Source organism: Ancylobacter aquaticus, from assembly GCF_004339465.1.
GTDB classification, from domain to species: domain Bacteria; phylum Pseudomonadota; class Alphaproteobacteria; order Rhizobiales; family Xanthobacteraceae; genus Ancylobacter; species Ancylobacter aquaticus.
The window spans coordinates 57,326-114,996 of record NZ_SMFY01000006.1 but is presented as its reverse complement, the minus strand read 5'-3'; the positions used below and the strand labels follow the sequence as shown (position 1 = coordinate 114,996).

22 protein-coding genes and 17 pseudogenes (2 of these 39 running past the window's edge) are annotated in these 57,671 nt (G+C 64.1%); 17 read left to right on the top strand and 22 right to left on the bottom strand.

Features of this window, described 5'->3' with window-relative positions:
- The 3 genes and pseudogenes from EV667_RS21650 to EV667_RS21640 all read right to left on the bottom strand — a co-directional run.
- Window positions 1-280, bottom strand: partial view of a DUF72 domain-containing protein gene (locus EV667_RS21650; RefSeq protein WP_131837394.1) — the start only. The gene continues 521 nt to the left of window position 1, outside the view; 280 of the gene's 801 nt are visible here — the first part of the coding sequence; its start codon is at window positions 278-280; its stop codon lies beyond the left edge, outside the window.
- A gap of 1,109 nt (window positions 281-1,389) precedes the next feature.
- Window positions 1,390-1,749, bottom strand: a pseudogene (locus EV667_RS21645) (transposase); the annotation flags it as partial.
- A 300-nt stretch (window positions 1,750-2,049) separates the two neighbouring features.
- A pseudogene (locus EV667_RS21640) lies at window positions 2,050-3,213 on the bottom strand (IS256 family transposase).
- 317 nt (window positions 3,214-3,530) lie between these two features.
- On the opposite strand from EV667_RS21640, the gene EV667_RS22680 reads away from it, so the two are divergent.
- Entirely contained in the window at window positions 3,531-3,974 is a 444-nt protein-coding gene (locus tag EV667_RS22680; protein WP_165901679.1) for a hypothetical protein, read from the top strand.
- Window positions 3,975-4,378: 404 nt separating this feature from the next.
- Here EV667_RS22680 and EV667_RS23040 read toward each other — a convergent pair.
- From EV667_RS23040 to EV667_RS23035, 8 genes and pseudogenes are all read right to left on the bottom strand, one after another.
- Window positions 4,379-4,744, bottom strand: a pseudogene (locus EV667_RS23040) (transposase); the annotation flags it as partial.
- Between the two features lie 184 nt (window positions 4,745-4,928).
- A pseudogene (gene tnpC, locus EV667_RS21635) lies at window positions 4,929-6,506 on the bottom strand (IS66 family transposase).
- 43 nt (window positions 6,507-6,549) lie between these two features.
- On the bottom strand, window positions 6,550-6,876 hold the full coding sequence (gene tnpB / locus EV667_RS21630; protein ID WP_131837393.1) for an IS66 family insertion sequence element accessory protein TnpB: 327 nt from the start codon (window positions 6,874-6,876) through the stop codon (window positions 6,550-6,552).
- Window positions 6,877-6,900: 24 nt separating this feature from the next.
- A pseudogene (gene tnpA, locus EV667_RS21625) lies at window positions 6,901-7,236 on the bottom strand (IS66-like element accessory protein TnpA); the annotation flags it as partial.
- A gap of 410 nt (window positions 7,237-7,646) precedes the next feature.
- A pseudogene (locus EV667_RS23315) lies at window positions 7,647-8,159 on the bottom strand (transposase).
- The gene (locus EV667_RS23310; RefSeq protein ID WP_425359053.1) at window positions 8,086-8,442 is read right to left on the bottom strand and encodes a transposase; all 357 of its coding nucleotides are present in this window, start codon (window positions 8,440-8,442) and stop codon (window positions 8,086-8,088) included. Before EV667_RS23310 ends, EV667_RS23315 begins: the two are co-directional and overlap by 74 nt.
- Before the next feature lie 185 nt (window positions 8,443-8,627).
- A pseudogene (locus EV667_RS23305) lies at window positions 8,628-8,794 on the bottom strand (IS256 family transposase); the annotation flags it as partial.
- A 611-nt stretch (window positions 8,795-9,405) separates the two neighbouring features.
- Window positions 9,406-10,296, bottom strand: a pseudogene (locus EV667_RS23035) (transposase); the annotation flags it as partial.
- 1,425 nt (window positions 10,297-11,721) lie between these two features.
- Here EV667_RS23035 and EV667_RS21610 point away from each other — a divergent pair.
- Genes EV667_RS21610 through EV667_RS21600 form a run of 3 tightly spaced genes read left to right on the top strand, consistent with a single transcriptional unit; the run spans window position 11,722 to window position 30,317 of the window.
- Window positions 11,722-19,668 carry a SpvB/TcaC N-terminal domain-containing protein gene (locus EV667_RS21610; RefSeq protein WP_131837390.1) on the top strand — a complete coding sequence of 2,649 codons (7,947 nt, stop codon included), beginning with the start codon at window positions 11,722-11,724 and terminating at the stop codon, window positions 19,666-19,668.
- A 36-nt stretch (window positions 19,669-19,704) separates the two neighbouring features.
- The gene (locus EV667_RS21605; protein ID WP_131837389.1) at window positions 19,705-27,006 is read left to right on the top strand and encodes a neuraminidase-like domain-containing protein; all 7,302 of its coding nucleotides are present in this window, start codon (window positions 19,705-19,707) and stop codon (window positions 27,004-27,006) included.
- Window positions 27,007-27,017: 11 nt separating this feature from the next.
- Window positions 27,018-30,317 (top strand): Tc toxin subunit A-related protein, encoded by a 3,300-nt coding sequence (locus EV667_RS21600; RefSeq protein WP_131837388.1) that lies wholly within the window; start codon window positions 27,018-27,020, stop codon window positions 30,315-30,317.
- Window positions 30,318-30,421: 104 nt separating this feature from the next.
- On the opposite strand, the gene EV667_RS21595 is transcribed toward EV667_RS21600, so the two are convergent.
- Window positions 30,422-35,119 (bottom strand): beta strand repeat-containing protein, encoded by a 4,698-nt coding sequence (locus EV667_RS21595; RefSeq protein WP_131837387.1) that lies wholly within the window; start codon window positions 35,117-35,119, stop codon window positions 30,422-30,424.
- Window positions 35,120-36,511: 1,392 nt separating this feature from the next.
- Between EV667_RS21595 and EV667_RS23300 the strand changes: the two are divergent.
- Window positions 36,512-36,721: pseudogene (locus tag EV667_RS23300) on the top strand (Mu transposase domain-containing protein); the annotation flags it as partial.
- Between the two features lie 20 nt (window positions 36,722-36,741).
- Here EV667_RS23300 and EV667_RS23120 read toward each other — a convergent pair.
- Window positions 36,742-37,029, bottom strand: a complete 288-nt coding sequence (locus EV667_RS23120) for a hypothetical protein (RefSeq protein WP_165901677.1) — start codon at window positions 37,027-37,029, stop codon at window positions 36,742-36,744.
- On the opposite strand from EV667_RS23120, the pseudogene EV667_RS23295 reads away from it, so the two are divergent.
- From EV667_RS23295 to EV667_RS21570, 5 genes and pseudogenes are all read left to right on the top strand, one after another.
- Window positions 36,985-37,489 (top strand): annotated as a pseudogene (locus tag EV667_RS23295) (ATP-binding protein); the annotation flags it as partial. The gene EV667_RS23120 and the pseudogene EV667_RS23295 sit on opposite strands and share 45 nt — an antisense overlap.
- 458 nt (window positions 37,490-37,947) lie before the next feature.
- Window positions 37,948-38,420, top strand: a pseudogene (locus EV667_RS21580) (DDE-type integrase/transposase/recombinase); the annotation flags it as partial.
- A 66-nt stretch (window positions 38,421-38,486) separates the two neighbouring features.
- A pseudogene (locus EV667_RS21575) lies at window positions 38,487-39,555 on the top strand (IS630 family transposase); the annotation flags it as partial.
- A gap of 8 nt (window positions 39,556-39,563) precedes the next feature.
- Window positions 39,564-39,868: pseudogene (locus EV667_RS22775) on the top strand (integrase core domain-containing protein); the annotation flags it as partial.
- 179 nt (window positions 39,869-40,047) lie between these two features.
- Window positions 40,048-40,947 (top strand): FkbM family methyltransferase, encoded by a 900-nt coding sequence (locus EV667_RS21570; RefSeq protein WP_131837385.1) that lies wholly within the window; start codon window positions 40,048-40,050, stop codon window positions 40,945-40,947.
- 8 nt (window positions 40,948-40,955) lie between these two features.
- Here EV667_RS21570 and EV667_RS21565 read toward each other — a convergent pair whose 3' ends face one another.
- Window positions 40,956-41,426 (bottom strand): Lrp/AsnC family transcriptional regulator, encoded by a 471-nt coding sequence (locus EV667_RS21565; RefSeq protein WP_131837384.1) that lies wholly within the window; start codon window positions 41,424-41,426, stop codon window positions 40,956-40,958.
- A gap of 129 nt (window positions 41,427-41,555) precedes the next feature.
- Between EV667_RS21565 and EV667_RS21560 the strand changes: the two genes are divergently transcribed.
- The 5 genes and pseudogenes from EV667_RS21560 to EV667_RS21540 all read left to right on the top strand — a co-directional run.
- The gene (locus EV667_RS21560; RefSeq protein WP_131837383.1) at window positions 41,556-43,925 is read left to right on the top strand and encodes a transketolase; all 2,370 of its coding nucleotides are present in this window, start codon (window positions 41,556-41,558) and stop codon (window positions 43,923-43,925) included.
- Between the two features lie 156 nt (window positions 43,926-44,081).
- Window positions 44,082-45,599, top strand: a complete 1,518-nt coding sequence (locus tag EV667_RS22770; protein ID WP_207907838.1) for a sugar transferase — start codon at window positions 44,082-44,084, stop codon at window positions 45,597-45,599.
- A gap of 142 nt (window positions 45,600-45,741) precedes the next feature.
- On the top strand, window positions 45,742-46,857 hold the full coding sequence (locus EV667_RS21550) for a glycosyltransferase family 4 protein (RefSeq protein WP_207907837.1): 1,116 nt from the start codon (window positions 45,742-45,744) through the stop codon (window positions 46,855-46,857).
- 325 nt (window positions 46,858-47,182) lie between these two features.
- Window positions 47,183-48,129, top strand: a pseudogene (locus EV667_RS21545) (Mu transposase domain-containing protein); the annotation flags it as partial.
- Window positions 48,119-48,295 (top strand): annotated as a pseudogene (locus EV667_RS21540) (ATP-binding protein); the annotation flags it as partial. The pseudogenes EV667_RS21545 and EV667_RS21540, both read left to right, overlap by 11 nt.
- On the opposite strand, the pseudogene EV667_RS21535 reads toward EV667_RS21540, so the two are convergent.
- A pseudogene (locus EV667_RS21535) lies at window positions 48,289-48,753 on the bottom strand (transposase); the annotation flags it as partial. The pseudogenes EV667_RS21540 and EV667_RS21535 overlap by 7 nt on opposite strands.
- Before the next feature lie 58 nt (window positions 48,754-48,811).
- On the opposite strand from EV667_RS21535, the pseudogene EV667_RS21530 reads away from it, so the two are divergent.
- Both EV667_RS21530 and istB read left to right on the top strand, forming a co-directional pair.
- Window positions 48,812-49,069: pseudogene (locus tag EV667_RS21530) on the top strand (IS21 family transposase); the annotation flags it as partial.
- Complete coding sequence (istB, locus tag EV667_RS21525; protein WP_131837382.1) at window positions 49,069-49,776, top strand: IS21-like element helper ATPase IstB; 708 nt, start codon at window positions 49,069-49,071, stop codon at window positions 49,774-49,776. The pseudogene EV667_RS21530 and the gene istB, both read left to right, overlap by 1 nt.
- Window positions 49,777-49,980: 204 nt before the next feature.
- Here the strand turns inward: istB and EV667_RS21520 are convergent, their stop codons facing one another.
- The 7 genes in view from EV667_RS21520 to EV667_RS21490 are tightly spaced (at most 59 nt apart) and all read right to left on the bottom strand, a layout consistent with a single transcriptional unit that may run on beyond the window.
- Window positions 49,981-51,042 (bottom strand): EpsG family protein, encoded by a 1,062-nt coding sequence (locus tag EV667_RS21520; protein ID WP_131837381.1) that lies wholly within the window; start codon window positions 51,040-51,042, stop codon window positions 49,981-49,983.
- Window positions 51,039-52,055: a glycosyltransferase family 4 protein gene (locus EV667_RS21515; RefSeq protein WP_245516320.1), complete on the bottom strand. Its 1,017-nt coding sequence runs from the start codon at window positions 52,053-52,055 to the stop codon at window positions 51,039-51,041. Before EV667_RS21515 ends, EV667_RS21520 begins: the two co-directional genes overlap by 4 nt.
- Window positions 52,056-52,108: 53 nt before the next feature.
- Entirely contained in the window at window positions 52,109-54,130 is a 2,022-nt protein-coding gene (asnB, locus tag EV667_RS21510) for an asparagine synthase (glutamine-hydrolyzing) (RefSeq protein ID WP_131837379.1), read from the bottom strand.
- The gene (locus EV667_RS21505; RefSeq protein WP_245516319.1) at window positions 54,118-55,263 is read right to left on the bottom strand and encodes a glycosyltransferase; all 1,146 of its coding nucleotides are present in this window, start codon (window positions 55,261-55,263) and stop codon (window positions 54,118-54,120) included. The genes asnB and EV667_RS21505 overlap by 13 nt, the downstream gene beginning before the upstream one ends.
- 59 nt (window positions 55,264-55,322) lie before the next feature.
- On the bottom strand, window positions 55,323-56,417 hold the full coding sequence (locus EV667_RS21500) for a glycosyltransferase (protein ID WP_165901680.1): 1,095 nt from the start codon (window positions 56,415-56,417) through the stop codon (window positions 55,323-55,325).
- Between the two features lie 44 nt (window positions 56,418-56,461).
- Window positions 56,462-57,403, bottom strand: a complete 942-nt coding sequence (locus EV667_RS21495; RefSeq protein WP_207907836.1) for a glycosyltransferase family 2 protein — start codon at window positions 57,401-57,403, stop codon at window positions 56,462-56,464.
- Between the two features lie 29 nt (window positions 57,404-57,432).
- On the bottom strand, window positions 57,433-57,671 hold the final stretch of the coding sequence (locus tag EV667_RS21490) for an O-antigen translocase (protein WP_131837375.1). 1,273 nt of this gene lie beyond the right edge of the window; only the last 239 of its 1,512 coding nucleotides appear in the window; its start codon lies beyond the right edge, outside the window; the stop codon is at window positions 57,433-57,435.

Sequence of the window (57,671 nt, the reverse complement as noted above, 5' to 3'; positions counted from 1 at the left end):
CGATGGACTCGCCCGCCTCGCTCAGCACCCGCCGATTGGTGGTGAAGCGCGGGCCCTTGAGCGCGAAGACGAAGCCTTCCGGCGTCTCGGCCCGCCATCTCGCAAAGCTCTCGGGCTTCTGCGAGCCGTAATAGGTGCCGTTGATCTCGATGGCGGTGAGCTTCGAGCCGGCATATTCCAGCTCGCGCTTCTGGGTCAGGCCTTCTGGGTAGAACACCCCGCGCCAGGGCTCGAAGGTCCAGCCGCCGACGCCGATGCGGATGGGTGCGGGATGTGCCATGGGGTGCCTCGCCGATCATCGTACTGAGTGGGCTGGGTTGATGTGCGATGGGTGAAGTGTCAGGTTTTGGCACACTCGCACATGGTGCCATTTGCCATGTCACTTCATCCGGCGGCAACCGGGCGAAAATTCCATCGGACTATGGGTGCCGCGATCGGTCGCGGATGTCACAAAATGTCACGTTCGTGCATGGTGACATTTTGACATGTCACAGCCTCCGGGCCGCAAGCGGGCGAAAACTTCATCGGAATATGGATGCCGCGATCGGCCGCGGATGGCACGAAATGGCACGTTCGCACATGGTGCCATTTTGACATGTCACATCCTCCGGGCGGCAGCGGGGCGAAAACTTCATCAGGATTTGGATGCCGCGGTCGGTCGTGGATGTCACAAAATGTCATACTCACACATGGTGACATTTTGACATGTCACACTCTTCGGGCGGCAACCGGGCGAAAACTTCATCAGAATATGGATGCCTCGGTCGGTCGCGGATGTCACAAAATGTCATACTCGTACATGGTGACATTTTGACATGTCACAGCCTCCGGGCCGCAAGCGGGCGAAAATTTCATCGGAATATGGATGCCGCGATCTGTCGCGGATGTCACAAAATGTCACGTTCGCACATGGTGACATTTGACATGTCACATTCTCTGGCCTGATGGCCGGTGAAGTGTGTATTGGGACTTCGGACCGAGCCGGCCCGCGCGAAAGACAGGAAATGCGCGGCGTCCATGGTGTCGTCGATGGCTTTCCACGCTCAACACCACGATGGTACGCCCCATCGTAGCGCGGCTCACAGCGATTGGCGGTGTGACGCGACCCGCCCGAGCAAAGAGGTGGCGGAGGTTTGGTATACGTCCTTGGCGTCAGCCCGCATCGTCCCACCAATTCCCTCGACAAGGATTGCAACCAGTTGCAACGAACGACATGCGTCGAAGCGGGAAGTCGTCTGAGCCTCAGCGTGCAGGGCACAAGGTGGTTCGTCAGGCGAAGAGTTCATCTGCGCATCCAGTGCAACCCGTTGCAACGGGCAACCTGGTTGGGTTGGGATGCCGCGATTGGTCGCGAATACATGCAATGGCACGCACGCATCTCTATCCATTGACGAGGTCGTCACCCGAGCGGGTCGAGATGCCGTGGATCTGGTCCTTCTGGATCGCGGCGGTGAGAACCTTCTCGGCCAGGCGTCGCGGCTCGAGTAAGCCTGGAAGTAGCTGGGCTTCCTCAGCTTCGAAATGCGTAGCTCGACCGTGCCGGCGCGCATCTCCCAGTCGCGCTCGCGTTATCTGTTGCGCCGCGCCAGCCGTTCCGGGCTCTTCCCTTAAAAGCCGGCGCCAGTCAGGCCGCCGCGCCCCCCATTACATCAGGCGCTGCGCGGCAAAGCCGATCATCTCTCGCAGAAGATCGGCGTCGGGGCTCTTTTCCAACAACCGCGCAACGCCCCATCGTGGCGCGGCTCCCAGCGATTGGCGGTGTGACGCGCCCCTGCCCGAGGAAAGAGGGGCGGAGGTTTGGTCTACGTCCTTGGCGTCAGCCCGCATCGTGGGATTGCAACCAGTTGCAACGAACGACATGCATTGAAGCGGGAAACGTCGTTTGCGCCTCAACGTGCAGGGCACAACGTGGTTCGTCAGGCTAAGAGTTCATCTGTGCATCCGTTGCAACCCGTTGCAACGGGCGACCCGGTCGGGGTGGGGTGTGGCCGTGTCCCTGATGGTGGTGTAGCCTCTCGGAGCCACCGCGTTGCCGGCTTGGCCGGGTTGTCAGGTGGCCACGGCTGGCAGGTCGACGATGGGATCATCGCTGATCGGCGCGATGCTTTCTAGCGTGATGTAGCGGGCGCGCTGGAGGGCCCAATCATCGTTCTGTTCGAGCAGGATCGCGCCGACGAGCCTGGTGATGACGGCCTCGTTGGGGAAGATGCCGACACCTCAGTGCGGCGCTTGATCTCGCCGTTGAGCACTCCAGCGGGTTTGTTGAGTGCAGCTTGGCGTGATGCTGCGTCGGGAAGGTCATGTAGGCCAGCACGTTGGTCTCGGCTGTGTCTATCAGGGCGGCGAGCTTGGGGACCGTCGGCCTGAGCTGATTGGCGACCCTGCGCCATTGCTGGCTGGCGGCGGGAGCATAATCCTGGGCAAACGCCGTGGCGATGAAGGCCGAGACGACGCGCCGTCCCGAGCGACCGGCATGGGCGAGCGCGTTCCTCATGAAGTGGACGCGGCAGCGCTGCCAGGTCGCGGTGAGGACTTTCGAGACGGCCGCCTTGATGCCCTCATGGCTGTCGGAGACGACGAGCTTCACCCCGCGCAGGCCACGCCGCGCCAGCTTGCGCGGGAAACCGGTCCAGAAAGTCTCGGCCTCGGCGGGGCCGATATCCATGCCCAAGCACCTCGCGCCTTCCGTTGCTGTTGACGCCGACGGCGACGATCACTGCCACCGAGACGATCCGGCCGGCCCGGCGCGCCTTCACATAGGTCGCGTCGATCCAGAGATAGGGCCAGTCGCCCTCGATGGTACGATCGAGGAAGGCCTGGACCCGTTCGTCAATCTCCTCGCAGAGCCGCGGCACCTGGCTCTTGGAGATGCCGCTCATGCCCATCGCCTTGACGAGGTCGTCGACCGAGCGGGTCGAGATGCCCTGGATGTAGGCCTCCTCGCCAATTACTTGGCATTTGGCTGTAATGACAGCCGTCAGCGCCTTCTCGGCCATCCGGCGCGGCTCGAGGAAGCCCAGAAAGTAGCGGCCCTTCCTCAGCTTGGGGATGCGCAGCTCGACCGTGCCAGCGCGCGTCTCCCAGTCCCGCTCGCGATAGCCGTTGCGCTGGGCTAGACGCTCCGGGCTCTTCTCGCCAAAGCCGGCGCCAGTCAGGCCGCCGCGCCCCCCATTACATCAGGCGCTGCGCGGCAAAGCCGATCACCTCTCGCAGGAGATCGGCGTCGGGGCTCTTCTCCAGCAATCGCCGGTGACCACTCTCAGCTACACCATGCCATGGGACACGACCGTCGTCTGCGCCTCAGCGTGCGGGCTCAATATGGTTCTTCAGGCTAAGAGTTCATCTGCGCATCCAGTGCAACCAGTTGCATCGGGCAGCCCGGCAGAGATGTGCATACAGCGATTGGCCGCGAATGCATGAACTATAACGCACACATAGGGTGGTATCCGCCATGTCACACTATCTGGCCTGCTGGCAGGGGAAGTGTTCTTGGGACTTTCGACGGAGCGGGCCTGTGGGAAGGGCACAGAATGAGCCGCTACACGGCATGCCGTAAACCTCTTTCCGCGTGCAACGCCACGGCGCTACGCCCCATCGTTGCGCGCCTCAAAGCGATTGACGGTGTGAAGTGGCCTGCCCGAGCACTAAGAGATGGCAGGGTTTGGTCTACGTTCTTGGCGCCAGCCCGCATCGTGCCCACAAATTCCCTCGACAAGGATTGCAACCAGTTGCAACGACCGACATGCGTTGAAGCGTGGAACGCCGTCAGCGCCTTAGCGCAGGTCAGAACGCGGTTGATCAGGCTAAGAGTTCATCTGCGCATCCAGTGCAACCAGTTGCAACGGCTGCCGGGTCGGGATGGGGATAAAGCGACTGGTCGCGAATGCAGGGAATGGCACGTTCAGGGCAACATCCGCCATGTTACATCATTTGGTCTGCTGGCCAGTGAAGTGCGTCTTTGGACTTCGGACTGAGCCGGCCCGCGCGAAAGGCAGGAAATGCGCGGCTTCCATGGACCTATCCATGGCTTTCCACGCTCCACACCACGACGCTACGCCCCATTTTTGCGCAGCTCACAGCGATTGGCGGTGTGAAGTGACCCTGCCCGAGCAAAGAGGTGGGAAGGTTTGGTCTACGTCCTCGTCGCATCCCGCCCCGCGGCCCGCCAATTCCCTCGACAAGGATTGCAACCAGTTGCAACGAAGGACATGCAGTGCAGCGGGGAACGTGGTCTGCACCTAAGCGTGCAGGTCAGAGCGCGGTTCATCAGACTGAGAGTTCGTCTGCACATCGAGTGCAACCAGTTGCAACGGGCAACCCGCTCGGGGCGGGATGCCGGTATTGGTTGCGAATGCATGAGATGGCACGCACCCACCTCTATCCCATTGACGAGGTCGTCGACCGAGCGGGTCGAGACGCCCTGGATATAGGCCTCCTGGATCGCGGCGCTTAGAACCTTCTCGGCCAATGCGCCGCGGCTCGAGAGAGCCTGAAAGTGGCTGCGCGCTTCCTCAGCTTCGGAATACGTAGCTCGACCGTGCTGGCGCGTATCTCCCAGTCGCGCTCGCGTTATCCGTTGCGCTGCGCCAGCCGTTCTGGGCTCTTCCCGCAAAAGCCAGCGCCGGTTAGGCCGCGCCCCCAACCCCATCAGGCGCTGCGCGGCAAAGCCAATCATCTCTCGCAGAAGATCGGTGTCGGGGCTCTTTTCCAACAACTCGCGCAACGCCACAACGGAACGCGCCATCGTGGCACGGCTCACAGCGATTGGCGGTGTGACGCGACCCTGCCCGAGGAAAGAGGGGCGGAGGTTTGGTCTACGTCCTTTGCGTCAGCCCGCATCGTGGGATTGCAACCAGTTGCAACGAACGACATGCGTCGAAGTGGGAAACGTCGTCGGCGCCTCAGCGTGCCGGGCACAACGTGGTTCGTCAGACTAAGTGTTCATCTGCGCATCCAGTGCAACCCGTTGCAACGGGCAACTGGTGGGGGTGGGATGCCGCGATTGGTCGCGAATGCATGAAATTGCACTCACGCATCTCTATCCATTGGCCGTTAACGATGTGGGTGATGATGTCCTTGAGGTAGGCTTGGGGATCGATGCCATCCAGCTTGCAGGTTTCGACGAGCGAGCCGATGACGGCCCAGTGCTCGGCACCGCCGTCGGAGCTGGCGAACAGAACGTTCTCCGGGTCAGGGCCAGGGGGCGGATGGATCGCTCGACGATGTTGTTGTCGAGCTCGATGCGCCCGTAGTCGAGGAAGAGGCAGAGCCCCGCCCAGCGCGAGAGCGCGCAGCGGATCACCTCGGCGAGCTTGGTCTTCTGGCTGATCAAGGCGAGCTTTTGCCATAGCCACGGCTCGAGGGCGTCGATGATCGGTTTGCTCCCTTGCTGCCGTGCGTCCCGGCGCTCCTCCGGGGTGCGGCCACGGATATCGGCCTCGACGCGATAGAGGTCGGCGATGCGTAGCAGGGCTTCACTGGCGATCGGCGCGGAGCCGGTCTGGGCCAACTCGTAGAAGCGCCGCCGAACATGCGCCCAGCAGAACGCCAGGCTGACCGCGTTGCGTCCGGCCAACGTCTTGTAGCCGCCATAGCCATCGACCTGCAGGATGCCCGTAAACCCATCGAGATGGGCGATCGGTCGCTCCCCTTTTCGGTCGGGCGCATAGACATGGGCGACGGCGGGCGGATCCGCGCCTCCCCAACGCCGGTCATCGCGGGCATAGGCGAAGAGTTGACCTGTTTTGGTCCGGCCCCGTCCGGGATCGAGCACCGGCGCCGTGGTCTCGTCGGCGAACAGCTTCGGCGAAGCCTTCAGCATCGCCAGCATCCGCTCGTGCACGGGGCGCAGCAGGAAGGCCGCGCGCCCGACCCAGTCGGCAAGCGTCGAACGATCGAGCGTGACACCCTGACGGGCGTAGATCTGGGCCTGACGGTACAGCGGCAGATGATCGGCGTATTTTGAGACCAGAACCTGGGGCGACCGTCGCCTCGGTCGGGATACCACCCTCGATCAGCCGAGCCGGCGTGGGTGCCTGCACCACGACGTCTTCGCAGGACCGGCAGGCGTATTTCGGCCGGCGCACTACCAACACGCGGAACTGCGCCGGCACGATGTCGAGCCGCTCGGCCACGTCCTCGCCGATGCGGTGGAGCCGGCCGGAACAGCAGGGGCAGACATCGCTCTCGATATCGACCACCGTCTCGATGCGCGGCAGATGGGCGGGCAACGCGCCGCGGTTTGCACGACGCTTTGCGACCCGCTCGGCCTTTGTCGCCGGCGCGTTCCCCTCAGATGCCGCAAAACCTGCGGCCTCCACCTGCTCGACCTCTTCCAGGGCGAGGGGAAGCTAGTCCTCGGGTAGCGTCTCGGCGCGACGGCCGAAGCGATGGCGCTGCAATTCCTTGATGATCTGACGTAGTCGCTCGATCTCCGCGTCCCGTGCGATCAGCATCGCCTGGAGCGTCTCGGGATCACGGGGAAGCTCGGAGCGGAGTGACGCCATGACACCGATTCAATCATATTCGCCAGTCGTTTGCGAGGGTTTTTCAGCTTGCCGCGACCGGCGTCGTCGTCCGTTGCGGCTCATGGACCCGGCGCCGGTCCAGACCCTCGAGCACGGCCGGCAGCTGCGCCGCTGTCAGCCGCAGCGCGCCGTGCTCGATAATAGGCCAGCGGAACTCGCCATTCTCCAGGCGCTCGGCGACCAGCACCACGCCGATACCGTCCCAGAGCACTAGCTTCACCCGATCAGGACGCTTGGCGCGGAACACGTGGACCATCCCGCAGAAGGGATCGGGCCCCATCGTCTCGCGCAGCAGAGCGGCCAGGCCTTCGGCCCCCTTGCGGAAATCGACGGGCTTCGTGGCCACCATGACCCGGCTGCGCCGGTCGGCCGATTACAACCAGGCCTTCAACGCGCCGAGCACCGCGGCGATGGTCGCCGGCGAGGCCCCGCTCTCGATCATCACGCGGGCGCCGGCGACCTCAATCTCGTTGGCCGCGGCGCGACGTGGCCGGTCACGCCGCTCCGGTCGTGACGGTGGGGCGGACGGTTCAGATGCGGGAGGCGGCTCCGGCGCGACGACCGCCGGCACGAAGGCTGGGATCATCTCGCTCGTCTTGCGTGCTTCACACCGCCAGAAGAACAGTTGCTGCGGCGTCAGACCGTGGCGGCGCGCAGCCGCGCTCACCGTCACATCCGGCTCGAAACTTTCCGCCACGAGCCGCGCCTTCTGTTCGGCCGACTAATCCCGGCGGCGCCCCGCACCCGTGAACACCTCATACCGCCGAACCGGGTCGGCAGCGCTGGATTTAAGCGGAAGCTCTGAAATCGTCATATGTCCAAGCCCTCGGGGCCCAGAACATCAACGATCACGCCGGCGCGCGATAGGTGGGGCCAAGACGACGCTTACCCTTCGACAAGGATTGCAACCAGTTGCAACGAACGACATGCGTCGAAGCGGGGAACGTCGGCGGCGCCTCAACGTGCAGGGCACAACGTGGTTCGTCAGGCCACGAGTTCATCTGCGCATCCAGTGCAACCCGTTGCAACGGGCAAACCTGTTGGGGTGGGGTGTGGCCGTGTCCCTGTTGGTGGTGTAGCCTCTCGGAGGCACCACGCTGCCGGTTTTGGCCGGGCTGGTCAGGCAACCACGGCTGGCAGGCTGACGATGGGATCATCGCTGATCAGCGCGGCGCTTTCTAGCGTGACGTAGCGGGCGCACAGGACGGCCCATTCATCTTTCCATTCGAGCAGGATGGCGCCGACGAGGCGGGTGATGGCGGCCTCATTGGGGTAGATGCCAACGACCTCGGTTTGGCGCTTGATCTCGCCGTTGAGGCGCTCCAGCGGGTTTCTGCTGTGAAGCTTGGCGCGGTGCTAGGTCGGGAAGGTCATGTAGGCCAACACGTCTGTCTCAGCTTTGTCCATCAGCACCGCGAGCTTGGGGACGGTAGGCCTGAGTTGGTCGGCGACCCTGCGCCATTGGTGGCTCGCGGCGGGCGCATCGTCCTGGGCAAACGCCGTGGCGATGAAGTCCGAGACGACGCGCCGTCGCGAGCGGCCGCCATGGGCCAGAGCATTACGCCGGATGTGCACCCGATGCGCGGCCAGATGGCGCGGAAACCTTCGAGACCGCCGCCTTGATGCCTTCATGGGCATCGGAGACCACCAGGTTCACCCCGCGCAGGCCCCGGCGCGTCAACTTGCGTAGGAATTCGGTCCATACCGACCCCGCCTTGAGGTCCCGATCTCGAGCCCCAGCACCTCGCCCCGCCCCGCCCCTCGGGGTTGAACCCGATGGCGATGACAACGGCGACGGAGACGATCCGGCCGCCGCGCCGATCTCGAGGTAACTGGCGTCGATCCAGAGATAGGACCAGTTGCCCTCGATCGACTGGTCAGAAAGGGCTTCACCTTGTCGTCGATCTCTTCGCACTGCCACGACACCTAGCCCTTAAAAATGCGCGTCATGCCCATGGCCTTGACCCGATCATCGACGGATCGCGTCAGATGCCCTGCACATAGGCTTCCGCTACAATTGCTTCGGATTTGGCTGGCATCACCGCAGTCAAGGGCTTATCGGCCATCCGGCGGACCTTGAGGAAGCCGGCTTAGCAGCTCACGATAGCCGTTGGGGCTGGGCACAGCGGGTAGGATCCTTCTCACCATGGGCCGCCGGTCACGGCGTCGACCTCCAGCTCCGCCAGGCGCTCGCCCGTAAAGCCTAACATCCCGCGCAGTAGATCAGCGTCGGGGGACTTCTGCACGCGCTCGCGCAAGTTCATCATCTCGGTGGCTTTCGGTGAATCTTTCGGTCTGGCGTTGGTTTCAGAAACCCGTTCCTACTGGAACATCGCGGGCGACCACCTCAGCCAAGACCTGCACCACGCCCGGGACACGATCGTGAAGTGGCCACGCCGAGCGAAAGAGCCGTAGTTTAGTCTACGTCTTGGCCGTCAGTCCGCATCACCCCCAATGTCCCACCAATTCCTCGACAAGGATTGCAACCAGTTGCAACGAACGACATTTGTCGAAGCGGGGAAGCCGTCGGCGCCTCAGCGTACCGAGCACAATGTGGTTCGTCAGGCTAAAAGTTCATCTGCGCACCCAGTGCAACCAGTTGCAACGGCAGTCGGGTCGGGATGGGGATAAAGCGACTGGTTGCGAATGCAAGAAATGGCACGCACAGGGCGACATTCGCCATTTTCATAATCAGGTCTGCTGGCAAGTGAAAGGCGTGTCTGGACTATGGACCAAGCCGGCTCGCGCCAAAGGAAAGGAAACGCGGCTACACGCCATACCATCGATGGCTCTCATCTAATGCCACCACACTACGCCGCATCGTTCCGCACCCCAACGCCATTGGCGATGTAAAGCCGCGCATGACCTACGCTCAGACGAGCATGGAATTCGAGGTGAACTCGGTACCGTGATGAGAGAGGATCATGCCCGGCTTGCCCGGCCACTCGTTCAGCGTCGTCAGTTCGTGCGCCACGCGCCCTCCCGAAATCGACGTGTCGCCAATAGTGGCAAGGCATTCACGCGTGACGTGGTCGACGATGTCAGCGCAAACACGTCGCGTTTGTCGCGGGATGCTGAAACGGCGGCCACACGCGAACTGGTCAAGGACGAAATTTAGCGACTAGCGCGCATTGGGCTTCGGGCTTCGCTTCAACGAGGACCGGCGCCCGTGTTCCAACGGCGCGGTGTCTCGTCCGCGGCTCGCTTCACGAGGCTTTCCTCGCGATAGCACCGATAGATGCTGTTGATCCCGAACGGGGGCCAGTGCGGGGCAGAAGGACGAACAGCCGCCGCCTTACGGCAGTTGTGCTCAATTGCCTGCCGGACGATGGATAGCTGAAGCCTGCGCTCATTGGTAAGGTCGCGCAGCTGCGCGCAGGGCAAAATCCGACGGTCGGTGGGAACGGTAGCGGACCATCTCCCGATCAGCGGCTACAATGCTGCAGGCCCGCCGTTCAACAGGCGCATCACGGCCGGCAGATGCGCGACAGCTTCGCGCGTGGCGACGGACCCCACCATTTATTGCAAGAAGCTAGCGGAATGCGGTGGCATCCAGCATCTGCTGGGCCAGCAGCCTCTTGAGCTTGGCGTTCTCATCCCCAAACTGGTTCAGGCGCTTGGCCTCGGACCGGTCCATGCCGCCATAGCGAGCCTTCCGGTTATATAGTGTTGCTTCCAGTACGCGGTGCTTGCGCAACAGATCAGCGGGCTTCGCGCCCGCCGCACACTCGAGCAAAGCCGCGATGATCTGCTCTTTCGTGAACCGCATCGCTTCTTCTGTCCGTCCTTCAGAAGCCGGACGCCAAATCGCAGTGGATGAAACACACTGTGACAGGTCAGGTTCAATCCACTGAAACGAGAGGATTACTCAGTGAATTAAAGGACGGCGGCACGGTCGAAACTTTATATTGCATTTAAATAATCAAAAGCAGTATCAACATGAACAACGCGGCAAATGAAATCCAATGCATGTGACGCACACTACGCCTAATACTACGGAATCTAGCGTCGATAGACGCCTGAGAAACTAGAGGGGCGCCCTTCTCGGCTTCGCCGCCGTAATGCTGATCGGACTTTCTCATTGTCATTTCTCGCTTCCGCGAATTGTTCGAATGGAACTGGCCGCGCCTGACGGGCGCTTCCATTATGCGGGCATTCTAGCAAGACGGACGAAGTCCTAAGAAATAATACTCAACTTCTAGCGGCATTGAAATGTATTCTAGGGTGTTAGGCGTCCACCATTTGTCTTAAAGAGCGGCGGCTCGTCTAAGATTGGTCTGATGTCCGTCACGCTGTCATGTCAACGCCCTCGCTGGCCGTATGGCCTCCTCAGACGTTCTTCCGCCGACGGTCGAGTGGGGCCCGGGCGATTGCAGTAGGTGCCTCACCCGTAGATCCCGGCCCGAGATCGGAACGGTCTCAAAGGCGTGAGATAAATTCACTCTGGCCGCGGCCATCCATGGAGATCGTGCCCCGGCCTCCAGCAAAACCTTGGCGAAACGTGGGCTGGTGAACTGGCTGAAATAGTCGGGACTGAAGATACCGGGCCACCCTGACCGGGACAAGGCCTCCTACAGCGCGTCGATGCAGAAGTCCGCGTCCATGGTGTCAGACAACCTTTAGTAGAGAGCTGTGGCTGTCCCCAGCCCATGTTCGCAACCCGTTTCAAGAACCCGCGCCGCATCGATGCGGGTATTTAGGCGTACCGACCTGGTCAGGCCTGTCGCTAGCCATAGTCCGAAGGCGCCCCCATGCCGATTGCCCTTTAGGCGGCTGCGGGTTGAGGCGTCGCAACGGCCTTCTGCGGACAATCCGTGGTATGCGACGTCGAGGATGGCCAATTGTACGCAAGGAGTTCGCCGATCACCTCCCAACAGGCCCTACGCATCGACGCGGCTCTATGACGAGCTGCCCCCCCCCGCGGCAAGGACCGGGTGGAAGGCCCCCTCCTCGACCGGGAGCGACTGGTTCGGGAACGTGCGAGAAATAAGGCAGGGGGATACCCAGCCTTTGCTCCATTGCGGTATCCGCTACGAGAGCGAAATAGACATTCGTATTGACAGATATTTATTTTCATCTGAAATTCATGCGCAGCAGAAGAAAAATACAGAAATTACCTTTAAAGGTATTCTGGTATTATCGTGAGTATGAGGTCTACTTACCTTATTTTGTTTACGGCTTGTGCTGAGGTTCCATGCTTTCAGCTGTGCCTTCTTCTTCCGCACAAGAAAGCTCATCGGCGAGCTTCAACGCACGCGTCCAGGATGCAGGGGCGCTGGGTCAGCAGCCGGTCTTCCCCAGTCTATCCCTTCCAAAAGGCGGAGGTGCGGTCCGCGGGATAGGCGAGACCTTTTCGGTCAACCCGGCGACCGGGACCGGACGCCTTGCCTTGCCTCTGCCGCTAACGTCCGGGCGTGGCCCCGTGTTCTCGGGCCTGAGCCTCAGCTATGACAGCGGCGCCGGGAACGGGCCATTGGGCCTGGGCTGGAGCATTGGCTGTCCGGCGATCTCGCGGGGCACTGATCGCGGCTTGCCGACTTACCTCGATCCAGAAGATGGCGACGAATTCGTTCTTTCCGGCTCCGAGGCGCTGGTGCGAACACTCGACGGCACCGATCAGCCCCTGCGCCGGCGGGTTCGTCTGCATGGCCGGGATTTCGAGGTGTCGTCGTTCCGCCCGCGAACGGAGGGGGCCTATGCCCGTATCGAACTATGGTGCGCGACGCGGGGGGATGAGAGCTTCTGGCGCGTCATCGATCCAGCCAATATCACCTCGATCTACGGTGACTCGCCCGCCTCGCGGATCGCCGACCCTACGGATCCCCGCCGCTGCTTTTCCTGGCTTCTCTCACGGGTTTATGACGACAAAGGCAATCTCGCCGTCTACGACCACGTCGCGGAAGACGATACCGGCGTCGATCTCCACGCCCTTCATGAACAGAACCGCGACCGGCGCTTCATCGCGGCGCAGCGACATCTCAAGAGCATTCGCTACAGCGCCGGGACGCCGTGGTATCCCGATCTGAGCCCGGAGGGCGCGCCGGCTCGGCTGCCGACGCTGTGGCGCCATCAGGTGGTCCTCGACTATGGCGATCACGATCCAGATGCGCCCCACCCTGCACCCGACCGCGCCTGGGCGGTGCGGCCTGATCCGTTTTCATCTTGCCGGCCGGGATTCGAACTGCGCAGCTACCGCCGGTGCCGCCGCATCTTGATGTTCCATAATTTTCCCGAGGAATCTTCCTGCGGCGAGGACTGCCTCGTGCGTTCGGTGGACCTCGCCTACGCCGACGAAACCCGATTCCCCGGCGGCCCGGCGCCGCTACACAGCCTGCTGACGTCGGTCACCCAAGTCGGCTATCGCCGCCGCGCGCCGGAAACCTATCTGCGTCGTGCGATGCCTCCGCTTGAGTTCGACTACGCTGCCGCCGCGCTCCATCCAGATCTGATGACGGTAGAGACCGCAGCGGGGGATCAACTCGCGAACGGCATTGATGGCCAAAAGGTGCAACTGGTCGACCTCGAAGGCGATGGCCGGCCGGGAATCCTCGAGCGTGGCCAGGGGAGTTGGACCTACCGAGCGAATTTGAGCGCGGCCAACCTCTTGCCGGGTCCTAACGGCACACCGTGCCCCATTGCCCGCTTCGCTGCCGCGCGCGAGCTTGCAGCGGTTCCTGGCCCCGGTTGCGCGCCGAACGGCATCGGCGGCCAGATACTCGACCTCTCCGGCGACGGGAAGCCCGACCTCGTCTTCTGGCAGTCGCCGCTGCCCGGGCTTTTCGAGCGGCGTCGCGATGGCTCTTGGCAACCGTTCCAGCCTTTCAAGACAATGCCGCGTATCGACTGGGACGACCCTGACCTGCGCTTCATCGACCTCACCGGCGACGGAAGAGCGGACATCATCATCACCACCGATGCTGCGCTCGTCGTCCACATCTCGCGCGGCGAGGCGGGGTTCGATCGTGCGCTGCGCCGTCCGCTACCATGGGACGAGCGCGCGGGCCCCCGCGTGCTTTTCTCGGAGCCGGGCGCGGATGAGAGCATCCAGCTTGCCGACATGACGGGCGACGGCCTGAGCGACCTCGTCCGGCTGCGCTTCGGCGAGGTGTGCTATTGGCCGAACCTCGGCCATGGTCATTTCGGCCGGCGCGTCAGCATGGAGAAGGCGCCGCGCTTCGCCGATCGCACCCGTTTCGATCCGGCAAGGCTGCGGCTTGCCGACATTGACGGCTCCGGGGCGGCCGACCTTCTTTATCTCGGGGAAGAAGGGGTCGAGGCCGCCTTCAACCGGGGCGGAAACGGCTTTTCCGACGTGCAGCGCATCGCGCGCCTGCCCGATGCCGACCTTGCCGCCTTTGTCGAGGTCACGGACCTGCTCGGCACCGGAACAGCCGCTCTTGTCTGGTCTTCTCCACGTGGCGACGGACGCGGCCACACGGTGCGCTACATCGATCTCATGCGGGGCCAGAAGCCACATCTATTGATCGGGACGCGGAACAATCTCGGGGCCGAGACACGGGTCAGCTACGCCCCCTCCACCCGCTTCGCGGTCGAGGACGCCCAGCGGGGGCAACCTTGGATGACGCGGATACCGTTTCCCATCCATGTGGTCGAGCGGACAGAGGCCATCGACCACATCGCCCGCATCCGCACGGTGACGCGCCTCGCCTATCACCACGGTCATTATGATGGCGAGGAGCGCGAATTTGCCGGCTTCGGCCTGGTCGAGCAATGGGACAGCGACGAGCCGCGCGATGGCGAAACCGCCGAGAACTGGGACACCGCGACCTGGTCGCCGCCCGTTCTGACACGCAGCTGGTTTCACACCGGCGCGCTGGTCGAGGGTCGCGAGATTGCACATCGCTTCGCTGCCGAGGCGTGGTGCGAGCCCTCGTTACGCGATCCGCTGCGGGCGGAAGACCGGGCGGCCATGCGGCTGTCGGAACCGGTTATACCGCCGGGGCTTTCCGCCCGCGAAATGGCGGAGGCCACCCGCGCGCTGCGTGGCACGCTGTTGCGCAGCGAGGTCTACGCGCAGGATGGCAGCTCCCGCGCGGGCATTCCCTATACGGTGACGGAGACAAGCCCCGCCATCGTGCGGGTGCAGCCGCGCGGGCCAAATCGCAGCAGCGTCTTCGCCGTCCGTCCGCGGGAAAGCCTCACCCTGCACTATGAGCGCGACGCGTCGGATCCGCGCTGTTCGCACGAACTGACGCTGGAGACGGACCGCTTCGGCAATGCGCTGCGCACCGTCTCGGTCGCCTATCCGCGACGCCCTCCCACGGCTGCGCCCGAACCCAGTTTGGCCGTGGGCTTTCAGGCCATGCTCGGTCGCGACCAGGGCCGGGTGCATATCACCGCCAGCGAACGCCGGCTGACCGAGGCGCTAGATGATCCGGCGGCATTTCCGCACGCGCACCGTCTTCCTTTGGTCGCCGAGACCATGACGGCTGCGATCACCGGCGCGGCGCCGGCGGCCAACCGGCCTGGGCTCACCAACCGCTTCAGTTTCGAGGAGCTCGACAGCCTGTGGGCGTCGTTGTGGACGGGTGCCCATGATGAACCTGCCGAACAGGAGAATGCCGGCGATATCGACGGCACCTCGCCTGAACCCGCCACGCCCCGCCGGCGTGTTCTCTCGCGCCTGCGCACCCGGTATCGCCGCGACGATTTCACCGGCCTCCTGCCGCCGGGAAAGCTGGAGCCGCTGGCGCTCTCCGGCGAGAACTGGGAGCTGGTCTTCACCCCGGAACTGCTGGCGCAGGTCTATGGCGACCGGATAGGTGACGCCGATCTCCAAGGCGCCGGATATGTCCAGCTTGCCGACCACTCGGGCTGGTGGCGCCCGTCGGGTCGCGCATTTCTGTCGCCGGGCGACGGCGATCTGCCGGCCGATGAGGCGATCGAGGCGCGGGCGCATTTTTTCCTGATCCGCCGGACGGTCGATCCGTTCGGCAGTGTGGCGCGCATCCATCACGCACATGACCTGATGCCCGATGAGACGGTCGATCCCGTGGGGAACAGTGTTCGTGCTACGATCGACTGGCGGGTGATGCAGCCTTTCCGCACGACCGACCCCAATGGCAACCGGGTCGAGGTTGCCTTCGATGCGTTGTGCCGGGTCGTCGCAATCGCCACCCGCGGAGACGAGGGCAACGCTCTCGGTGGCGATCTCACCGGCTTCGAGGTCGACCCGGACATGGAGGAACTGGCCGCCTTCGCGAGCGATCCGGCGGGCCGTGCGCATGCCGCGATGGGGAAGGCCTCGTCGCGGGTTCTGCATGATGTTTTTGCCTATTTCAGGACCCGCAGCCAGCCCGCGCCCACACCGTGCTGGACGGCGCGGTTGGCGCGGGAGCGCCATGCTTTCGGGGCGGACCCAGGACTTTCCGATCGAGTCAGCGTCGGGCTCAGCCATTGCGACGGCTTCGCCCGCGAAATCCAGGTGAAGTCGCTGGCGGAGCCGGGGCCGGTAACGCCGGGTGGCGCGGATGTCGCGCCGCGCTGGACCTGCACCGGCTGGACGGTGTTCGACAATAAAGGCCGCCCGCTGCGAACCTACGAGCCGTTCTTTACCGGCAAAGCCGAATACGAGCCGGGCAAGGCGGAAGGGGTGGGTGTCACCACGCTCTACGACCCGCTGGGGCGCCCCAGTGCCGTGCTGATGCCCGACAAGAGCTGGACAAAGGCGATGATCGGCCCATGGCGGCAGGAGGTCTGGGACGCCAACGACACCACGGCGATCCCCGACCCGCGTGATGACCCCGACGTCGGCGGCGCTTTCGTGCGGCTGCTGGGGGTGGCACCGGAAGCCTTTCGCTCCTGGCGCCAACGCCGGGAGGCTGGGGAGGTCGGCGCCACCGCCGAGGCGCGTGCCGCCGAGACTGACGCCGCCGCCAAGGCACATGCCCATGGAGCGACGCCTGATATCTCTCATTTCGATGTGCTGGGCGAGATTGCCCTCACGGTGACGGAGATGGGGGACAGGCGCATTGCCGGGCGTACCGCACGCGATGCCGCCGGGCGAACGCTCGCCGTTTTCGACGCCCGCCTGCGCCGCGTGACCGAGCACGGCTCGCTCCTCGGCGGGGGGCGCTTCCTTGCCGGCTACGACTTCATCGGCCGGCCGCTTTTCCGGCGGGGGATGGACGACGGCGAGCGGCGTCTGCTGCCGGATATCCGCGGCAATGCCGTTCTGGCCTGGGACGCGATGGGGCACCGTATTCGGCACCGTTACGATGCTTTGGGCCGCCCCACCCATCGCTTCGTGGCACGGGACGGCGTCGAGTCTTTGCGCGATCTGTCGATCTATGGCGAGACGGCGCCGGCGGGGCGCAACCTGCGCGGTCGTCTGTGGCGGGCCTATGACGCAGCCGGCCTCAGCGAGAGCGAAGCCTATGATTTCGCCGGAAACCTACTGAGTGCGGCTCGCCATCTCGCGCGCGGCTGGCGCGTTGTGCCGGACTGGGCGGCGCTCGACGGGTTGACCGGTGCGGGTGCACTGGACGCTGCCGCCGCGCCCTTGCTGGCGCCTGGCGAGCGCTATGTCTCGCTCACCCGGCACGACGCGCTCGGACGCGCCGTGCAGATTGTCGTCCCGCACCGTGAGGGGATGCGCCCTTCGGTCATTCGCGTCGGTTATGGCGATGGTGGCCTGGCCGAGACCATGGATGTCTGGGTGCGCCAGCCGGTGGCCCCCGACACCCTGCTCGACCCCGCCACCGCCAACCGTCGCGTTGTAAGGGACTGCCACCACGACGCGAAGGGGCAGCGCGCGTGGATCCGGTTCGGCAACGGCGTCGAGCTGCGCCATGAGCACGATCCCGAAACGTTTCGCCTGCGCCGGCTGACGACCGACCGTGGCAGCGCATGGCCGGAGGCCGAGCGGCTGGTGCAGGAACTCACCTATGCCTACGACCCGGTGGGAAATGTGACGCGCGTGCGGGACGGTGCCGACCGACAGAATGCCGTCTATTTCCGCAATCGCCGGGTCGAACCGGGGCAGGACTTCACCTATGACGCGGCCTATCGTCTGGTGGCGGCGCGCGGCCGCGAGCATCTTGGCCAGACATCGGGTGTCGCCGCGGCACCAACCGCCGCCGATGCGTGGGAAGAGGGGCGCCAACGCCTGCCGCACCCGGGCGACGGCCTCGCCATGGGCACCTATCTTGAACGATATGAGCACGACGACGTCGGCAATATTGAGCGTGTCAGTCACACCGCCGACACCGGAAGCTGGACGCGCGACTATCGCTATGATGCGCCGTCGCTGACGGATGCGGCGGTGAGCGGAGACCGTCTCACGGGGATGAGCGTCTCCGGGCTGCCGGACGTGGCCTTCGCTCATGATGGCCATGGGCGGATGTCATCCATGCCGCATCTTTCGCTGCTGCTTTGGGATGAGCAGGATCATCTCGTCGCGACCGCGCGCCAGGCGGTAAATGCCGGCACGCCGGAGACCACGCGCTATATCTACGCCGCCGGTGGCGAGCGGGTTCGCAAGGTCACCGACCGCGCCGCGCCGGCCGATGGCGATCCACGCCGTCGATCCGAGGTTATCGCGCTCGGCCCCATCGAGATCCGCCGCGACTATGCGGCGGACGGGACGACTGTGGCGGTCGAGCGCGAGACGCTTCACCTCGCCTTCGGCAGCGAGCGCGTCGCGATCGTCGAAACGCGCACAGCGGGGGTGGACCCAGGGCCGGCGCAGCTCTGGCGTTACACCTTCTCCAGCCATCAGGGCTCGGTATCGCTGGAGCTCGACGAGGCCGGGGCCGTGATCTCGTTCGAGGAGTACTTCCCCTTCGGCGGCACCTCCTATCAGGCGGTGCGGTCGCAGACCGAGACGCCGAAACGCTACCGTTTCCTCGGCCGGGAGCGGGATGAGGAGAGCGGCCTGTACCATCTGGGGGCGCGCTATTACGCCCCCTGGCTCGGCCGCTGGACATCGCCCGACCCGGCGGGCCTCACCGATGGAAGCAATCGCTACGCTTATGCGGGCAATGACCCGATCGGGCTGGTGGACCCGGGGGGGCTGGCTGGTCGCCGAGCCGGGGTGGAGGGCGACATCGGTCCGCATGGTTCGCAGGGACACAGCGGTGGAATCGATCCCGCCACCGGCAAGTACCGGCTGGAATCCGAGCATATCTGGCCGGTTTCGCACCAGCGCGAGAGTTTGCGCAATCCGGCGACCGGGCAATCTCCGATCCCGGACGGTCGCGGACATCGCGCCGACCGGAGGTCGCCCACCGCGATGGTCAAGGAGGCGGTGGCGGACACAAAGACCGGAGGAGACTTAGCGGCACTTAACGCGGCCAAAAGTGAGGCGCGGGCGGGTGGCGTCACTGCGGCCACTGCGGCCGAGCTGACGCCGGAAGCTGGATTGCGCCGGCTTGAGGCCGCCTCTGTCGCGAACGGCAGCACGCTGTCTGCGGGCGCCGAAGCGGCGGTTATCGGCCAGGTGGACAGCCTGCACACCGATGCGGACGTGCGGGCCTTCTCGCGGCGCGCCGAGAATAACCCGCTCGTCGGCGCCACGACGGCAGAGATAGACGCAGCGGTGAACGCGACCCCCTCGTCTGGGCAGCTGACAACCATTGCGACGGAGCAAAAGCCCCGGTCGACAAGCGTTTTCAAGGGCAATGCCGAAGTAGCCGCAGCCGCCACGACGGAGGCCAAGGTGCTTGCAGCCGGGGCCGAAGGCCTCGAAGTCGCCTCCAAGACAGCCGCCAAATCCGCCGCAAAGACGGGCGCGAAAACCGTGCTGAAGAAGCTGGGAACCAAGGCGCTGAAGGTCATCCCCTTCGTCGGCATGGGCGCTGGCGCGACCTCGGCGGCCTATGAGGCATCACAAGGCAATATGGGTTCCGCCACGCTCGACGTGGTCGGCCTCGTGCCGGTGGTTGGCGACGTGGTCGATGCCGGGCGTCTCGGCGTCGCCGTGGGCGAGGCGGCGGACCAGCTTCTCGGCATCAGCGATGTCGCGGCGGAACATGGCGCCGCCGCTGAAGGGGTCGCCAAACGCGTCGGCCTGTCTACCGATAATGCCCGTATCGCGGGGGCCGTCACCGCCGGCCTCAGCGCGATAACCGTAGCGCCGACAATGGCCGTCCAGCGCACCGTCACAGGATGGTTCCACTAGCCCCTAGATCGTCGTCACCGTTTCGGGAGCAGCGCCATGAACCGTGTCACCTTTCCGATCACGCCGCACTCGGACGACGGCTCGATACGCGGGTTGCAGCTGGCTCTCGAGGCTCTTCTCGTACGCGGCGTCATCGTCGTTCACGACGAGGCGACGCGCAGGGCGCTCGCCGAAGCCATCGCGCGGGAGCGCGGCTCCTATGGCGATGCGACCCGAAAGACCGTGGCGGTGTTCCAGGACGAGTCCCGGCTCGGTGACGGATCTTCCGGGGATGTGGACGAGAAGACCGCTGCGGCCATCAACGCGCTCTTGGAAAAGCTCGGCCTTCTGGACGCTGCGGCGGATGGGGTTCGCATCGTTGCCGGACAGGTCACCGCTGACAAGGCCCCCTTGCCGCGCGGGCTGACCGTTCTGGCTTTCATGGACACGCGGGCGGGGCCGATACGGGTTGGTCAGGACGATGTGGACGCCACCGGCGCCTACGCGATCCGCTATTTTCCGGTGCCCGGCGACGAGACGGCGCTCAGCGTCGTGGTAGTCACGTCGGCGCAGGAGCGCCTTGCCGCATCAAAGCCACGGATGCCCTCGGGCGCGCTAGAGCGCATCGATATTGCCTTGCCGGCCACAGAGGAGGCGCGATCGTTCACGGTGAAGGGCAAGGTCGGCGGCTCGGGCCGGCCGGCTGTCGCGAGTATTTCGCTGCGGCTCTACGACGTCAACCCGGGCGGGGCCGCAGGCCTCGTGGAACTCACCACCGGCACCACGGGCGACGACGGACGCTATGAGTTTTCCTATACTCCCGGCCGCGCCTTGGCGGAGCGCGGCAAGGACCGCCCGGACCTGCTGCTGCAGGCAGTGGAGGGCGAGCGGGTCGTGGCGGCTTCCGATATCCGCTACGACGCCGGGCCCATCGAGACGATCGACCTCGTGCTGCAGTCGGATGCCCGTACCGGCGGGGGCGAGTTCGAGGCGCTGTCGGCAAGCCTGAAGCGGCGCCTGAACCTGCCGCTGCGCGATCTGCGCGAGGACGGCAAGCAAAACGACATTTCCTACCTGGCCAACAAGTCGGGCTGGGATGCCCGTACGGTCGCAATGGCGGCACTGGCGGACCGCTTTTCGGCCGATCAGACCGAGACCGGCGAAAGCCTGGCCCCCAACCTTTACTACGCGCTGTTCCGTGCCGGGCTGCCGGCGGAACCTGCCACGCTCTACGGGAGCCCGCCGGCCACCATCCGCGCCGCGTGGGAGGCGGCGGAGGCTGCCGACATCATCCCCCGGGCCGATAAGGCTGAGCGTGAAAGCCAGCTTGCCGTGTTCCGGGCGATCGCTGCCCCGCGCGCGTTGGACGCCGCCGCCATGGCGGGTGCTTCCACCTTGCGCGAACTTATTGCCGATACGTTGAAAAATGAGAGTGAGCAGCGGCAGTTCGCCCTCCTGCGCGACCAGCATCGCGGGAACGCCAAGGCGTTCTGGGAGGATGCGGAGCGGAACTTCGGACCGGAGCGTGCGGCGCGTCTGAAGCTCGATGGACGGCTCGGCAGCTTCACCCTGCTCAATGCCCCCTTGATCGCCAAGCTGCATGCGACCCAGGACAAGCCGATCGCCGACCCCTCGGATCTTGCCCGGCGCGGCTATTTCAACCCCGACCGCTGGAGTGAACTGGTGGCCGATGCTGTGCCTGCGTCTGTCGAAGGCGACACCGAGGAAAAGCGTCGCGAGAATACGGCCGCGCTGCTGGCCGCGCAGATCCGCCTTGCCTATCCGACGCTGTCCATTGCCGAGCAGGTGCGCGCGGGCGATCTGCCGGTGAAGGATACGGCGGCGGAAGCGGTGCACGCCTTTCTCGACGCGCATCACGAGCGCTTTGCCATCGGCGCCCAGCCGGTCGCGCAATTTCTGCGTCGCGAGGGGATCGAGGCCGCGGCGGATCCGAAGGTCACGGCGGCCGTCGAGCGCATCCACCGCGTCTACCAGATCACCCCGGACGACCGGAGCATGTCGACGATGCTCTCGCGCGGCTTCGATTCGGCGGCGAGCGTGATGCGGTATGGGGCGGACGAGTTCGCCTCCGCAATGGGCGAGGCCCTCGGAGGGGCCCCTGCCGCGCGTCTCGTCCACGCCAAGGCGGCGCAGGTTCACGCCGCTGTCCTGTCGATCGCCACCACCTACGTCACCAGCGCACAGGCACCGGTGATCGGCGGGCGCGCCAATTCCTTCCTTGCCGCGACCGCCGTCGGCCAGGTGGCTCCGGCGCTGGGCGGCGACGTGATCGCCATGCCGACGCTCGAGCAACTGCTCGGCCCGATGGATTATTGCGGCTGCGACCATTGCCGCTCGGTGCTGAGCCCGGCGGCCTATCTGGTCGATCTTCTCGAATTTCTCGATAGGCCGAGCGGTGCCGGGGCGAACCCGCTCGACGTGCTGCTCGAACGCCGACCCGATATAGCGGCGCTCGCGCTCAGCTGCGAAAACACCAATGTGCTCATCCCGCATGTCGACCTCGTAAACGAGATGCTCGCCCATTTCGTGGCGCATGACCTCGCCATGACGGGCTTCGACGGGCACGACGTTACCCCGGAGGATCGACAGCCCGACCTGCTAGCGGCGCCGCGTTATGCCGATGAGGCGGCGCGGCAGAAACTGGAGACCGCCCTGTTCCCGCCGCCGCTGCCGTTCTCGCAGCGGCTCGAAGCGCTCCGTGCGCATTTTCGGGCGCTCGATACACATCTCTGGAGCGTCATGACGGCGCTGCGCCCCGGCGAGACGCTCGGCGCGGCGGCCCCGGGCGGCTATGGCTGGCGCGACATCCTGCGGGAGCGGGTCGGTCTTTCGCCCGCCGAAATAAGCCTGCTGACCGATGGCAGCGTTCCGCTTGCCGATCTCGCCGGCCTTGCCGGCGACCTGGCCCCGGATGCCGTCATCGCAACGTTGTCCGAAGCCAAGGGTTTCGCCCGCCGCGCCGGCATAAGCTATGAAGAGCTCGGACGTTTGCTGGGCATGCAGTTCGTCAACCCTGAGCGTGGGCTCCTTCCGCGGCTCGAACGGCTACACGTGCCCTTCACGACATTGGCGGCGCTGAAGGCCAACACGCTCGAGGAGGCCGATTTCCGCGCCCTGCTCCCGGCAGGTCTGAACGCGGCCGACTATGGCGGCGACGTCGTGGCCTGGGCAAGGAACGACGCCGTCTATGCGCGCTACATGTCGCTCATCCTCCTCACGGACGAGGGCGCCAGTGCTGACCCCTGCTCGTTCAACCATACGCATCTGCGCAGGGCGGAACCCGACGCGGCGAGGAACCGACTTCGGGGGGTGGATTTCCGGCGCATGCTGCGATTCCTGCGGCTGTGGCGGCGGCTGGGATGGAGCATGGGCGACGTGGATGCCGCCATCGTCGCCCTCTTGCCCAGAACGCCGGCGCTGGCCGACGAGGCCGCCGAACTGGCCGCGCTCGATGCCGGCTTCGCCTTGCTGCTCGACCGGCTGGGAACGCTGCTGCTGATGATGGACCGGCTGAAGGTGCAGCCGGGGCGCGATCTCGACCGGCTTCTGGCGTGCTGGTCGGATATCGGCACGTCCGGTGCGGACTCCCTCTATGCCCGGATGTTTCTCAGCCCAGTTACTCTGGCGGCGGACCCGGCCTTTGCCGATGACGGCTATGGCGGCCTTCCCGGCCGGCCGGACGAGCGCCTGTTAGCGCATTCCGAGACGCTGCGTGCGGCCCTGAACCTTACCGGCGACGAACTCGCGCTGTTGGCGGCGCATCTCGGCTTCACGGACGGAACGCCGCTGACTCTTGGCAATATCAGCGCGCTGTCGCGGCATGGCTGGCTGGCCCGGACGCTGAAGCTGAGCCTGCGCGAGCTGCTGGAGATGATCGTCTTCTCTGGTCTCGACCCCTTCGCAGCGCCCGATTTCCGCGACCCGGCCGAGGACGATACGGACGCGGCGGCGATGGCGCCCTGCCTGCGCTTCGTGGATTTCATCGCCGCGGTGCGGGCTGCCGGGCTGAAGCCATCCGATGTGCTTCTGCTGTTTGCAGGCGTCGATGTGAGCGGCCGATCCACCCTGTCGGCCGAGACCATCGCTTCCCTTGCGCACAGCCTTCGCGCCGCGCTGGGCGCCGTCACCGCCGAGTTCGCCGTGGCCGCTGATCCTACCGGGGATATCGCACGCAGCCGCATCGCCCTGGTGGTCGGCCAGGTCACGGCCGACGCATTCGTCGGGCTGCTCGATGGAACGGCCGTGACGGAGATCGACTATGATCACAACGGGCAGGAGCTTGAAGCCGACATCGCTGCCGCCGGGGGCGAGCGCCTCATCTATGACGATTTGCGCAAGCGGCTTGCCTATGGCGGCCTGCTGCTTCCCGACAGGGCGACAGCTTTGAAAGCCGTGCCGGGCGTCTCCGCGACGTTTACCGCCGCCATCGAGGCTCTCGCAAGCGCAAGCGAGGCACAGGCCGCGCCGATCTTTGCCGCCCTGCCGGAACTGCGCCCGCTGCACGATGCCTTCGTCACGTCGGTGGCGCCGATCGAGGAGCGGCGGCAGGCGCTGCTCGACGGAATCCTGCCGTCTCTCATATCGCTCCGGAAGGAGCGCCAGGCGATCGAGACATTCGCCACGGCGATTTCGGCGCCCGCCGAACTTGTGGCGAAGCTCGCGCAGGATGTCGCGCTCCTGCATGCCAATGAGGCGCCCGCGCGCCCGGCGGTGGCCGACCTCACCGGCATCGCCGCCGGCGGGCTGGGCCTGCGGATCTACTGGCGCAGCAATGTGCAGGGCGCGGCGGATCAGGATGTGCCGCTCGTCTCCGCGCTTGACGCGCTGCCGGGAACGCCAGGCGCCATTCTCGACAACCCGGCCCAGCCCATGGAGCCGATCTCGGCCGTCTGGTCGGGCTGGATCGACGCGCCGGAGACCGGAGTCTACGGATTTTCCATCGACACCGATGCCGGCGCGAGCGTCACGCTCCAGGTGGCAGGCGAGACGGTGCCGCTCGATGCGTCGGGCAGCGTCTTTTCGAACCGGCGGCCGGTGACGCTGGCAGCCGGCACCCCCGTGCCGCTTCAGGTGACCATCGAAGGCTTCAAGGGGCGCGCGCGGCTGCGATGGTCGGCGCAGGGGATGGGCTGGCAGATCGTGCCCTCACGCCATTTCTACCCCGACAGCGCCATGGCGCGCCTGGGGGCAACGACGCGCAGGCTCGTCGGCATCGCATCGCTGGCGGCGGGCCTGAAGCTGCGGCCGGCCGAAATCGTCTGGTTGGGCAGCTTCGAGGCCGGGCGGATCGACGGCGAAGGCTGGTACAACAGGCTGCCGGCGGCGCCGATGCCGAAAGCCGCCGCGCAGCCCGCGCTGGCGGCGCGCGTCTCGACGATCAGCCAATTCGTCGCGCTTCGGCAGAAGCTCGCCCCCGATGACGGCCGGCTGGTCGCGCTGCTGACCGCGCCGACAGCGTCGATGCCCGACGGCTCGCCCGCGCTCGAAGCCATGTCCGGATGGTCGGGCGCATCTATCGACATGCTGCTGGCACGTCTCGGCGTCTCGCGGGCAGACCTCGTGCGTCCGGCCGTCTTCACCCGGCTCGCCGAGGCCATCGAGCCGTTGATCGCGCTGCGCATCCCTGCCGGCGCCCTGATGGCAGCGGCGACGGTCGATCCGAGCGCCGCGCAGGTTGCGGCGCTGCAATCCGCACTTCGCGCCCGCTATTCCGATGCCGAATGGCGCGACCTGCTGAAGCCGGTCAATGACGGGCTGCGGGCCCGCGAGCGGGACGCCCTAGTGGCGCATGTGCTACAACGCTTCCAGCTCGATCCCGCCACTCGCCATATCGACACGGCGGATCGCCTGTTCGAGCTATTCCTAATCGATGTGCAGATGCAGCCCTGCATGGAAACCTCGCGGATCCGCGCGGCGCTTTCCTCGGTTCAGCTTTTCATCGAGAGGTCGATGATGAATCTGGAACCGCGCGTCCCGCCCGCGGCCATCCGCGCCGACCAGTGGGAGTGGATGAAGCGCTACCGGGTGTGGGAGGCGAACCGCAAGGTGTTCCTCTGGCCCGAAAACTGGCTGGAACCGGAATTGCGTGATGACCAGTCGCCCGCCTTTCGCGAGGTGATGGGCTCTCTCTTGCAGAGCGACATCACCGAGGACACGGCGGCACAGGCGCTCGGCGCCTATCTCATGCAGCTCGACGAAGTGGCCAAGCTCGAACCGTGCGGCATGCACATCGCCGAACGCGATCCGGGCATTGCCGATGATCTGGTTCACGTCGTTTCGCGCAGCCACGGCGCCGGCCGCAAATACTTCCACCGCACGCGGGAAGGAGGGAGCTGGCAACCCTGGAACCCGGTCAAACTCGATATCGAGGACGCGCCGGTCATACCGGTGGTGTGGCGCGAACGCCTTTTCCTGTTCTGGCTGACGATCCGCAAGGACCCGCTGATCGATCCGAACGCCATGGATACGAGCTCGGGTGTCGGCGACAACATCGCCAGCATGAAAATGGACACCCTACGAGGCGACATGAAGAGCTTCGCCGCACGCACCACCCAAGTGACAGTAAGCGCCATCTTGAACTGGAGCGAGAAGGTCGGAGATGCCTGGCAACCGGCGCGCGCGTCGAACCCTGAACGGCCCACAGTGCTGGGCACCTTCGCGGCGGCGGGAGTGAAGGCTTTCGATCGCTCGAGCCTGCGGTTGAAGGCGACGGAAACCGGCGACTTCCTTCACTTGTCGATCTCGGGCGCGGGCAGCGGTGCGTTTTACCTCTACAACACCCATGGCTCTCCGATCCGCAGCGAGGATGTCCCGCCGATGGAGGGGGTGCTCGTTTTCCTCCTGGGCGAGGCGCGAAAGCTCACCATCTCCCATGGTGCCCTCAGCGCGCGCTACACCAGCCATTTCACCAATGCCGACGAGACGCGCCGCCTGATCAACGTGCCCAGCCTTACGCGCTTGGTCGAGTCCTCGTTCTACGTTTCCAATGCGTGGCACGCGCCCTTCATCATTGAGGACCGGCGGCACGCCTTCTATGTGCGGACGGCATCGCGCGGCGTGACCTTTTCCGAGCAGGTGTGGTTGGAGCCCGAAACCGCTGGGACGCGCGTCATCCCCGGCATTCCGCCGCTGCGGCACGAGTTCCAGGAGATACCGGCCTTCACGCTGCCTGATCCGGTCGGCCCCATCGCGACGGGCGTGCTCGCAACACACTACGAACTCGATCGGTACATCGGCGCTGATACACGGATCCGCACGGGCATGCTGAGCGCCGACACCGTCACCTTCGACGGCGTGGAGTTCGGCCTGGCCGGCCCGGTCGCCGGCAAGAAGCTCTGAGGGAGGACAACATGCTGGTCAGCAGTTCCGCCTATTCCTTCCACGATTATCGTCTCGTCGATCTCGCCCGGCGCTTCGAGACCGTGACGCGGCCAGATGTCGAATTTACCTACACATTCGACGCGTTCTTTCACCCGCTCGTCCATCGGTTGGTGGAAGAACTGAACCGCCGCTCGCTACCGGGCCTGCTCGACGCCGATTTTCATGCCGCGCTCGCTGCGGATTTTTTTGCTGCGGCCTACAAGCCTCAGGCCGAGGATCGGCAGGTTGCCTACGGCACCTTCCCAAGGAAGGAGATCGACCTTTCGCCCGGCGGCGCCTATTCGGTCTATAATTGGGAATTGCTGTTCCACCTGCCCGTCACCATCGCAGTGCATCTCAGCAAGAACCAGCGCTTCGCAGAGGCCATGCGCTGGTTCCATTTTGTCTTCGATCCGACCTCCACCGACACATCGCACCCTCCGCCGCAGCGCTACTGGCGCTTCCTGCGGTTTCGTGAGGCGACCGACAGCCACCAGTTGGACGAACTCCTCACCCTGCTCAGCAAGCCCGATCCCGAATGCAGCCAGGTCGAGCTGGATGAGAAGTTGCGCGTGCTCGAAGGTTACGAGGCCATTCGCAACCATCCGTTCCAACCGCATCGCGTGGCCCGCACCAGGCTGATCGCCTATCAGTACTCGGTGGTGATGAGATACCTCGACAATCTGATCGCCTGGGGCGACCAGCTATTTTCGCAGGATACGATCGAGACCATCAACGAGGCCAGCCAGCGCTACGTGCTCGCTGCCAATCTGCTCGGCCCCCGGCCGGAACGGGTGCCCGCGCGGGGGCAGGTCCGCACCCGCAACTATCGCGAGCTCAAGGCCGCCGGGCTGGACGCGCTAGGCAATGCGCTGGTCGATCTCGAGGGGAAATTCCCGTTCAACACCTCCGCCCCGTCGTCGCGGCCACAGGCGCCGCAGAGCGGGCCGTTATTCGGCATCGGCCGCACGCTCTATTTCTGCATTCCCCAGAACGAGAAGCTGCTGGCCTATTGGGACACGGTCGACGACCGGCTGACCAAGATCCGCAACTGCATGAACATCAAGGGCGTAGTCCGCAGCCTCGCGCTGTTCGACCCGCCGCTCGACCCGGGCATGATGGTGCGCGCCACTGCCGCCGGGATCGACATCGGCGCGCTGACCGCCGGGTTGAACCAGCCGATCGGCCCCGTCCGGGCGCAGGCAATGATCCGGCGGGCGCTTGAACTGGCGAATGAGGTCCGCTCATTGGGCGGCACCCTGCTGTCGGCAATCGAGAAGCAGGATGGCGAGTCGCTGGCATTGCTGCGGCAGGATCAGGAAACCCGCGTGCAGGAAATGTCGCGCGAGGTCCGCTATCTGCAATGGAAGCAGGCGGAGGAAGCCACGGAGTCGCTGCTGCGCAGCCGGGCCTCGACGCTCGAGCGCTATGACTACGCCCTGCGCCAGCTGGGATTGCACCGCGACGCGGCGGCACTCCCCGACACCTTCACGCTCGGCGAGCGGCGCGAGATTACCGAGGCCAATTTCGACGGCGCGCTGTCGGCTCTGGTCAGCGAGTATGATCGGCCAGTTTCGCTCCAGAACTACCCGGCGCTGCAACTGGCCGGCGAAAGCGCACCTGATCAGGCGGCGGGCGCGGTTGGCAAGGGCTTACTCTACCTCAACGCCAAGGAGAACGCGGACGTCAATACCCACGGCCCCGCTGCGCAGGGGATACGTAAGAAGTCGATGACGGCGGACCTCGTCTCCGCCGTCATGGCCATGATCCCCGATATGGGGATCGACCTGCATTTCTGGGGGATGGGCGGCCACGCCAATATCTTCGGTGGGTCCGCCCTGTCCTCGGCGGGGCGGTTCTATTCGCAGGTGAAGGGCATGGACGCCGTCAGCGAGGAGAGCCAGGGCATGGTGTCCAGCAAGCTCTCCGGCTTTGAGCGCCGGGCAGATGACTGGATGCAGCAGGCCAACCTGGCCGGCCGGGAACTCGCCCAGATCGGTCGCCAGATCGTCGGCGCCCTGATCGCCGAACAGGGTGCGCGCAAGGAGTACGATGTCGTAGGCACGCAGATCGAGCACACACGCGATGTCGACCGCTTCCTGCGCGGGAAATTCTCCAGCGCCGAACTCTATGGTTGGATGCAGGGCGAACTGTCCCGGCTGTGCCACGATTACTACCGTTTCGCCCTCGATACCGCCCGCAAGGCGGAGCGCACGGTGAAGCACGAGCTGATGCGTGCCGAGATTGACGACGTGTCCTTCATCCGGCCGGACCATTGGAATGCCGGCCGCCGCGGCCTTCTCGCCGGGGAGGGGCTGCATCTCGATCTGAAGCGGCTGGAAGCGGCCTATGACGAGAACAACCGCCGCGAATTCGAACTGACCCGCCAGGTGTCGCTTCGCCAGCTCAATCCGGCGGCACTGCTCACGCTTCGGGCCACGGGGCGCTGCCGCTTCGATATTCCAGAGGCGTTTCTCGACATGGATGGCGTGCATATCCATCGCCGGCTGCGATCGGTGGCGCTGTCGCTGCCGGCGGTGGTGGGACCCTATACGCCGCTGCACGCGACGCTGACCCTACAGCGCAGTTCCATCCGCACCTCGGCCCAGCTGCGCGATGGCGCCTATGCGCGACAGGGCGAGGACAATCGCTTCGTCGACTATCTCGGCAGTTCCGAACAGATCGTCACCAGCAGCGCCGTCGCCGATGCCGGGCTGTTCGAGCCGACCTTTCGCGGCGAAAGCACCCTTCCCTTCGAGGGTGCGGGCGTGGTGTCGAGCTGGCAGCTCGACCTGCCACGGGAATTTCCCTCCTTCGATCGCGAGTCGTTGGCGGATGCGGTTCTGCATCTGCGCTACACGGCCCGGCAGGGCGGTGAACTTTTGGCGACGCAGGCCGCGACCGAGCTGCGTGCCGCACTGGAAGAGGCAGGGACGGCGGGCCTCGCCCTGCTCTTTACCCTGGCGCAGGATTTCGCGATGGACTGGGCGGCCTTTGTTCACGGGACCAGCGATTTGTCTCTAACACTGCGCCGCACCGACTTTCCCTATGTCACGCGGGGGAGAGACATCGCTCTCGACGGCATCACCTTTTTCGCCCCCAGCAATGGACGCCTGCAGCGCAGGGATCTGCTCCTGCGCGAGACGGATGCGGCGCGTCTGGATGAACTGTCCGACAGCCTGTCAGCCGACCCGGGAGAGGCCGTGGTCGGCGCGGCCGCCGACTCCTCTGTCCTGCGTCGCGAAGCCGATCGAGCGGTGTGCCTGCTCGTGCGCTATCACCTTGCCTGAAAAATCTCGAGGTCCGGTTGAGCGTCGAGGTCACCTCGTCAGGTAAAAAAGGCCGGTTTCAGATGGAACCGGCCTGCTTTAAAGGTCGCCTGCGACCGGAGATGTTACCACTGGTAACGAACGCCAACCTTTGCAGATCCATTATTGTAATCGCCATTGAAGAGATAGCTGCCGTTGACGAAGCTGCTCCAGCCATTCTCCTTACCGAAGATATTCAGGCTGGCGATGATCTCACCGAAGCCGCCATCGAAGTTGTCATAGGCCGCGAAGTCGGAACCCGAGTTGAGGAGCCAGGCCTGATTGTTGGCTTCAAACTCGTACCAGAAGCGCCCAGTCGCCGACGCCTCGACCCAATACGCCGCCGCGTCGTAGATCCTGCCGCCGACGCGCGCACCAATGGCGGCGCGGAGGCTGTCGCCATCCTCGAACCGCACCGCCGCGCCCGGGATCTCATCCAGATTATCGATCTGGGTGTTCACGTAGGACAGCGTGGCGACAGGCTCGAACCAAGACGTTTCCGACACGGCGAACCGATAGCCGGTATCGACCACGAAACCGAGATTGGTCACGTCGGTGCTCTCGCCGGCATAGCCGATGCCGCCCAGTGCGGGGACGCCATAGTCAAGGCTCAGGAAGTCGGCCTTGAGAAGGCCATCGATGAAGAACCCGTTATTCAAGTAGGTCACATAGGCGCCGACCGTGCCACCGGTGTAATCGGCCGTGGTGCCGCCGCCGTTGAAGCTCATCTTTGAATTGATGTAGCCGCCGAGCACGCCGACGATCCAGGTGGTTTCGGCCGTCGTCTTGCCGAAATCGGCACCGGCGATAAAGCCGTAGGTGTCCTGATCGTAGCCGGTGTCATAATTGTAGATCGAGTTCAGGCCGACATAGCTCTGGTTCGCATCCCGCGCCCCCCAGCTGCCGAGTGCTTTGCCCCACACGCCGGGAGTCACGCTAGGCGTGCCCAGCACCGGCGCCTTGGTGACGAGGCCCGTCTCCTTGGAAACGATGGTGGTCGCCGGGGTGATCGCGACCGGGTTCATCAGATAGCTGCGCAGATCGACCTGGCGATCGAGCCACAGACCCGTGGTGGTGTGCCAGATGCTCTGGGCACCGGTGATGAGGCTCGGAAGCTGGTACACCGCAGCCGTCGGCGCAGATTCGAGTACCCATACATCGTCCGGGCGAAGCGCCAGATTGTAGGTGAAAAAGCCCTTGTTGATCGGCCCGCCGGCCAGCTCGAAATCCCCGAGCTGCGTTGTGCCGCCGGTCACGTCGACAACCTCGATCCCGCCCGGCACATAGCCGCCGGGTCCGCCATTGGTGTCGAACACGAACAGTCTGGTGGCCTCGCCGTCGCCAGAAGCGACCACCGTGCCACCGGAAAGGTCAAGCACATCGGCGATCGAGCCTGGCCCACCGAGATGGGCGTCGAGCACATAGAAGCCGCCACCAACAAAGGTTGTCTCGGGTACGCTGAGGCGGTCGCCGACAATGCTGTTGGCCAGCCAAATCGCACCACCATCATTATCGAAGGTTTCGAGGTTGGCGAAGGTCACGCTCTCCGGGCCCGCCCGCAGGGCCATGGTCACGAGGCCTGCATTGTAGAAAAGGTCGTCACCGGCACCAAAATCGCTGTCGCCGCGCGCTTGGAAGTCACTGCCGGCAAAATTGCCGAAGGTGTCCGCGCCATCGCCCAAATCGACGTAGCCGACGACTCCACCGAAGTTGGCAGTGAAGGAGTCACTCTCGTAATTCACGATGGCGCGGTCGTTCAGCGAACTGATCCAGCCGAGATTGACCAGCGCCGCACCGTCCTCTCCGTTGAAGACGACGCCGGCACCGTTCGCGCCCGAGCCGCCCTGCGCACGCGATCCGACCACGACGGCGGCAAAGCCGTTCGCGCTCTGGGCGTTGATCGCCTGCGAGCCGACGCCGTCGGTATCTGCCACGTCGGCAATGACGATGGCACTGCCATCGATCGCGGAGGCCGTGATCGCATTGGCGAATGCGCCATCGGTGTAGACCTCGCCCGCGATAGCAAAAGCGTCGCCCCCAGCCTGCGCCGTGATGCCATCTGAACCAAAGCCCTCAGTGCTCGTGAGCCGGTTGACGACGATGGCGTCGCCGGTCGTCGTCGTGGCCGTGATGCCGTCGGAGAACGCTCCCGCCGTGGTGACGCTGTCGACGATGACGGTCGCGTCGCCGCCCGCCGTCGCGGTGACGCCCGCCGAGTTGAAGCCGTCGGTGTCGACGGTGAGGCCGATGACGGTGGCGTCCCCGATTGCCGTCGCGGAGATAGCGTGGGCGAAGCCGCCATCCGTGTAAACTTCGCCCGCGATGACGACAGCGTCGCCCCCAGCGTCAGCTGTGATGCCGTCGGAGCCGAAGCCCTCGGTGCTGGTAAGCTGGTTGACGATGGTGACGTCGCCGTCGACGGAACCCCCGCTGATGCCGTCGGAGTCGCCGCCCTCGGTCAAGACGCTCCCGACAACGATGGTGACGTCGTCCAGGATGGAGACGCCCGCGACGCCGGCGGAAGACTCACCCTCCGTGTGGACGCTCGCCCCCACGATGATGACATCGCTTGAAGGGTCGAAAGACGTCACGCCGGGCGAGGAATCACCCGTGGTGTGGACGTTGCCGAACAGCGTGAAGGATGTGCCGTCGGCAATGTTCACGATGCCGATACTGCCGTCGCCCGAGGTCGAGACGTCGCCGGCGACGATGTAGATCGAGCCGTCTGCCGTCTCGCCCCAGATGCCGGTGGAGTTGTCGCCCGCCGTCGTGACCGACCCGGCGAGAATATAGCCGTCGCCGTCGCGGATCGTGGCGTGTATGCCATCCGCGTCATCGCCGGTGGTCTCGACGCTCCGCGCCGCGGCGGCGACGAAGTCGTCATCTGCCGTGGCCGTGATGCCCGCACCGGCAGACAGCACCGTGTCGGCCACTGCGACGGCGGGGCCCGAAGTGGCGGTGGCGATGACGCCGGCACCACCCGCGACCACGTCATTGGCGATCACCGCGGCGAACTGGTCGCCGAACGCTTGGATGCCGTTGGCGCCGGCCGCCTGGGTTTCCACCGTGCCGAGCGCCACGACGGCTGCGACGCCCTCAAGGGCTTCAGCATTCACGCCGGTCGAATTCGCGCCCGTCGTGGTCACGTCGTCGACAACGGCTAGGGCCACTCCGCCGCTTGCGGCGGAAAGCAGGCTTCCAACGTCGATCGGCAGGCCGAGCCCGCCGAGATCGAGATCGGCGATCAGGTCGCTGATGGGGCCGATATCGTCGATCGGCGTCGCAACGACGTTCACGCCGAGCGCGTTGTCACCTTGCGTCGAAACGGCACCATTGGCGACGGCGATGGCGACGCCACCCGCCTCGGCATTGATGCCGGTAGCGGCCGTCCCGGTCGTTTCCACGCCGGTGGTATAGACAAAGGCGAGGCCGGTGTCGGCCACCGCGTTAATGCCGACATCCACGCTCTGTACGTCACCGACGGTGACCAGCGCAGCGCCGATGCCAACGGTGGCATTGACGCCGCCGCCCCCGTTCGAGGTCACGTCGCCGGCGTTCACGCTGGCCACGCCGACGCCGGGGATGTCGCCGAGCACCGGCACGCCGGTGGCGCCGAGAACCTGCGCGTTGATGGCCTGGCGCTGCGCCGTCACGTCCCCGACGTCGACGGTGGCGAAGCCAAACAAGGTCGTCGCGTTCACGCCGAAGCCGTTCTCGGCCGAGACGTCGCCCGCCGTGACGGCGACGGTGCCGAGACCTGTGGTGGCGTTGATGCCGAAACCCGTGGCCGAGGTGACATCGCCGGCGGCAACGTCGACGTTGCCGACGCCGGGCAGATCGACGCCTAGGATCGTGGCGCCGGCCAACTCGGCATTGATGCCATAGCCTGACGCATTCACATCGCCCACCGCCACGGTCACGCCGCCACCGATGAGGTCACCGAGCTCGAAATCGTCAAAATTGTTCAGGTCGAAGGTCGATCCGGACGTCGCGTTGACGCCGTACCCGCCGCTCGCGAGGATGTCTCCCGTCGTGACCGCGACCGTTCCGACGTCCGTCTCCGCATTGACGCCGAAACCGGCGGCGGAGATATCCGACGACGTCACGCCGATATTACCGATCCCGGTCGCCGCGTTGATGCCATTGCCGGCATTTGAAGTGACGGTTCCCACATTGATGGCTATGTCGCCATCCGCAAACAAGCTGTAGGTGCCGCCTGTGCCACGGACCTCTGCGTTTACACCCGTGGAGTCGCTGATGATATTGCCGGCGTCGATGGTGATATCGCCGGAGCCATTGATGGCGTTTATGCCCTCTTGGCCGGCAAAGGTGGCGGTGACATTCCCGACATCGACTGTGATATCGCCGTTCGAAAAGAACGGGCTGCCAATCGGTACGAAGCCGACGAAGGGAAGTGTCTGTCCGACCTGAAGCCGCACCTGCACGTCAACACCGGCGGAATCGGACGGGCCGGCGACAATATCGCCGCCTGTAGCCGACCGGGGCCGGTTGTTAAACACCGTGCCAATGTTCGTCAGATTCAGATTGGTCGGCGTGGTGTTGATGATTGCCGGATCGGCCATCGCCGAACGCTGGCCGAGCGGGCCGCCAAAAACCAGCAATGCGCCAAGGGCCGCGCCGAGATAAAAATTGTGTCCCGTGAGAAGTTTGGGCTGGAAGGTCGATGATGCAGCCGGCGATGTCCCAGCCCGCTTTTTCCTCATCACTCGAATGTTGCATATGCAACGCGGGCTGAAGCCGCCAGCGCGGACATTCTGGTTCATCGTCATTCCCCACGTATCGCGCCACGCTTCCGACCTGCACGCAAGATGCACCGGAGTTGAAACCATGTTCGAGATATATTGAGCGGAGATTAAAATCAATTAATCGACTACGGCATCCTGGTAAGGCGCACATAAATTGTAGAACAAAGAACGTGATTGGATGATTTATCGAGATACCTCCAAGAGTTATCAAAGCCTTGGATTAGAAAGATTTCTATACGCACCGCGACCGGTCAATTTAGGAGTTGGATTAACTCTCGTTTTCTATCTTCATATGATACCATCGATTATCTCTGGGGGCGTTGCCTGGATGCAACACAAAAGACACACGGCCAACGTGCACTTTTGAGCATCAGGGGGCTCCGGAGCAGACGCTGGATAGTGACTGTAAACATCGGGCTCGACCGCTCCGCTCGACGACGAAGCTCGAAGTCTCCGGCTGTGTCATTTCGGCTGCTTTGCCGGTAAGGCGGACTAGAGCCGACTGCGGACTGTCAGTGGGCAGCGCATCCGTGCTCGGCGATGGCCTGAGAAGGTCCGTCGCTATCCCAAGCATATCGGCTCCCGTACCTTCAGAGAGGAAGCCGGCGATGGCGCAGACTGCATCAGGGGCTCTGCGTGGAGCCTCGTCGGACTGCTGCGAGCATAGCGGGCCAGGCGCCCAAGCTGGGTGTCGCCCCGGGAACCGCGCCTCAGACTGCATCGGGGAAGCCCATCAGGCCGTCGACGATGTCAAGCAGCGTATTATTCGGTGCTGACGGCGGGCAAGACGATCGAACATCGACGCTTGCAGCACCGCAAGCTCGCCGCCTAACATCGCCCCAAGACGAAGACCACACTCCGGCAATCTACGCCGCGAGTTGTGCCGGACGCGCTGACGATGGACAATTTCATCGAAATGTATGAGATAAAATCAGGCAATTTAGAGTCGCAATTTTGAGAAAATATTATGCTATATAAAACGGAATATGTCATCATCTACATTGCAAATTTTGCTTTGGTAATTATTTGGTGGATATGTATATATTTTTCATTAAGTTTTTTGTTGTTATTTTTGTATATTATGCTGAGAGTTTATCGAAAAACAATCGTTGTTGATTCTGATTTATTGCATTATGCGTCTATTTTTGCTGCACTTTCGGCTATTTTATTTATTTTATCTATTATTATTTATAAAAACTATTACAATTAGTAATTAAAAGAATTTTTACGCCGACCTTAAACCGGGTTTAACTTTTGCCCCTTTGATATAAGTGGAATATTATCTGCCTTTCACTTTAGTTGGGGCTGGTAGTGGCGCAGGCCGGCGGGCGTGCTCGATCAGGACGACCTTTACGGAGTCGGCACCGACGAAGGGCGCGATGCCGCCTCGGCCATCGGAGCGAGCCGGGCATGGTCGAGCGCCACCAGATCATCCCCGGATTAGGCTCCCCAGCCGGCGATCTCGCGGCCGACCCGCCCGCCGGCACCGTTCTGCCCCTGGAACGCCGTATCTCCCGGGAGGGCGTAGTCAGCGTTGGCGGTAATGCCTACAGCGTGCCCGCAGCCAGGCAACGCTCCGTCGAACTTCAACCCCTCGCCGACGAGATTCGGATTTTCGAGCATGGCAATGTCATTGCCGTTCACCAGGTGCTCGAAGGACGGAACCAACAGCGGATCGACCTTCGGAATCGTCGCCGCGCACAGCGCACCCGGTCGCGCACGCCGGCGGCAGCCACATTCTGTTTCATGGAAGCGGTGACAAGGTCGCCCAGCGCCCACTCGCTTTTCATGACGCCGTAAGCGGATCCTTGCGCAGGCGAGACGGACATGAACATGACGTTCATTTCCGGCTCGAAACCCGCCGTCGACCGCATCCGCACGATCTGGTCGGCCTCAGGATAACGCGGGCCCTCGGGGCGCTCGACCATGTCGTGCGTCGCCTCGAACAGGACGAGCTTTGCGCTGTCGAAGCCATCGACGTCCTCCTGTCTGAGGAGCTAACGCTGCGCGATAACAGCCAAATCAAGACGGCCTTACGATGGGGCGGCTCGCCAAAAGAGCCTAGCCGGCTTCGGCTTCATCGAACGCCCCGAGGTCATCCACCTCCTCGGACCGCCGGAGATCGGCAAGAGCCACCTCGCGACCGATCTCGGCGTCGAGGCCGTCAAGGCGGGCAAGAGCGTCTACTTCTGGACGCTCGCCGACCATCGCGGCACTCGCCCGACCTAGCGCGAGGGGCGCCTGCAAGAACGCATCCGCTTCTTTGGCCGCCAAGCTGCCCGTCTTCTACGAGATGGGCTATCTCCCGGTCATCGTCGGCGGCAAAATCTCTTCTTCCAGCTTGTCAACGCCTGCTTGGAGCGCGGCGCCAGGTTCCTGAGCTCCAATTGAGGATTCGCCGCGTAGGGCGACGTCTTCGGCGATCCCGTCGTCGCCACAGCACTGCGCAACTGATCTGATCCCGCAGAGCCTTGTCGGCGATGCCTCGCGGCTCAAGGAAAACAAGAAATACGGACCCTTGCACGGATTGGGGATGCGCAGCCCCAGCGGGCCGGCACGCGTAGCCGGTCGCTCTCGCGATAGCCGGCCGTTGGGTTAGGCCCTCCGGGCTGTTCTCGCTGCAGCCAGTCGGGAAGGCCGCACACCTCCGGCTCCATCAGGCGCTGGACAGCAAAGCCGATCATCTCGCGCAGAAGAGCGGCGGCGAGCTCTTCTCCCGTAGCCCGCGCAAGTTCATCATCTCGTCAGCCATGGGAAGGCCATCGATTCACGGATTGCGTTCGCAACTCAAACCCAAACGGCAACCGCTCCCAAATGGCAATCGCCGATGATCACCCTTGGATACACCACCCGACGTTCAGGATCAGATCGTCGAGATGGGCCTGGATTGCAGCGAGTTGTCTCCTCGCGAACTTGCCGTGCGATTTACCAACGAACGCCACTATCTTGTATCCGAAGCTATGGTTTAACGCCTGTTGAAGGGGCACAACCTGATCGCCGGCCCGGCATATGTCGCGATCAAAGCCGCCGACCAGTTCCACACCAGAACCACGCGGCCGAACGAGATGTGGCAGACCGCCTTTACCTACTTCAAGATCATCGGATGGGGCTGGATGTACATGTCGACCGTGCTCGACGACTTCTCGCGCGACATCATCGCCTGGAAGCTCTGCAACAACATGAGAGCCGAGGACGTGACCAACGCGCTCGACGTCGCCCTCAAGGCCTTGGGCTGCAACAACGCCACCGTAAGGCACAAGACCAGGCTGCTCCGCGATAACGGCCCGGCTACATCGCTGGCGAACGGGCGGAATATCTAGTGGTTTTACCGAGACGGAGTCCGTTGGAGGATTCCGTTTGGCGCCAACCTGTGCTTGTCTGGCGCATGCGCGACGGGATCACAATCACTCTCGGCGAGGCGGACCGGCGGCGGCTTGACGCACTGGTCGCGGATCGCAATACCCCGCAGAAGCACGTCTGGCGCGCCCGGATCGTGCTCATGAGCGCCGACGGCGTCGGCACCCACGCCATCATGGCGCAGACCGGCACGACGAAGACCACCGTCTGTCGCTGGCAGGCCCGCTTCATGGCGGAAGGCGTCGAGGGGCTGCTGCGTGACAGGACGCGGCCGCCGGGCAAGGCCCTGGTGGCGCAGGACAAGGCCTCGGCCGTGGTTGCGCTGACGCTGAAGCCGCCGCCCCATGAGGCCACCCAGAGGACCACGCGGGCCATGGCCAAAGTCGCGGGGCTGGCCGTCTCCACGGTGCGGAAGATCTGGAAAACCCATGGCCCGGCCCCCCATCGCTGGCGCCAGTTCAAGCTCTCGAACGATCCCGCCTTTGCCGAGAGGCTGCATGACGTGGTTGGGCTCTATGTCAGCCCGCCGGCCCATGCCCTGGTGCTGGGCATCGACGAGACGTCGTAGATCCAGGCGCTCGACCGCCCAACCCGGACTGCCGCTGAAGAACGGCCGCGGCGCCACCCTGACCCACGACTACAAGCGCAACGGCACCACCACCCTGTTCGCTGCACTCGATGTCCTGACCGGCGCGGTGTTCGGGCGGAACATGCAGCGCTATCGGCACCACGAGTTCATCCGCTTCCTCAACGCCCTCGATCCCGACATCCCGGCCGGCAGGCTCGTCCACGTCATTCTCGATAACTACGCTGCCCACAAGCACGAGAAGGTGCGGGCCTGCGTTGACCGCCATCCGCGCTGGACCTTCCACTTCACGCCCACCTCCAGTTCCTGGCTGAACGCGGTGGAGGGCTTCTTCGCCGTCCTGACGCGCAGGCGGCTGCACAATGGCGTCCTCCGCTCCGTCGTCGATCTCCAGGCCGCCATCAACCGCTTCATCGGCGAACACAACCAGACCCCGAAGCCCTTCATCTGGTGCACCGATCCGCATGCCATCATCGTAGCCAAGAACAGAGAGTTCCAAGCGTTGGAGTCATCCACTAGGCACGGAGAATGCGCCACGTGCGCGGCGCCCCGACGCACCCGCAAACCCAGGGCAAGATCGAGTGCTAGCAGACCCTGAAGGACCGCAGTCTGCTGGATAACTATTTCCTGTCCGGCGACCTCAGAGCCAGATCTAGGCCTGCGTCGAGCACTACAATCACCAGCGTTATCACGAGAGCCTGAGTAACGTGACGCCCGCCGATGCTTATGTCGGCAGGGCCGCTTCCATCATCAAACAGCGAGAAAGGATCAAGCGACAGACCATCGAGCATCGGCGCTTGCAGCACCGCAAGCCCGCCGCCTAACATCACCCCTCAGACGAAGACCACACTCCGCTGTTCTACACCTTGAATTGTGCCAAATGTGTTGACGACGGACAGGTACCATTCGCCGCGCGGCGGGGCGGTGTTTGACAGGCATCGTGGGACAGTCCACTCTCGTCGTGCAAGGATCGCCCCTTGAGCTTGTTGGCGGCAAATGTGCAATGAAGGAACACATCCGTTTTGTCGCTGCCCGCGTCTTCCTCTGGCTAAAGACCCTGACGGGATACGTGCCCCCGGAAACCGTGTTCAAGCATCTCCACTTTGTCGGCCCCTTTACTATCCGCTTTCCGTCAAGCCGTGAGGTGACTCTCTATTCCTGGGGCGACCGTGTAGAGAACGAATTGGCTTGGCGCGGCTGGGACGGCCATGAACCGCTGGAGCGCCGGTGCTGGGCGGCCATGGTCGAGAGTGGCGGCGACATACTGGATATCGGCGCCAACACCGCGACATTCGCCCTGTCGGCCAAGTGCCTTGCGCCGGCAAGTCGCGTTTTTGCCTTCGAGCCCGTAGCCCGCATCGCCGAGAAAGCCGCCCAAAGCATCGCCGCGAGCGGTCTCGACGTGACCGTGGTGCAGGTGGCCGTCGGTCGTGAGGGCGGGGAACTGCCGATCCACGATCCCGGCGGCGAGAACGCCTACAGCGCGTCGCTGGATCCCGGATTCCTGAACGTCCCCAAAACCAGCTATAAGGTTCCGGTCACGTCGCTGGACGAATTCTGCCGGCAGCACCACGTCTATCCCAAGAGCATCAAACTCGATGTCGAAGGCTATGAGGGTGAGGTCATTCGCGGCGCGACGGAAGTGCTCGCGCGAGGGGAGTGCGTCATTCTCTGCGAATGGCTTGGTTCGCCCACGTCGCATATGGAGGCGCGCTCGATCCTGCGGCGGAGTGGCTACATCGGACTCGATGTTTTCGATCTCTCCGAAATCGACCTCTCCGGCGGCCAAGAGCACGAAAACCGGAATATCGTTCTGATTCACCGGGAAAAGGTGGTGGTGTTTCGGAAGGCGATGATGAGCCAGGCGGAACGGCACGGACGCGCGGCACTTACGGCCTCCTGAACCCGCCATCACTCGATCGGCAGCGCCTGGGCGTGCTTCAACTGGCTGAGCGCGAAGCTCGATTCGATGGAGGCCACGCCGTCGAGCCGGGTGAGGGTACGCTTGAGGAATACCTCATAGGCAGGCAGGTCCTTGACCACGATGCGCAGCAGATAATCCCGCTGGCCGGTCATCAGATAGCACTCGACGATTTCCGGCCAGTGGGCGATGGCGCGGGCGAAGCGGTCGAGCTCGTCCTCGCGCTGACGCTCCAGCTTGATCGAGGCAAAGACGCTGACCGGCAGACCGACCTTGTCCTGGTCCACGACGGCGACGTAGCGCTTGATGACGCCGGCGGCTTCCAGATTACGTACCCGCCGGGCGCAGGGCGAGGGAGAGAGGCCGACCTCCGCCGCGAGCTTCTCCATCGTCGTGTGCGCGTCCTGCTGGAGGAGCGCGAGGATTTTCCGGTCGATGGCGTCGATCTTCGGATTTGGCATGAAACACTATCCAGCGGGCTTTACGTGGCGGCTTCTGCCACGATAGGCCGGTGTAGCGACCCTGAATAGCTCCAAACGCCCTTGCCTTGTGCCTAGGCTTTTGTCATGGGTGAGCCCGGAGCGCCGACCATGGCCAAGACCGCTGCAAACAGTGCCGACAACATCGCGATCCTGAGGGAGCTGGAGCGCAAGATCCTCTGGCTGGCGACCTGGACCATCCACAACGCCAACCATGTCCGCCCCAATGCGGACGGGCTGAAGGTGGGTGGCCATCAGGCCTCCTCCGCCTCCATGGCGACCATCATGACCGCGCTCTATCTGAAGGCGCTGCAGCCGCAGGACCGGGTGGCGGTGAAGCCGCATGCGAGCCCGATCTTCCACGCCATCCAGTATCTCTCCGGCAAGCAGACGCGGGAAAAGCTGGAGAATTTTCGCGCCTATAAGGGCGCGCAGTCCTACCCCTCGCGCACCAAGGATATCGACGACGTCGATTTTTCCACCGGCTCGGTCGGGCTCGGCGTGGCGCAGACGCTGTTCGCCTCGCTGGTGCAGGACTATCTCGCCGCCAAGGGGCTGGGCCACGGACCCGAGGGCAAGATGATCGCGCTCGTCGGCGATGCCGAGATGGACGAGGGCAACATTTTCGAGGCGCTGCTGGAGGGCTGGAAGCACGGCCTGCGCAACACCTGGTGGATCGTCGACTACAACAGGCAGAGCCTCGACGCCGTGGTGCGCGAGGGGCTGTGGGAGCGGTTCGAATCGATCTTCCGCAGCTTCGGCTGGGATGTGGTCATCCTGAAATATGGCCAGCTCCAGCAGGCGGCCTTCAAGGAGAAGGGCGGCGAGGCGCTCAAGCGCTGGATCGACACCTGCCCGAACCCGCTTTACTCCGCCCTCACCTTCCAGGGCGGCAAGGCCTGGCGCAGGCGGCTAATGGACGATATCGGCGACCAGGGCGACGTCACCGCGTTGATCGAGGCCCGTTCCGACGAGGAACTGGCGGCGCTGATGGGCAATCTCGGCGGGCACGATCTTCCCTCGCTGGTCGAGGCTTTCGAGCAGGCGCGCGCGCATGACCGGCCGGTCTGCTTCATCGCCTACACGATCAAGGGCTTCGGCCTGCCGCTCGCCGGCCACAAGGACAACCATGCCGGGCTGATGACGCCGACGCAAATGGAGGCGCTGCGCGCCCGGCACCACGTGCGCGAGGGCCATGAATGGGACCTGTTCGAGGGGCTGGAGACGCCGCCAGCGACGCTGCAGGCCTTTCTCGACGCGGTGCCGTTCCGCGCCGGGGGCACGCGCCGCCACCAGCCGCCAAAGATCGAGGTGCCGGCGACGCTCGACGTGCCGCTGCAGCCGGCCATGTCGACCCAGCAGGGCTTCGGCCTGCTGCTGAACGAGATCGGCAAGCGCGACGATTTGTTCGCCCGCCGCGTCGTCACCACCTCGCCCGATGTCACCGTCTCCACCAATCTCGGCGCCTGGGTGAACCGGTGCAAGCTGTTCGCCCGCGAGGAACTGGCCGACACGTTCAAGAAGGAGCGCATTCCCTCGACCTATAATTGGGAGTTCGCCCCCAGCGGCCAGCACATGGAGCTCGGCATCGCCGAGATGAACCTGTTCACGCTGCTCTCCGCGCTCGGCCTGTCGCACTCGCTGTTCGGCGAGCGGCTGCTCCCCATCGGCACGCTGTACGATCCCTTCATCGAGCGCGGGCTCGATGCGCTGAACTATGCCTGCTACCAGGACGCCCGCTTCATCATCGCCGCCACGCCTTCCGGGATGACGCTGGCGCCGGAGGGTGGGGCGCACCAGTCCATTGCCACGCCGCTGATCGGCATGGCGCAGGACGGGCTGGCGAGTTTCGAGCCGGCCTTTGTCGACGAACTCGCGGTCATTCTGCGCTTCGCCTTCACCCATGTGCAGGCGGAGGATGGCGGCTCGGCCTATTTGCGGCTTTCCACCCGCACCATCGAGCAGCCGCGCCGGACCATGGATGCCGCGCTGGCCGCCGATATCGTCAACGGTGGCTACTGGCTGCGCCGGCCGGGGCCGAATGCGCAGGTGCTGATCGCCTATTCCGGCGCGCTGGCGCCGGAAGCCATCGAGGCAGTGGGACTAATCGCCGAGGACCGGCGCGATGTCGGCCTGCTCGCCGTCACCTCAGCCGACATTCTGCATGGCGGCTGGACGGCGGCGCAGCGCGCCCGCGAGGCCGGCGACGACGCGGCCCGCGCCCATGTCGAAACCCTGCTCGACGCCGTGCCGCCGGGCTGCGCCATCATCTCGGCGGTGGACGGCCACCCGGCGACGCTGGGCTGGCTCGGCTCGGTGCACGGCCATCGCGCGCGGGCGCTGGGGGTGGAGCATTTCGGCCAGACCGGCACGATCGCCGATCTCTACCGCCATTTCGGCATCGACGCGCAGGGCATGGTGCGCGCGGTGCAGGCGATGGCGCCGGGGCGGCCGATCCGCCATCTGGGCGCGGTGGGGTGAGGTGCGAAAAGACCGGACGGCGCCTGACCCATCAACCACACGGCGCGAAACCGACCCTGGCCGGGATAAGGCCCGGCGCTCGCAGCTTTTATTGTCGCGACGGCCCTGCTACCCTCCCAACAACGCCGTGCAACATGCGTCGGGGGCAGGGAGCAAATGGCGAAAGTGCGCGTAGCTTTATTGGTGCTTGATGTTGCCGTCGTGGCGATAGCGGCCTGCGCCGCCGTGATGCTCCGCGACCCGCCGGACCAGTGGGCGCAGCGTTTCCTCGATCTGCGCCCCTATCTCGTCTTCTCGCTCACGGCGGCGGCCATCGTTCTGCCTGTCGCGGGAACGAGCCGCGACCTCTGGCATTACGCCTCGTTCAACGATTTCCTGCGCATCATGGCGGCGGCCGTCGTCATCGTGCTGGCCGCCACCAGCGGCACCTTCGCTTATGATCGGCTGGAGGGGCTGGCGCGCACGATTCCGTTGATCCACGTTCTGCTGATTATCGGCCTGATGTCCGGGATACGGGCCGCCGCGCGGCTGCACCATGGGTTCAGGGCGAGGCCGAGGACAGGCGCGCGGATCGGGGATACGCCCACCACCGAGAGCGTGCTTGTGGTCGGCGACAACGCGGTGGCCGAGCTGTTCATCCGCGCGACGCGCGAACTTGGCCACGGGACCATTCACGTCGCCGGCGTTCTCTCGACGAGCGGCCGCCACAAGGGACGCCGGATTCAGGAAGTCGAGATTCTGGGCGAGGCGGAGGAACTCCCGGAGATCCTGCGCCGCCTCGAAATCCATGGGGTCGACGTGACGCGGATCGCGGTTGCCGTTCCGGCCGCACAGCTCTCGCCCGAAGCGCGCGAGATGTTGCAGGATCTCGAGGGCGAAATCGGCATACTCGTCGACTATCTCGCCGAGCGCCTGGGCTTTACCGCGACGCCCGGCAAGGTGCAGGACGGGCCGCACGCCAACAGCGAGGTGGGCCGCCTCCCCTCGCTGCGGGATGTTGCTGTCTGCCCGGAGCTCAGGCGGGCGTACTGGCCGATCAAACGGCTGTTCGACTTCGTCGTCGTGCTGGCGCTCCTAGTCGTCGCGACCCCGCTCATGCTGCTGGTCGCGGTAGCGGTGGCGCTCGATGTCGGCAGCCCGGTGCTCTTCTGGCAGGAGCGCTGGGGCCGCTTCGGCCGTCGCCTTCGCCTGTACAAGTTCCGCACCATGCGGTCGGCGCACGATGCCGACGGGGCGCGCATCGAGGAGGCCCACCGCACCACGCGGATCGGCAATTTCCTGCGCAAATCCCGGCTCGACGAGCTGCCGCAGCTCTTTCACATCCTGCTTGGCGAGATGTCCTTTGTCGGCCCGCGACCGCTGCTCGCGAACGAGCAATCCTCCGCCTTCACCGGGCGCCTCGCCGTGCGGCCGGGACTGACGGGCTGGGCGCAGGTCCATGGCGGCCGGCTGATCTCGGTCGACGACAAGGCGGCGATGGATCTCTGGTACATCCGCAATGCCAGCTTCCCGCTCGATTTCGTGATTGCGCTCAAGACCGTGCGGATGGTCCTCAATGGCGACCGGACCGAGGACAGCGTCGTCGCCACGGCCTGGCAGGAGGTGGCGGACTGGAAGGTCGAGCTTCGGGCCGATCGGCTGGGAAACGCCTTGCCGAGGGCCGGCTCCGCATAGATCCGGACAGCTTCACTCACATGACCCCGCCTCGCCTGCGCTGGATCGGCGTGCCTGTCCGCCTCCGGATAGGAAACAGCCGCATTCCTTCGCGGCGAGGAGCGCCTCCCCCCCGTCCTTGGCCAGCGGAAGGAAGAGCGTCTTGCACATCCTCATGACGGTCAATGCGGCCTGGAACATCTGGAACTTCCGCCGCCCCGTCGTCCAGGCCCTGCTCGCCGATGGCCACCTTCTGACCGTGCTGGCGCCGCCCGACGAGAGCGTTGCCGAACTCGAAGGGCTGGGGTGCCGCGTCCTGCCGCTCGCGATGAACGCGAAGGGGCTGAACCCCGCCGAGGGACTGCAGCTTCTGCGCCGCTTCAAGCAGGTTTTCCGCACCGAGCGCCCCGACATCGTGCTGAGCTACACCATCAAGAACAACATCTTCGGCGCGATGGCGGCGCAGGCGGTGGGCGTGCCTTTCCTGCCCAACGTCACCGGCCTCGGCACGGCCTTCCTCTCCGGCGGCCTTCTGCAGGTCGTCGCCGAAGCGCTCTACCGGGGCGCCTTCGGCCGCCTTCCTATCGTCTTCTTCCAGAATGGCGACGATCGCGATCTCTTCCTGCAGCGCCATCTGGTCAGGGACGCCCAGGCCCGCGTCCTGCCGGGATCGGGCATCGACCTCGTCCGGTTCGCCGCGACGAATATGCCGCTGCCCGAGGCGCCACCCGTGTTCTTGATGATCGCGCGCCTGTTGCGGGACAAAGGAGTGATCGAATTCGTCGAGGCGGCGCGGCAGGTCCGGGTACGCCATCCGGCTGCGCGTTTCCAGCTTCTCGGCGCCGCCGGCTCCGATAACCGCTCCTCCATCGACGCGCCGACCGTACAGGGATGGGTGGCGGAGGGAACCGTCGAGTATCTGGGCACGACACAGGATGTGCGCCCCCACATTGCCGCCGCGACCTGCATCGTGCTGCCCTCCTACCGCGAGGGGGCGCCACGCACCCTTATCGAGGCCGCCGCCATGGCCCGACCGCTGATCGCTACCGACGTGCCGGGATGCCGCGCGGTGATCGACAAGGACATCAGCGGCTATTTGTGCGATGTCCGAAGCGCCGCAAGTCTCGCAGCGGCGATCGAGCGTTTCCTCGGTCTCTCCGAGGAGGCCCGCCGCGAGATGGGCCGCGCCGGGCGAGCCAAGATGGAGCGCCACTTCGACGAGGCGCTCGTCGTCGCCGCCTATCGCCGGGCCATCGCCCATCTGACCGGAGGGAGCTGATCGGATGGCAAGGACTTTTCGGCTGCATCGATCTTTCGCCGCGGGCCAGACTTTCCGCCGGCGGACCTGCACGGCCCGTCATTCGACACTGCTTCGCGCCCATCGACCGGGCAGAACCGGAACCATCAGGCGATTATGCCCGCTCCTTCCAATCGTCCCGCCGCCAAGTGGACAGCCTCCAGCTTGGGCGAGCCCTCGCGACGATTGCCGTTGTCGCGCACCATGCCTGTTGATTTCCATTGAGAGTTGACCCGGTAGGCACGGATTTTTCCATCGAGAAGTGACCCATGTTTTCACCACGTCTCACGCGGGCTACGCGGGGGACATCTACGACAACATGCGAACGGCCGTCGATAAAGTCGGCCGGGGCAAGGAGCGCCAGGTCAACATCCGCTTCTCGGCCATGGTGAGCCACTTCCTGTTCGAGGCGGAGTTCTGCAACCCGGCCTCCGGCTGGGAGAAGGGGCAGATCGAGAAGAACGTACAGGATGCCCGTCATCGGCTCTGGCAACCCATGCCGAACTTCCCCTCGCTGGAGGCCTTGAACGAGTGGCTGGAGACCCGATGCCGGGAGTTGTGGACCCAGACCGGGCACGGCTCGCAACCCGGCTCGATCGCCGAGGTATGGAGCGAGGAGATCCGGCACCTGATGGCAGTGCCCCGGCCGTTCGACGGCTTCGTCGAACACGCCAAGCGCGTTTCTCCGACCTGCCTCGTCCACTTGGAGCGCAATCGCTACAGCGTGCCGGCGTCCTTCGCCAACCGCCCGGTGAGCCTGCGGGTCTATCCCAACCGGATCGTGATCGTCGCTGAGGGGCAGGCGATCTGCGAGCATCAAAGGGTGTTCGCTCGCTCCCATGATCGCCAGAGCCGGACTGTCTATGACTGGCGGCATTATCTGGCCGTGGTCCAGCGCAAGCCCGGCGCCTTGCGCAACGGCGCGCCCTCGCTGAGATGCCGCCGGCCTTCCGGTCCCTGCAGCAGCACCTGCTCAAGCGACCGGGCGGTGACCGGGAGATGGTGGAGATTCTCTCCCTGGTCCTTCAGCATGACGAGCAGGTCGTGCTCACAGCCGTCGAACTTGCTCTCAAGGCCGGCGTGCCGACCAAGACCCACATCCTCAACCTGCTGCACCGATTGATCGACGGCACGCCGCTGAGCACCCCGACAATCCCGGCCCCTGCCGCCCTCACGCTGACGACCGAGCCGCAGGCCAACGTCGAACGCTATGACACCCTGCGCCGACCCGGGGAGGCGCGCCATGCGTCATGACCCGGCCAGCGGGGCCATCGTCATCATGCTGAGAAGCCTCAAGATGCACGGCATGGCGCAAGCCGTCACAGAGCTGACAGAACAGGGATCGCCGGCCTTCGAGAACGCCATGCCGATCCTCTCACAACTCTTGAAGGCCGAGACCGCCGAACGCGAGGTGCGATCCTGCCAGGTGGCGATATCCTCCAGCACGGCATCCGTGACGGCACTGACCAGATCAGGCGAAACCTCGATGCCATAGAGCTCGCGCAGATGCCCGACAATCTCCCGGGCGCTCATACCACGGGCGTACATCGACACGATCTTGTCGTCGAAGCCGGGAAAGCGGCGCTGGTACTTGGCGATGAGCTGCGGATCGAACGTCGCCTGTCGGTCGCGCGGGATATCCAGTTCGATCCGGCCGGTCTCGGTCGTCACCGTCTTACGGCCATAGCCGTTGCGGCTGTTGCCGGCCTCATCGCCCGCCAGATGATGATCCATCTCGGCATTCAGCGCCCGCTCGGCCAGGGCCTTCTTCAGATCGTCGAGCAGTCCATTGGTATCAAAGGCGGTCTTGGGATCGGCGCCGGCAAGAAGCTGGTCCAAGAGCGCGTCAGGAATGCGGGGTGCCTTGCGTCGTGCCATCGGAAACCTCCATCAGGTCCAGTATGGCCGCCCCGCACACGAAATTCCTGACACTCCCGGCTCCGCGCCCGATGGTGGGCGCCATATGGTCGATATCCTCACCGCCGTGCTTAGCGATGGGCTGCCCGCCGTCGAGGCCGCCTGCTTGGAAGCTCTCGGCGAGGGGGTCCACTCCGCTGACGTCATCCTGAATATTCTGGCGCGCTCCCGGGAGCCGGCACGCGCCATCACGATCATGACCCCAGACGCGCTTCGGCTTCGTCACGAACCGGCAGCCGACTGCGCGCGCTACGACAACCTCAGGAGAGCCTTGTGATGGAACGCTCGGAAATCCTCGCCTCGATGGGCGAGCTGAAGCTCTACGGCATGAAGGCGGCCTTTGATGAGATCATCTCCACCGCCGTGAAGCGCCAGCATGAGCCGCAGCGCGTCGTCGGGGACCTCCTCACAGCTGAGATCAGCGAGAAGCAGGCACGCTCGATCAAGTACCAGATCACAATCGCCAAGCTGCCGCTGGCCCGCGACATCGACGACTTCGTGTTCGACGACACACCGATCAACGAGACCCTCGTGCGCGACCTCGCCTCCGGCAACTTCCTCGCCCACCAGCGCAATGCCGTGCTGATCGGCGGCACCGGGACCGGCAAGACCCATCTGGCGATCGCCATCGCCCGCGCCTGCATCCGCTCAGGCGCACGTGGCCGTTTCTTCAACGTCGTCGATCTCGTCAACAAGCTCGAGGCGGAGGCCCGCGCCGGCCGCCAGGGCCGAATGGCCGACTATCTCTCGCGCATGGACTTCATCGTTCTCGATGAACTCGGCTATCTCCCCTTCGCTCAGTCCGGTGGTCAGCTTCTGTTCCATCTCATCAGCCGGCTCTACGAGCAGAGCTCGGTCATCGTCACCACCAACCTCGCCTTCGGCGACGCCAAGATGACCACGGCGCTGCTCGATCGCCTCACCCACCACTGCGACATCGTCGAGACCGGCAACGAAAGCTGGCGCTTCAAGAACAGGATCTGACCTAGACCGAACCCATCCAAAGAGGGGTCCCTATTGCGCGCTTATCAGGGGTCCCGTTCCAACGCCGTTTGACAGCCCCACCTGCGAGCCCCCCCAACGGCCACCTCTCGCCGAATTCGGCACCTTCCTCGCCACCTGCTGATAACCCTGCTGCCACAGACGACATGGACGCCCGATCCTCCGCGCCTGTGCGGCCCGGCGCCGCTACCAGAAGAACGCATCATATTTCAAGGAGTCGAGAGGGCCGAAGAGCCAGCTGCGATATGGCACATAGCAAAGCGAGAAAATGATCGAACGGCTTACCCAGGCAAATAGGAACAATAGAAGGGCTACATAGGGCACAATTATATAGAATGTTCGGTGTGCCCGAAGCGGCAGATAAGGCACGCGAGCGAAGATCATGGCCTGGATGGGCACCAGATAGTAGGCCAGCCGGTCGCCGATAACGGAGGACACGGGCACTATGAACATGGTGATAATCATTGCTCCGGCCCCCAGAGCCGCCAACTTGTAATCTTGCGGAAATACGTTTGCCCATTTTCGGCGCAGAATGACGAAGAAAAACAGCGCAGTAAGGGCCAGAAGGCCCACGCGGAACGCCGCGCCGGCCGCATCGACGCCTGTATTGACATAGCGGCTGGTGGCGACCGCGGCGTTGTCCGAAGACATCAGGGCGAGGCCGCCCGGAATTGCCATAAGCCCGGCGAGGGCCAGACGGTCCCAAGAATACTGGCCGCGCACCAGTGGCACCAGCAGCAGGAACACCAGCGCGCTGGAATGCACGCCGCCGGCGAGCAAAATAAGTAACACGAAGCGCGTGAGGCGTCGATCGATGAAGGCCCCGAACGCCAGACACACGATGCCGATCGCCACCCCCTGCCGGATGCCCGACATGGGCATGTTGATAATCAGGACCGGAAAGAGGAGAACCAGAAACGCGAGGGGATTTGGCTGCCGCCTTGCCAGGGAGTGGACGCCAAGAAAGAAAACTGCGGACGAAAAAACATTGATCCACGGATAAGGCAGACCGACAGCCCGTTGGACAAAAAAAACAAGCCCCCACAACGGCTCTCTTTTTGATAATACCTCAGTAAATGTATCCGAACTATAAACATTATACTGATTAAAGTATCCCGTCCAATCACAGCCTACCTCAAAACGGAAGGCTGAGAAAAAGAAGAGGAGAAACAATACAATTGAATATAGTTTTTTTGTTTTTGTGAATCGCGCGATGATCAAGCATATAAAGACCAAGACGTAGATCATTGACGGGCTCGATCCGCTACGTCGGCGAGCAGCGCGGCGAGGCGCGGGCCCCAGACGTGCAGGCTATACGCCTCCTCCACCTTCCGCCTGCCGGCCGCCCCCATCCGCCACCGCAGGTCGGGATCGCGAAGCAACGTCGTCAGGGCGGCGTCCCATTCTTCGTGCGTCGTCGCCAGGATGCCGTTGACGCCATGCTCGATGATCTCGGCGTTGACGCCGACGGGCGAGGCGACGACGGGAAGGCCGCAGGCCATGTACTGGATCAGCTTGTAACCGCACTTGCCCCGCGCCCAGGGCGAATCGTCGAGCGGCATGACGCCGATGTCCATTTCCTGGATGCAGCCGACTTCGGTCTCCTCGCTCCAGTCCCGCTGCTCAAGCCAGGGATTGGATGCCGCTGCGCGGACCGCGCCGACCGTCATCAGACGCGCGCCACTGCGGGAAGCCGTTTCTATCAGCGTCGGCAACATGGGAGCCATGTAGTCCGTCCATGTACTGGGCGACCCGATCCAGCCGATACAGGGAGCATCTCCGCCGGTACGGACGGCGGGGCAATAGATCCCGGTATCGACCACAGTCGGCACAATCTCGACCCGCCGGGCGCCTGCTCTGATGGCCCGGTCAGCCAGATAACTGTTCCCGGCCGTCACCAATGCCGACCCTGCCATCATATGATCGAGCTTTCGGCCTAGAAGGCGGCGCACCGGACCAAGGCGGTGAAGATCATAGCGGTGGAACACCGCGTCGTCGTAGTCCAACGCATAGCGCACTCCGCGCGGCAGCACCGCGCGCTCGATCGCCCAAGGTAGCCAGGGCAGAAGCTCGGCCTCGATCCAGAGCAGATCAGCGTGCCTCGCCTGCCCTAGATCAACAAGGCGTCGCCAGAGCGCTGCCAGGGTTGCCCCGCCGGCAGTTCTGCCCGCGTAAATGGATCTCAGATAGGCATCGTCGAACAGCGGGTGCATGTCCGGCTGCAGGCCCGCCGCGCGAAGATTCGCATCGGGTTGGTACATGCGAAGTCGGCTGGAAGCCCCGAGCCGGGAGTAGCGTGGGAAAACTGAAATCTTCATGCGCTTTTGGCCTGCCCAGCCCTCCAGGCCATGAACATCAGAATAATCCAAAGCTGCGCTGAACGGTCGACGCGGCCTGACAGATGCTCAGTCCACACCTCCCGGATCGCCTGTGGGTTTAATAGTCCATCGCTTGCCAATGCCGTGGGTGACAGCAGGTCTTCGGCCCATCCGCGCAAGGGACCGCGCAGCCAAGAGGCAAGAGGGACAGCAAATCCCGTCTTGGGCCGGTCAATCAGCCCGCGCGGCACGTGGCGATAGAGAACTTGCCGCAAGATCCATTTTCCCTGTCCATTACGAATCTTCATCTCGACAGGGACCCGGGCCGCTAAGGCGATCACCGCAGGGTCGAGGAAGGGGACCCGCGTTTCAAGGCTGATGCCCATTGCGGCACGATCGACCTTACACAGGATATCGTCCGGCAGGTAACCGCGCATGTCCAGCGCCATCATGCGCCCCGCGGCATCAGCATCGAGACACGGTGGCAGGGGATCGGTGACAGTCGCCTCCGGGCTTGACCCGTCGGAATGGCTGCCTTCGAGCGCCAGCAGGGGCGTAGGAGCAGGCCAGACGCTTATGATATCCCGGTAAAGCGCGTCGACCGACTGCGCGTGGCGAAGACGTTCGGCTATCCGATGCACCTTCTGACCCATGGCTGAGATTCCGCCGGCCGATGGGCGCATGGCGTTGTGCAACTGCCCCAGCCTGTCCCATGCGTGCTCTGGCAGGGCTAGAGCCGCCGAGGCAATCCAGCGCCGCAATGCAAAAGGCATCGGCGCGATGCGATTCCAAAGGCGTGGGCCGAAGACGTGGCGATTGTAGCCCCCGAACAATTCGTCTCCGGCATCGCCCGACAGGGCAACGGTCACGCCGCTCCGTGCGGCGCGACAGACGAGATGCGTGGGAATCTGCGATGAATCGGCGAAAGGTTCGTCATAAAGCTCAGCTAGCAGAGGGATGACCTCGCGCGCTTCGGCCTCGGTGACATGGATGGCCGTATGGGTCGTACCCAGATGTCCGGCCACGGCAGCGGCGTGAGGACTCTCATCAAACTCTTTCGCCTCGAAGCCGACCGTGTATGTTTGTATCGGTTGACGCGACTGCTCCTGCATGAGCGCGACGATCAGCGAACTGTCGATACCACCCGACAGGAAGGCGCCAAGTGGCACATCCGCCACCATCTGGCGTCCGACGGCCGCGGCAAGCGTTGCCTCAACCATGTCGACTGCCGAAGCCTCGTCGGTTAGGGGCTGCTCTGCGCCCGCTTGAATCACGCTGTCGAGCGACCAGAAACGTCGGATATTCAGCCCGCCCGAACTGTCGCCTGGGCGCAGGGGGCGTGGGGGTGCCGCCGCCGGTAAGCCCGTTGCATCCACCTCGAGCAGACAGCCCGGTTCCAGCTTGTAGAGCCCTGGATGAATGCTGCGTGGCGCGGGCACATACCCCAGCGAGAGATACTCTGCCAGCGCCTCAGGGCAAACCGCGGAGGGACAGTGTGGATGTGCCCGCAAGGACTTGAGCTCCGACCCGAAGATGAGATCAGTGCCCGCCCAGCCCCAATAAAGCGGCTTCTCTCCCATGCGATCGCGCGCAAGCGTCAGTCGCTGCTCTTTCCGGTCCCACAGCGCTAGGGCGAACATGCCTGACGCCTGTCGGAGGGTTTGCTCTATCCCCCAGTGCGCGATGCCCGCCAGCAGGGTTTCCGTGTCCGAGTGCCCTCGCCATTCAGGCTCGATGCCTGAAACACTCAGCTCCCGGCGCAGGTCAAGGTGATTATAAATCTCACCGTTAAAGGCAATTACGTACCGGCCACAGGCCGAATGCATCGGCTGCGCGCCGGCCGAACTTAGGTCGACAATCGACAGACGCCGGTGACCAAGGCCGACAGCATCCTCTGTCCAAATGCCCTCAGCATCGGGCCCGCGGTGGCTGAGAGTTGAGGTCATCTTCTGGACCAGTCGCCCCAAACCACCGTTCCGGTGATCGCGAGGTGCAAGGATTCCGGTCAGTCCGCACATGGGCCGTCTCCGTTGATCAGTCCGGCATAGATACGGCCATAGGCCCGCGTGCCCGCCGAGAGCGAGAAGATCCGCTCCGCCGTCCGCCGGCAACGGGCAGAAAGATCGGGATCGGTGAGCAGGGCCTCCAGCTCCTCCCACGCCGCTTCCATCTGATGGGGAGCCGGCCCGTCGGCCAGGACCCCGACACGATGCTCGCGAATGATACCGGCGACATCGCCGACGCCGTCATTGGCGACAACCGGTATTCCGCATCCTAGGATTTCACCCATCCGCGTCGGACTACTTCCCAGCTTCCCCAGTCCGTCGGTGAAGAACATCACCGAGACGAACTGGCCCTGCAGCTCCTCCTGCACCCGGTCTGCCGGGCTGGGGGCGACACTCAGCCGGGACTGCACGGCCGGATCTGCGCCCATCAGCGCCCGCACCTGCCTGGGATCGTCACGGGTGGTGATCTCGAAAAGGACGCTTGGGTCGCGCCGGGCCGCGACCGCCAGGAAGGAGGCTAGCCAGTCGATCCGGAACCAGCCGCTCAACACCGTGCCGAGGCAGCCGACGACACGGCTTCCGGGCTTGCGCAGCGGCGGCACATAGCGATCGAGATCGGCGCAGGTCGGAATCACCACCACAGGCCGGCCCGCCATCTCCTCGGGATAGAGGCGGTTCAGGTACTCCACAGCGGCGTGGGTCAGCGACACCACGGCCGCTGCCCGCCGCACGCACGCGCGCTCGGCCGCGACGATCGCCCGATGCAACAGCGAACCGCGCCTCAGCCGCCCCGCCGTGATCAGTTCCTCCGGCCAGAGCGCGCGCATGTCGAAGATGAACGGCACGCCGGTCATCCGCCCCACCACCAGCGCCACGGCGGCCGGGATATAGGAGCGGGCATGGATGAGCCGCACCCCCCGCCGGCGCACCTCGCGCCGCACCAGCCAAGCCATTCGGAGCATCGACAGCGCCGGGGCGATAAGCGGCGGCCAGTAGCGGAAACGCTGCGGCAGCCAATTTATGCCAAGTTCCGCGCATTCACCGCGCGCACGCGCCACGCGCGCGGTGTCGGCCCAGTCCTCATCCTTCTCGTAGGAGATCAGCGTGATGGTGTAGTCGCGCGACAGCCCGCGCAGATAGGCCATCACCTGGCTCTGGCCCAGCGGTTCGAGCAGGCCGTTGCGGGTGAGATAAAGGGTTTCCGTCACGTCAGACCAAGCTGTTCGAGATAGTTGCGGGCGGCAATCTCGGGCCAGAACGCGGCCGCCCGGCGCTTCAGGGCCGTGCGGTCGACCGGCTCACGCAAGGCCGCCTCCATCGCGCGCGCCAGCGCGGGCGCATCGCCGACGGGCACCAGCGTCCCGAAGCGGCCGTTGTCGAGAATTTCCGCGGGGCCGGAAGGACAGTCCGTGGACACCACCGGCAATCCGAAGGAAAGCGCTTCGACGAGAACATTGCCGAATCCCTCGTGGTCCGAGGAAAGGGCGAACAGGTCGGCGGTCGCAAAGAAGGGGGAAGGATCCGCGTGGAACCCGGCAAAGACGACCCGATCGGCAAGGCCCAGCTCGGCGGCGAGCGCCCGCAGCTTCGGTTCGTTCTCGCCCTGGCCGAGCAGCATGAGGCGGGATTCGGGGGTGTTCCGTGCGAGGGACGCAAAAGAGTTGAGCAGAAGCGCGTGGTTTTTTTGCTTCTTGTAGCTGCCGACGGAGAGGACCCGCGCACCCGCGGGACCGCCCCACAGGGCGTCTACCCGTTGGCGGTCCGCCGCGGCGGGCTCAGCGCGGCGGGGAATGGGGTTGTGCAGCACCGCCACGCGCGAGGCAGGCATCCGGGACAGCGTGGCGATGTCCCGCGCCACCCCCTCGGAGACACCGGCGACCGCGTCGGCACATCGGTAAGTCGCAATCATGCTCGCGCGCAGAACCAGACCGTGCAGGACGCCCCAGGCGGCGTATTGGCGGGACAGCGCATTATGGTCGACCAGCAGAACGGGGCGACGGTAGCGGGCTAGAAGCCGGCCGACAATGGCGGCGCAGGTGAGAGGCCAGAGATTGGCGATCAACGCGTCGGGCTGCCGTTCCCTGAGGTAGCGGGCAAGCGACCGCGGCACCTGCGCCGTCCGGCGAACGTCAAGATCGGCAACGGTAAATTCGCGCCGCGCCTCGGCAAGAAAATCCCCTTTCGCCCGCATCAGCACGAATTCGACACGGTGGCCGTAGCCCGCCAAGGCGCGCGCGAGATCGACGCTCACGCGCTCGGCCCCGCCGCCGCGCAGATCGGGGAGGAGGATGGCGATCATCGGGCCACCAAATGGCGACAGACGCATCCTGACATCGTGAATGGTTACCTTATGAACAATTTGTAGACCATGCTTGGAGATATCATGCGACAAACTGCCCTTATAGTTCTCGTATCAGTTGGTTTGATAAAAAAATTAGATACAAGTGATTTTACTGTATTATTATTAGTATTTATATTATAAATATTCCTATAAAATATAAAATTTTGATTTATTATTCTGCGAGCCGCGTTCAGATCTCTATCTTTTATTTTATCTACATCATCACGCAATTGAATATACGCCGACAGACGCCACATCGATATCTTCTGAGGCTCGCTTAATTTTCTCCGCAGCACCTCCTTTCCTGAATATGTCGAAGTTCCACTTCCTATGCGATAATAGGTAAGTAAATCGTCTATAAAAACGATTTTACCGTGAACCAATTCTCTAAACGCCAGTGGAATACCTTCGTTTGTAAGATCCTCCCGTAATGGTCCGAAATAATCGAAAGCCCGTTTCTTGAAAGCATGCGACTGGCTTATTATAGGTATACCTTCGTTGACAACCGAATCTACAGTCATTGCGGCAAATTTGGCTCCATGCATTCTCTTTCCAATAAGAGAGCCATCTTCGCTAATTTCATATACGTTGGAATGCACTCCAATATTATCTGTATCTTCCTGTATTTTCTCTACAAAAATCTCCGTTCTCTCTGATGTGGCTATGTCATCGCCTGCCAGCCATGTGACAATATCGCCCGAAGAACACTCGATGATTTTATTGATGTGTCCCGCCAAACCTAAATTGGTCTGGTTCTTCCGAACCTTCACATGGTGACGCCCCGTATACAAAGCCGCCATTTCCTGCATTATCTCAAATGTCCGATCCGTGGATTGATCATCAGAAAGAATGATTTCCAAGGGTTCATAGGTTTGAGAGAAGGCGCTTTCGACCGCCGACACAATGTACTTTTCCTGATTGTAGGCAAAGACCACAAAGGTCACGAGGGGGCGACCTTCTCCTTCGCCATCGATTATTTCAGACCGATTACCCATTTCCTCACCTCTTTGCCCAGTTCTGCGACGCGTCCCAGCCGTCCCCCGCCCCCGATCTTCTCCGAAAGACGCGTAAGCGCCCACATGCCCATGCCGCCGGCCAAGATCAATCCGGCGGCAGCACCCAAAACGTCCGCCCAGCGACTCGCCAGATCCACCAGCAGGGCGGCTCCGATGACCAGCACGGCCTGCAGCTTGACGGCCCGGCTCCAGCGAA

Coding starts and splice junctions, on each gene's coding strand:
- EV667_RS22680 (WP_165901679.1), top strand. CDS start 3,531: ATGAGCCGCTACACGGCATGCCGTAAACCTCTTTCCGCGTGCAACGCC.
- tnpB (WP_131837393.1), bottom strand. CDS start 6,876: ATGGTGGCCACGAAGCCCGTCGATTTCCGCAAGGGGGCCGAAGGCCTG.
- EV667_RS21610 (WP_131837390.1), top strand. CDS start 11,722: ATGCTTTCAGCTGTGCCTTCTTCTTCCGCACAAGAAAGCTCATCGGCG.
- EV667_RS21605 (WP_131837389.1), top strand. CDS start 19,705: ATGAACCGTGTCACCTTTCCGATCACGCCGCACTCGGACGACGGCTCG.
- EV667_RS21600 (WP_131837388.1), top strand. CDS start 27,018: ATGCTGGTCAGCAGTTCCGCCTATTCCTTCCACGATTATCGTCTCGTC.
- EV667_RS21595 (WP_131837387.1), bottom strand. CDS start 35,119: ATGAACCAGAATGTCCGCGCTGGCGGCTTCAGCCCGCGTTGCATATGC.
- EV667_RS23120 (WP_165901677.1), bottom strand. CDS start 37,029: ATGGTCGAGCGCCCCGAGGGCCCGCGTTATCCTGAGGCCGACCAGATC.
- EV667_RS21570 (WP_131837385.1), top strand. CDS start 40,048: ATGAAGGAACACATCCGTTTTGTCGCTGCCCGCGTCTTCCTCTGGCTA.
- EV667_RS21565 (WP_131837384.1), bottom strand. CDS start 41,426: ATGCCAAATCCGAAGATCGACGCCATCGACCGGAAAATCCTCGCGCTC.
- EV667_RS21560 (WP_131837383.1), top strand. CDS start 41,556: ATGGCCAAGACCGCTGCAAACAGTGCCGACAACATCGCGATCCTGAGG.
- EV667_RS22770 (WP_207907838.1), top strand. CDS start 44,082: ATGGCGAAAGTGCGCGTAGCTTTATTGGTGCTTGATGTTGCCGTCGTG.
- istB (WP_131837382.1), top strand. CDS start 49,069: ATGGAACGCTCGGAAATCCTCGCCTCGATGGGCGAGCTGAAGCTCTAC.
- EV667_RS21520 (WP_131837381.1), bottom strand. CDS start 51,042: ATGATCTACGTCTTGGTCTTTATATGCTTGATCATCGCGCGATTCACA.
- EV667_RS21515 (WP_245516320.1), bottom strand. CDS start 52,055: ATGTACCAACCCGATGCGAATCTTCGCGCGGCGGGCCTGCAGCCGGAC.
- asnB (WP_131837379.1), bottom strand. CDS start 54,130: ATGTGCGGACTGACCGGAATCCTTGCACCTCGCGATCACCGGAACGGT.
- EV667_RS21505 (WP_245516319.1), bottom strand. CDS start 55,263: ATGGCCTATCTGCGCGGGCTGTCGCGCGACTACACCATCACGCTGATC.
- EV667_RS21500 (WP_165901680.1), bottom strand. CDS start 56,417: ATGATCGCCATCCTCCTCCCCGATCTGCGCGGCGGCGGGGCCGAGCGC.